Origin of the sequence: Mesorhizobium sp. M0139 (assembly GCF_040322455.1) — a bacterium.
GTDB lineage: Bacteria > Pseudomonadota > Alphaproteobacteria > Rhizobiales > Rhizobiaceae > Mesorhizobium.
Genome location: NZ_JAMYTN010000005.1, coordinates 338775 through 393146 on the forward strand (window position 1 = coordinate 338775; position 54372 = coordinate 393146).

Below are 54372 nucleotides of genomic sequence, written 5' to 3' on the forward strand. Positions count from 1 at the left end.
GCGCTCGATCTTGCGGCGCAGGCGGTTGATCTGGACGTCGATGGTGCGCTCGCCGACTTCCGAATCGTCGCCGACAAGCTCGTGACGCGGGATCGTTTCGCCGGCCCGCGCGGCAAAGATCGCCAAGATCTCCTGCTCGCGGTCGGTCAGCTTCAGCGCCTCGCCGCCCCGCTTCAGCTCGCGCCTGGCGATCTGGAAGGTGTAGGGGCCGAAGACCAGCTGCTCGACCTTGGGCGTCGTCGCCGGGCCGCCGCGGCGCAGAATGTTATTGATGCGCAGGATCAGTTCGCGCGGGTCGAAGGGCTTGGGCAGATAGTCGTCGGCGCCGGCCTCGAGCCCAGTGATGCGGCTGTCGGTTTCCGATAGCGCGGTGAGCATCAGGATCGGTACGTTCTTCTCCGCCCGCAGCGCCTTGGTGAGGTCGACGCCGGTCTCTCCGGGCATCATGACGTCGAGGACAAGGAGGTCGAAGTCGAGTCCTGCAAGCTTTCGCCTGGCCTCGCCGGCATTTCCGGCGACTGTGACGCGAAAACCATTTTCGGTCAGATACTGCTTGAGCAAATTGCGAATGCGGGTGTCGTCGTCGACCACAAGCAGATGCGGCGCGTCATCGTCCGGCGCCGTCGGCTGGTCCACCCTCTCAATGGTCTCCATGGCTTTTCCCTGACATGTTTGCAGGCACAATGTCGATCTGCGCCCTTAGTTCCGGATTGACCATGGCTTCCAGGAATCGTTCGATCAAGGGACGCTCGCTGGCTCCGGAATCTTCCAATGCAGCACGGATGCGGCGTGACTGTGGCCGCGCCAGGGCCAGCGCCAGGGCGCGCCCCTTGGCTGTCGGATAGAGCTCCCGCTGGCGGCGGTCGCGCGGACCCTGCAATTGCACGATATGGTCGGTGTCGATCAACTGCTTGAGCACCCGCGCCAGGCTCTGCTTGGTGATCTTGAGCACGTCGAGCAGTTCAGCGACCGTCAGTCCCGGCCGGCGGTTGACGAAATGCAGCACCCGGTGATGGGCGCGGCCAAAGCCGTAATCGGCCAGGATCTGGTCCGGATCGGAAGTGAAATCGCGATACGCAAAGAAGAACAGTTCGATGATGGCGAAGTCGATGCCGTCCTCGTCGGTGATCGGCGTCTTGATCGGTTTTCCGGCAGCTGGGCTTCGATCCGTCATCATTTCTCCGTCCATAGAGGGAAATTATGTCAGTACTATTGACGTAATTTCCCCGCAATGGTAATTTTTGACAAGCTTTTCGGCTGAATGCGAACGAAAAGGCAAGGGAGTGCGGTTTTTCCGGAACTTCCTGAGTTTGCCAGAGTTCGATTCTCCGCTTACGCTTCAAGGGCCGCCCGACGCGGCTGTCGCGCAACAAGAACAACACTAATGATGTGCGGGTCGCCGCCCGCGGGAGGTTTCCATGGCATCCGTTCCCTTCGACCAACTGGACGGCTTCATCTGGATCAACGGCGAGTTCGTCAAATGGGCCGATGCCAAGATCCACGTGCTGACCCACGGCCTGCACTATGCCAGCGCCGTCTTCGAGGGCGAGCGCGCCTATGGCGGCGCCATCTTCAAGCTCAACGAGCACACCGAGCGTCTGCATGAATCGGCGCGCCTGCTCGGCTTCAATATTCCCTATTCCGTGGCCGAGCTCAATGACGCCTCGACCACGCTTCTGGAGAAGCAGGGTTTCCAGGACGCCTATGTCAGGCCGATCGCCTGGCGCGGCAGCGAACAGATGGGGGTGTCGGCGCAGAACAGCCGCATCAACTGCGCCATCGCCATCTGGCAATGGCCGAGCTATTTCGACCCGGCGCAGAAGCTCAAGGGCATCCGTCTCGATCTGGCGGAATGGCGCCGGCCCGATCCGAGCACCGCGCCGTCGAAGTCGAAAGCCGCGGGCCTCTACATGATCTGCACCATGTCCAAGCATGCCGCCGAGGCCAAGGGCTATGCCGATGCCATGATGCTCGACTGGCGCGGCCAGGTCGCCGAAGCAACGGGCGCCAACATCTTCTTCGTCAAGGATGGCAAGATCCACACGCCGAAGCCCGATTGCTTCCTCGACGGCATCACCCGCCGCACCGTCATCGGCCTCGCCAAGGACCGCGGCCTTGAAGTCGTCGAGCGCGCCATCATGCCTGAGGAACTCGAAGGCTTCGAACAGTGCTTCCTCACCGGAACGGCAGCGGAAGTGACGCCGGTCTCCGAGATCGGTCCGTACCGATTCGAGGTCGGCGAGATCGCCAAGACTTTGATGAACGACTATTCTGCTGCGGTGCAACCTAAGCATGCGATAGCCGCAGAATAACGAAAGTCACAGCTTTTTTCGCAAGCAGGGGCGGTTTTGAGGCCGGCCCCTTTATTTCAGCATCTGTGCATTTGACTTTCGTACAATTCAGCGTCTCATGATGGTGTCGGCCCGGGAGGCTGGCAGCTATGGAGGGACTAGGTACATGGATACGAATACGCTCATTGCGCTCGTTGTACAGGTAATTGCAGGTGTTGTCGGTGGTCAGGCGGTCGGCGTTGCGCTGAAGAATGCGGCGATGGGCCAGTTGACCAAAATCCTCGGCGGCGCGGTTGGCGGCGTTGGCGGGGCGGCGATCCTCGGCAGCCTGCTCGGCGGCACGGCCGACCCGGCAGCGGCTGCAACGGCAGCGGGCGGATTGGGCGATACGCTGAACCTCAAAAACCTGCTCGGCGGCGCCGGCGGCGGCGCCATCCTGACCGGCATCATCGGTGCGGTCATGGGCGCGATGAAGAAGTAAGCCTCTAGATCATTCACCGTTTCACGGCGAATGATCTAGTTTGTTGTTTTACCCAATTCCGGACGGAAAACCGCTTTACACTTTTCCTGGAATTGCTCGAGACTCAGGCTTCGTCAAATGGGCGGCCGTTGGGCCGCCCATTTCTGTTTTGGGACGGACTGTTTGCCTTTCAGCAGTGGACGGCCTTCGCCCGTGCCTCTACATCACGCTGGAACAGCGAAAGGACAATCATGGGTCAGCTCAATGCCGGCATCGTGCCGGTCACGCCTTTCCAGCAGAACTGCACCATCCTGTTCGACATGGATGACAAGCATGGCGTCGTCGTCGATCCGGGCGGCGACATCGACAAGGTGCTGGCGGTGCTGAGGGACAATGCGATCACCCCCGCTGCGATCTGGATCACCCATGGCCACATCGATCACGCCGGCGGCGCCATGGAGCTGAAGGAAGCACTCGGCATCGAGATCATCGGCCCGCACGAAGCCGACAAGCTATTGCTCGACAATCTTGAGAACCAGGGCCAGCGCTACGGCATTGCCGGGGCGCGCAACTGCGTGCCCGACCGGTTTCTCGCAGAGGGCGAGACGGTTTCGTTCGGCTCACATATGTTCGAGGTGCTGCACTGCCCCGGCCATGCGCCCGGCCATGTCGTATACTACAATCGCGCGGCGAAGTTCGCCCATGTCGGCGACGTGCTGTTTCGCGGCTCGGTCGGGCGCACCGACCTGCCGGGCGGCGACCATGCGGCGCTGATCGCCTCGATTAAGAACAAGCTTTTGCCGCTCGGTGACGAGATCGGCTTCATCTGCGGCCACGGCCCGGGTGGCCGCTTTGGCGAGGAAAGGCGGACCAATCCCTTCCTGACTTAGCGATGTCTTTCTGCCAAGAAAAAAGCGCTGGCCTTGCGGTCAGCGCTTTTTGTGGGACAGGGAAGCTCAATTCGCGACGCAGAAATGCTGCTCACCGTCATTGCCGGTGAACGTGCCGCTGCGGGCATTGAAGCTCCGGTAGCGGTCCGAGCAGTATTCGTACCAGTCGCGGGTCCACGGCTCGGCATAGCGGTCGGCATAGACGACCCGCGGTTCGGCATAGTAACGGCGCACCGGCGCCGGCCGCACTTCGCGGTAGTCGTAATCGTCGTCATAGCTGCTGTAGCGCGGCTGCGGGTTGCTCAGCGCACCGGCGATCAGAGCGCCGGCCGCAAGGCCGACGACACCGGCCGCAAGCGCGTCGCCATTATGATGACGACCATGGCCATGATGCCAGCGGTTCCAGTCCTTGGCATTGGCGGCAGGCAAGGTGGCGAGGGTGGTCGCGGCGAGAGCGGCGCCCAGGATGGCGGTCTTGAAAATGCGATTCATTTTGGTCTCCTTCGTGCCGGCCCGGATAGTTTTCGGGGATGCGGTCCAGCCTAGGGGACGATTAATAGAAGACCGTGGCTGAACGGGGGCTGAACGGAATTGGCTGATACGATCCAGTTCTTGCGGCAAAACCAAGCGCGTACGCAAGGCGCTCCGCCTCGTCAATCTCCGTCCGGACTGTCTTGAGCCGGCTTAGCCGACCGACAGGTTGACGGCCTTTGGACCCTTGCCGCGCTTGTCCGGCTCGGTGTCGAATGTCACTTTTTGTCCATCCTCCAGACCGGAAAGACCCGAAGCCTGCACGGCCGAAATATGAACGAAGACATCCTTCTGCCCGTCGTCGGGCGTAATGAAGCCGAAGCCTTTGGCATGATTGAAGAATTTGACGGTGCCGGTCTGCGGCATGGGAAGCTCCCTTTGATCCCATAAAGTCCAGTTTCGGGCCGGCAAATGCCCGAAGGGAAATTTGTCCTTTATTTTAGCGCTATCGGCAAGAGAAAGTTTTGGCGACGGCGGCAACGCTGAAGGCTGCTCAAATAGATCGTGGCACCGAAGGCAATTCGCGCCAGACGATTGCTCCGGCGATCAGCCACGGCATTGACCGATAAAGCGTCCTTTGCCTCCGGCGACGGCGGTCATGAAAAAGGCGCAACGGGAAACGTCGCGCCTTCGAAACTCTGGACGGCTGACAAAGCCGGTTCAAACACGCTTTAGGTGCTTTTCGAGCGCCCTGACGGGCGCGCGGGCACCGCCGGTTCAGGCCGCGCGGAGGTTGACCGCCTTCGGACCCTTGCCCATGCGGTCGGGTTCAACGTCGAAGGTGACCTTCTGGCCGTCGACGAGGGTACGCAGGCCCGAGGCCTCGATCGCGGAAATGTGGACGAACACATCCTTGGCGCCGCCGTCGGGCGTGATGAAGCCGAAGCCTTTGGTCGCGTTGAAGAATTTAACGGTGCCGGTCTGGGCCATTGGGGAAACTCCTTCACCCGTGTCAGTCTTATGGTTTGCCCGCCGCCTGGCATCGTGGGCAAGTCCCGGTGGTTGCTTCGGCAGTCCTGCATTCGCGCATGGTAAAACCCCCCGCCGAAAACGGGGCCGTCAGAGATTCACAGTATCGGGGAAAGGTCGTCCAAAACGTTCCGCTCTCCGGGTCGCAAATGCCCGAACACAAAATTTATCGCACGGAAACGTGATAGTTGCAAGATAGCGCCGCGGGCCGCGTCCATCGACGCATCCCAACGAAGGCGCTTCGATAAACATGGGTTCTTAAGAGTTCATCAGCCAGAGCCCGGCCACGCATGGTCCAGCGGTCTGGTCCAGGGCCAAACCAATGCGCGGGCCGGGCATCGCATGGCTCCCGCGCCGCAAACGGGGGTTGCATTTGGCAAGGGAATGGCGAGGATCGACAGGCGCGTTTTGCGCCGGGGACGGGGGTCTCGAGGGAGGCATATTCATGAGATTTCTTGCGACGATCTTCTCGCGCCAGGGCTTTACTATTCTCTTCCTGTCGGGTCTTCTTGCGGCCTGCACCGTCGTCGTCGATGACGGGCCGGGACCACGTCCGCGCCCGCCACGGCCGGAACCGGAATTCTGCACCAGGCAATACGAGCCGGTCTGCGCGCGGCACCGCGGTGACCGCCAGACCTTCGCCAATGCCTGCCTTGCCGAACGGGAAGGCTACCGCATCGTTCGCGACGGCCCTTGCCGCGACGGCGGTGGTGGCGGTGGTGGCGGCGAAGAGCCGACATTCTGCACGCGCGAATACGCCCCGGTCTGCGCCCGCCGCCATGGCGAGCTGCGCACCTTTCCCAACGCCTGCGAGGCCCGTGCCGCCGACTACCGCGTCGTCGAGGACGGCCCCTGCTGATTTTCCTTCTCCCCTGTCGGGTGAGTCCGCCGGAGGCGAATTCACCGTCCCACTGGCACGATAAAAGGCGGCGAATGCCGGGACCCTGCGAAGCAGCGGGGACCGGGCGGGTGGACCGGACCACCCTTGGTCCTTCGCAGGCTCAGGGCGTTCGAAACTCGAAAAGCCAACAATTGGCTTTTCGTCTGCTGCGCGGACCGCTTCTCACCCCCAAGGGAGAAGGCAAGGTCGCGGATCGGAGTGGTTGCCTACGCCGAATACGCCCCGTCGGCCGGGCCGGCATAAAGCTCTGCGCCGTCCTCGTCGCAAATGCGCAGACGGTCGGGGATCTGCGGCATGGCGAGGCTGTGGAAACAGCGCGGTGGCGCCCTGCAGGGCGGCGCGCAGGTTCGGCGCGTCCAGCGATACCTTGTCGAGCGTGGCTTCGTCGACGTCGCGCGAGCGGCTCGACGAAGAACGTCAAGCAAGCCTCCGTTGCAGAGTTTTGCGCGAGATCGTCAGTCCGAGATCGTCAGTCCATTGCCGGCAGGTGCGCCAGGCGCGCCCTGCTTGGTCAGCCCTTCGACTTCGGCTTCAGGCTGCTCTCTGCTTGCTTGACCGAGGAACCGAACGGGGAGGCGGCCTTGGCCACCACCTTGTCTTTCTTGGGCTTGCGCGTTTCGCGATTGCTGCGCTGCTGACCCTTGGCCATCTGTCTGCTCCTACGTACGTGCTGGGTGGGTGCGGTGTCAGACGGCCGGGCTGTCGGGGACAGCCGGGGCGTCCGCCACTTCGAGGTTGTCTTCCGTGGTGACCCGCTCATAGGTCTCCTGCTCGCTGCGGATGCGATATTGCGGCGAGCCATCCTTGACCGGCAATCTGCTCTTGATCTGAAACAGCTCGGCGGTCTTCTGGGCGAGCCCGCTGCGGCTCTTCATGCGCACGGTCTGGCCGATGGCGAAGAGGTGCGAGGGCGTGTCGGTGCGCGGACGCGCATTCTGCTGGAAGCGGATCATGCTGCGTTCTCCTGGTCGCGCCTCAGCGCTGTTTCGAGTTCGAGGTAGTCGATGGCGACAAGCTGGCTGGTGGCCGGGTTCTTCACCGCCCTTGCCGGCAAATGGATGAAGGTGGCGACGCGACGCCAGGCAAGCCGCGACATGCCCTCGATCAGCTCTTCGTCGTGATCGATATCATAGTCGCCGGCCGGCAGTTGCCCTTCCAGCCCGCCAAGCACGAAGGGTGCCGCGAAATGGGCGATGGAACGGGTGGTGCGATCCGGCATTGGCTTGGCTCTGGTTCGTCGATGCTTTCCGGCATCAACCGGGAACTCAACCATCGGCGATTGGAATGAGTTTGGCGGGTCGAGTATCTCCGACGCCGCTATATGCCAAGCTTGACCCAAAAAACGATCTCAGATCAATAATCCGAAATTGTTGGTTATTCAAGCTGATTTCCGCCACGGCTCGACCGATATAAAAAATTTCTCCTATAAATCCCTAATAAGTCTGATATCGTGGGACAATATCAGCCAGTTTCTTATTTAGAGAGCACCGGAATAATTATTCCGGTGCCTAAGATTAATTTTTACGAAAGGGCAAAATATATGAGATTCATGAAAACGCCGGATCGTCCGACCGCAACGATCGAGCCAATCGTCCTCTTCCCCAAGTCAAGGTCAGTGCGCCTGACGATAAGAAGCGACGAAGCGGCACGGCGCAAGATTGCCGACACCGACGGCACGCAGCGGCGGGAGCGCCGGCTCGCCGAAAGCAACCGGTTGATTTGACCGGGCTGGGTTGCGTGGGTCTCAACCGCGCCGCACCACCTTGTCCGGACGAAGAGGATATCCGGCCGCACCCTTGAATCTGTCTCTTCCATGCCTTAGGTCCGGCAAGCGGACAAACACGGCAGGTTTCCCATCAACAGAGATCAGAGAAGAGCGGCGGGTGCTGGAGGTGGCGGACAGCCGCCGCTGGGCCTCGACCAATATGTGCAGCAGGCGCTGCAGCTGCATCAGGCCGGGCGCCGGCAGGAGGCCGAGACGCTGTACCGGCAGGTGCTGGCGCGCAAGGCCAACCACCCGGCGGCAGCACATTTCCTGGGCCTGCTGCTGCACCAGACCGGGCGCAGCCCCGAAGGGCTGGAGCTGATCGAGCAGTCGGTGCGTCTGCAGCCGAAGAATCCGGATTTCCTCAACAATCTCGGCACGGTGATGCGCGATCTCGGCCGCATTGCAGCGGCCGCCGATTTCTTCCGCGGCGCGGTCGATCTCAAGCCCGACCAGCTCGCGGCACGCGATAATCTGGGTTCGGCGTTGAAACAGCTCGGCCAGTTCGAGGCTGCGGAGGACATCTATCGCGGCACAATCGGGCGCAATCCCTTCCATGTCCGCGCCCGCATCGGGCTTGCCGAAACGCTGCAGGAAGCCGGGCGTCTGGACGAAGCGCTGGCGACCTTTCGCGAGGCGCTGACGATCCGGCCCAGGGATGCCGACCTGTTGCACGGGCTCGGCGTCGGGCTGATGGAAAAAGGCAAGCTCGATGAGGCGGCCGACCTGTTCCGGCAGGCGTTGGCGATCACGCCAGGCATGGCAAAAGCCTGGCTGATGCTGACGCAGGTCAAGCGCCAGAAGGAGCGCGACGCCGAACTCGCCGGCATGGAGGCCCAGCATGCCAAGGCGCCGGCCGACAGCCTGGCACGCATGCAGCTGTCCTTCGGTCTCGGCAAGGCCAATGACGATTTGAAGGACTACAACAGGGCCTTCGACTATTTCGCTGAAGGCAATGCGATCCGCCGCAAGGGCATCGATTATGATCCGGTCAGGACGCGGGCCGAATTCGAGGCGATGAAGACGGTGTTCAACGCCGGCTTTTTCGAAAAGCACAAGCCAAGTGCAATCTCCGACGACACGCCGATTTTCGTCGTCGGCATGCCGCGCTCCGGCACCACGCTTGTCGAACAGATCATCGCCAGCCATCCACAAGTCTATGGCGCGGGCGAGCTCAGCATGTTGAAAACCGCGGTCGGCAAGCAATTTCCGCTGACCATGCCGGGAGGTTTCCCCTGGGGACTGGTCGATGTATCCGACGCGGAGTTTGCGGAGGCGGGCCAAGCCTATCTCGACATGCTGCATGAGCGCTATCCCAACTTCAGGCATGTCACCGACAAGATGCCCGGCAACTTCCTGCTCATCGGCTTCATCCATATGATGCTGCCGAAAGCCAAGATCATCCATTGCGCGCGCGATGCGGCGGCGACCTGCCTTTCGATCTACAAGGTGCATTTCCGCGGCGACAACCACCGCTACGGCTATGATCTGGGCGAGCTCGCCGATTTCCACAACATCTACACCGACATCATGGCGCATTGGCACGATGTTCTGCCGGGCGTCGTCCATGACGTGCGTTACGAGGATTTCGTGGCCGACCAGGAGGGACAGACGCGGGCGCTGATCGGGCATCTCGGCCTGTCCTGGGACGACAAGGCGCTGTCGTTCCACGAGACCGACCGCCCGGTGCGCACGGCCTCGGCCGCGCAGGTGCGCCAGCCGATGTATCAGGGCTCGGTCGATCTCTGGAAGCGCTATGGCGACAGGTTGAAGCCGCTGCTGGACAAGCTGGCCTGAGCAGCGGCTAAAGCTCGATCAAGGGCTGGAAGCCGCCGAAGATCATGCGCTTCATATCGAAGGGCATGGGCCCCAAATCGGGTGTCAAACGGGGATCGGCCATCACCTTGGCCATTACCGCGTCGCGGCTTTGCCTGGAAATAGACGGCCCAAGCAAAGACGACGATCTCGTCGTCTTTTGCCTGAACGGCACGCGGAAACGAGGTCAACTCACCATACGGCACGTCGTCGGCGATACATTCGACATAGGCGAGCGCTCCGTGTTCCTTCCATATCGGGCCTGCGAGGTTGGCCAGCTTCTTGTAGTCATCGATATTTGCCTTCGGCACGGCGAGCACGAAACCATCGACATAGGACATCAGGTTCTCCTTGGAGTATCTCACAAAGCTCCTTACCGGCGTCAGCCGGTGAGGAGCTTTGTCAGCAGTGGTCAGTCTTTCTTCGCCGGCGCGTTCATCGCCCATTCGACCCCGAAGGGATCGCGCATGTTGCCCCACTGGTCGCCCCAGAACATCAGCTGCAGCGGCACTGCGACTTCGCAGCCGGCATCGACCGCGCGCTTCCACCAGTCATCGATCTCGTCGGCGCCGAGATGGAGCTGCATGGTATAGCCCTGCGGCTTGACGGCAGGCATGCCGTTTTCGGGGTAGAAATCGGAAATCATCAGCGTCGAGCCGTTGATGTGGAGATGGATGTGCATGGTGCGGCCCTGGTCATCGGGCGGATAGAAGAACACCTGCTCGGCGCCGAAGGCCTTCTTGTAGAACTCGGCGGCCTTGAAGGCGCCGTCCAGTTGCAGATAGGGGGTCAATCCACCGAGAACTTTCGCGGCCGGCTGAATGGGGGTCTGGTCGGTCATGTCTTGTTCCTCTTTGGGTTTGGTCTGGGCATTTGGTTTGGCCTTGCGAACCCTAGGACGAACGAGCCGGCCGCGATCCTACATGTCTGATGCGATTTTCTGGCGAAACGAACTTGCGTCGGCGGCGCCCAATCAGAGCGCAATGCTCGCTGTCAGCAGGCTAGAAAGGGGACTGCTCCTTTAACCCCGCTGAGACGACAATGATCCTCTATTACCAGACCCATTCGCCCTTTGCGCGCAAAGCGCTCGTCTTCGCCCATGAGGTCGGGCTTGCCGACCGGCTCGAGGTCATTCATCACGAGACCAGCCCGACCTTGCGCAATGCCAGTGTCTACGCCGAAAACCCGCTCGGCAAGGTGCCGGTGCTGCTGCGGCCGGATGCGCCGCCGCTCTTCGATTCCGATGTCATCTGCGCCTATCTCGATACGCTGCATGACGGCCGCAAATTGCTGCCGCAGGACGGCGAAGCGCGCTGGCAGGCGTTGCGGTTGCAGGCGGTCGCCCAAGGCCTGGCGCAGACGGGCATAGGCCTGCGCTGGGAGACGGAAAGGCGGCCCGAACAGTTGCGCTATGCAGCGCTTGCCGAAGGCTACCGGGAAAAAATCGAGGCCAGCTATGACTGGATCGAAAGCGCGCTGGACGACGAGACACCGCTCCATGTCGGCCATATAGCGCTTGCCACCACGCTGTCCTGGATGGCGTTCCGCCAGCTGCCGTCCTTTCGCGCGCGGGCGCGGCTGACGCGCTGGTTCGAGGCGTTCGAAAAGCGTCGATCGATGCAGGCGACGCCGCTGTCGGGCGATACGCATGACTGAGCAACGGTCGCCCCGCGGCGGCCTGCATCGATCTTTCCCGACCGCATGGTCAGGGCGCCCTGCAGATCCGCGGGCCGTTTTGCGCGTCGATGAGGATTTCCGGCCAGCCGATATCCTTGCGCAGTTCGATCGGCAGGGCCAGAAGCTCGCGCTCGCTGCGATAGCGGGCGCGGTTCTGTGCGTAACGGGCGGCGACGCGGCCTATGGATGACAGGATGGACATGATGCGTTCTCCTCAGATGAAGCCGGCATCATCGTGTCGGCATCCCAAGGACGCAGCAGGTTCAGGCGATCCGACAGAGCGCTGAAAATATTCTGGGAGATGTGAAACCATGGGCCGCAACACAGTGCGGCCCATGGTGGTAGTTCCTCAGCCCGCCGTTTCAGCCACTGAGCGGAAGAAATCCTCGGGGTCTTCGACTTCGGTCAGCTTCCGCTTGTCGATCAGCCAGAAGCGGTTGCCGATGGCGCGGATGAAGGAACGGTCGTGCGAGGCGAGCACACAGCTCGCCTGGTGCTTGAGCAGTTCCTCCTCCAGCGCTTCCTGGCCGTCGATGTCGAGATGGTTGGTCGGCTCGTCGAGCAGGTAGAAGTTGGGGTTGGCGAGTCTCAGCGCCAGCATCATCAGCCGCGCCTTCTGGCCGCCGGACAGCACGCCGATCTTCTTCTCCTGCATCTCAATGACAACGCCGGCGCCGGCAAGCAGCGAACGGGCGCGCTGCTCGCCGACATCGTAGCGGCGCGAGACCATGGCCAGCGGCGTGTCGTCGCCACTGATGCCGGCCAGCGCCTGGTCGCTGTAACCGAGCGCCGTCGACGGCGTCACCTTGACGTTCGGCACCGTGTCAGGCTCGGAGATGGCATTGCGGATCAGGTTGACGAAACGCGACTTGCCGACGCCGTTGCGGCCGAGCAGCACGATGCGATCGCCCTGGCAGATGTGGCGCTTGCCGGTCTTGAACAGCAGCATGCCGTCCGGCGTTTCCACCGTGGCGTCGTCCAGCGTAATCAGCACCTTGGCATGGGTGCCGCGGTTGGCCAGCCGGATCGCGCCGGCTGATTTCTCGCGATGCGCCGATACCGCGGCGTCTTCCAGCTTCTCCGCCCGTTCCCTGAGTTGCTTGGTCTTCACCGTCAAAAGGTCGCTGCCGGAATTGATGCCGATGTTGTTGAGCTTGGCGGCCTGCTTGCGCAGTTGCTGCGCCACCTTCATGTCGCGCTCGAACCGGCGCGCCGTCGAAGCGTCCAGGTCGTCGAGCGCTTGCCTCGCCCTGGAATAGGGCAGTGCAAACACCGGCGAGTCCTCCGGGCGCAAGAACAGCGTGCGGTTGGTGACGGCGTCGAGAAAGGCGCGGTCGTGACTGGCGATGACCACCGGCACCTCGCGAGGCAGGGCGTTCAGCCAGCTTTCCAGCTGGCTGATCTTGGCGAGGTCGAGATGGTTGGTGGGCTCGTCGAGCAAAAGCACATCGGGGTCGGTGACCCAGACGCGGGCAATCAGCGCCAGCCGCTGCCATCCGCCGCTCAGCGCCTGCATCGGCCGTTCGCGCATCGGCTCGGGCACGTCGAGCGAATCCAGCGCCACGTCGACCCGCCACATCTCGCTGTCGGCCTGCCCCGCCGGCAAGGCGTCGGCCACCACCTGGTGGAAGCTGCGGCCGAGAAGGGCTGGCGGAACCGACTGCTCGACATGGCCGACACGCAGGCCGCGCGTGCGAGAAATGTCGCCCGAGGTCGGCTCCAGCGCGCCGGTCAGGCATTTAAGCAAGGTCGACTTGCCGCGGCCATTGGCGGCGACGATGCCGAGCCGGTCGCCGGCGCCGATGGTGAGGTCGAGATTGGAAAACAGCGGCGCACTCATGGTGACGCCGAGGGATTTGAGGCTGATCAGGGCCATTGCGATTTCTCTGGTCTTGCCGGAGACAACTCCGGATGCACTTTGACGGTGTGCTTGCCGGCCGTCAGGCTCAGCTTTGCGCACCACGAAGGGCAGACCAAAAAATCGAAACGGGAAAAAACCCGTGATGTCCCTGGTCAGCCCTGCAAGCGAACTCGCAGGGCCGAAATCGGGCCACGCTGACGATGGTGATCGATAGACACGCAGCCCTCCTTTCAAGACAAAACTTTGAGTGTGTGGAGCGATTACACCAAAGGCGGGGGTGGAGGCAAGTGGCGACGGATGCGGCGGTGGTGGAGCGCTCTTCCCTTCTCCCACAAGGGGAGAAGGAAAGAGGTGCTATTTCCCCGGCCGCCCCGTCTTGCCCGGCCGGCGCTTTTCGCGGCGGGCGTCGCCTGGGTCTTCGTAGGAGCCGATGCCGGCGCGCTGGCGAACGAATGGTTTTGGGGAATCGTCGCGTTCCTTCGCGCCCCCCTCTGCCCTGCCGGGCATCTCCCCCACTCGGGGGGAGATTGGCTGGGGCTTGGCCGGCACTTTCCCTTCGACCGGCTTTTCCGTGCGCCGCACGGTCATCTCGTCGAGCGAATTCTTCTTGAACAGTGGCTTGGTGGCGCCGCCCGGAATGCCGAAGTCGGAGCCGTGCGCTTCCTGCGCCGACTGTTTCTTGAACAGCGAGCGCGACACCGCGCCTGACGGTGTCGGCATGTCGGTACCAGGCCCCATATCGTCGATCGACGGCTTGGCAAACAGCGGTTTCTTCACCGGCACGGCGCCGTCGGCGCCCATTTCGTCGAGCGCCGGCTTGCGGAAGAGGTTGGACCGGGCAGCCCTGGCCGCCTCTTCGGCGGCACGTGCCTCATCGAACTTGCGGAACCGCTCCTGTTCCTCAGCCGTACGGTGCTTGGCCACGCCCTTGTTGTGCTTTCCCTTCTCGCGGCCCGAAAGCGGGCTTTCCATGTCGGCATATTTGGCCAGCGGGTCTTCCGCGATCGACAGTTCCATTTCGCGCAGCCGCTTGATCTCGTCACGGATGCGGGCGGCCTTCTCGAAGTCGAGATTGGCGGCGGCGTCGCGCATCTGCTTTTCCATGGCGTCGAGATGAGCCTTGAGATTGTTGCCCATCATCGCACCGGCGCCGTCGGTGAACTGCGAGATATCGGCGCGGACATGGTCCTTCTCGTAGACCGAGTCCAGAATGTCGGAGATGCGCGACTTCACCGATTCCGGGGTGATGCCGTTGGCCGCGTTCCATTCCATCTGCTTTTCGCGGCGGCGGTTGGTCTCGGCCATCGCCCGCTCCATCGAGCCGGTGACCTGGTCGGCATAGAGGATGACCTTGCCGTCGACGTTGCGGGCGGCGCGACCGATGGTCTGGATCAGCGACGTCTCGGAGCGCAGGAAGCCCTCCTTGTCGGCGTCGAGGATGGCGACGAAACCGCATTCAGGAATGTCGAGGCCTTCGCGCAGCAGGTTGATGCCGACCAGCACGTCGAAAGCGCCGAGGCGGAGATCGCGCAGAATTTCGATGCGCTCCAGCGTGTCGATGTCGGAGTGCATGTAGCGAACGCGCACGCCTTGCTCATGCAAATATTCGGTCAGGTCTTCGGCCATGCGCTTGGTCAAAACGGTGACCAGCGTGCGGTAGCCGGCGGCCGTGGTGTCGCGGATTTCGCCGACGACATCGTCGACCTGGCTTTTCGCCGGGCGGACTTCGACCGGCGGATCGATCAGGCCGGTCGGGCGGATGACCTGCTCGGCGAACACGCCGCCGGCCTGTTCCATCTCCCAGGCGCCGGGTGTCGCAGAAACCGCGACGGAGAGCGGTCGCATGGCGTCCCATTCCTCGAAGCGCAGCGGACGGTTGTCCATGCAGGAGGGCAGGCGAAAACCATACTCCGCCAGCGTCGCCTTGCGCCGAAAGTCGCCACGATACATGCCGCCGATCTGCGGCACGGTGACGTGGCTTTCGTCGATGAAAACCAGCGCATTGTCCGGGATATATTCGAACAATGTCGGCGGCGGATCGCCCGGCTGGCGTCCCGTGAGATAGCGCGAATAGTTCTCGATGCCGGCGCAGGAGCCGGTGGCTTCCAGCATCTCAAGATCGAAGCGGCAGCGCTGTTCGAGCCGCTGTGCCTCCAGCAGGCGGCCGGCGCGCTCGAGCTCGACCAGCCGGTGCTTGAGCTCCTCCTTGATCGACTTGATCGCCTGGTTGAGCGTTGGACGCGGCGTCACATAGTGCGAGTTGGCGTAGATCTTGACGCTCTTCAGCTCGCCGGTCTTCTGGCCGGTGAGCGGATCGAATTCGGTGATCGCCTCGATCTCGTCGCCGAACATCGAGATGCGCCAGGCGCGGTCCTCAAGGTGGGCCGGGAAGATTTCGATCGTGTCGCCGCGCACGCGGAACGAGCCGCGCACGAAATTGATGTCCTGGCGCTTGTACTGCTGGGCGACGAGGTCGGCGAGCAGCGCCCGTTGGTCGAGCCGATCGCCGATCTGCATCTGGAAGGTCATCGCCGTATAGGTCTCGACCGAGCCGATACCGTAAATGCAGGACACCGAAGCGACGATGATGACGTCGTCGCGCTCGAGCAGCGAGCGGGTCGCCGAATGCCGCATGCGGTCGATCTGCTCGTTGATCGAGGATTCCTTCTCGATGAAGGTGTCGGTACGCGGGACGTAGGCTTCGGGCTGGTAGTAGTCGTAATAGGAGACGAAATACTCGACCGCATTGTCGGGGAAGAATTTCTTGAACTCGGAATAGAGCTGCGCGGCCAGCGTTTTGTTGGGCGCCAGGATCAAAGCAGGGCGCTGCGTCTGCTCGATCACCTTGGCCATGGTGAAGGTTTTGCCGGAGCCGGTGACGCCGAGCAGCACCTGCGTGCGGTCATTGTTATCGACGCCCTCGACAAGATCCTTGATGGCGGTCGGCTGGTCGCCGGCCGGCTCGAAATCCGACACCATCTTGATGGCGATGCCGCCTTCGGATTTTTCCGGGCGGGCAGGGCGGTGCGGCGTCCACAGCACGCCGTCCTTGTGCAAGGGGTTGCCGGATTCGATCAGCGCCGACAGCGCCGCGACCGTGGCGGTGACGCTGCCCGAGGCCATGGTCTCGGCGTCTTCCAGCGAGATGTCGAGGCCGGCGACCGGATTGAGGCCGGCTGCGGTGCGTTCGCGGGCCGTGGCCGCGCCGCCCATCGAGGTGCCGCGCGAACTGCGGCCGGGCGCAGCGGACCGCTCCGGGATCTTTTTCGCGGACTTTGGCGATCTACCATCGCTCTTACCGGTGAGACGGCCTTCCTTCTCGGCCTCCTGCTCGATCTGCTCGGCCCAGTCGGCAATCGAGCCGCTCAGCGGCGCGCCGGTGAAGTCGGCCTGCGGCGCCTCGGCGAAGCCGCCTCTGTGCAGAGGCTCCGAGGCATCGAGGAAATCGGTCAGCGGGCTGCGCCGCTTCGGCGGCGAAGCGCCGTTGTCACCCGCCGGAGACGGTGTCTTTTTGTCAGGGAGTTTGGCCATGCCCCAAATATGGGCAGAGTCCGCCAAAATGGAAAGAGTGCAGTGGCGAAGGGCGCTAAGCGGGTCGAAGCTCCTGACACAAGGGTGTCAGGAGCTGTGTTACGCGAAGCCAGGCCGCCTGCTCAATTGAACCACAGCGCGAAGGTCAAAAACCCACCGCCACCGAACTGGCGCTGGATCTGGTCGAACTCGCCGCTGGTCACGATCTCACCGCTCTCGAGGTAGGGCGCGATGGCCGGGCCGGTAATCGACAGCACGAGGTCGAAAGGCTTCGGTTCTTCGAAGAAACGCTTCATGTTGATGCCCTGGCCGGTGCTGGCCGTGATGCGGAAATGCGGCAGCAGCTTGCGGCCTTCCAAAAGGTCTTCGGCCATGGTCAGAGTGGCGAGCCAGGCCTCGACCTGCTCCTCGCCGACTTCGAGCCCGGTGAGCGGGTTCTCGCCCTTCTGCTGCGGTCCCGGCAGCCATTCGCGGTCATTGTCGGTCTCGGCGCGGATCGCCTTCCAGTCCTCGCGCGACAGCCGGATGATTTCGAGCAGATGGCGGCGCGCCGCTTGACGGCGCTCGGGCTCGACCACCGACCAGTTGACGAGGTGAACCATGGAGATGAAATCCGCGATGCGCCATTCCGATGAGAAGATGCTGCTGCCCATGTCGCCGGCGGGAGGCACGAGAATGTCCTGCAGCGGCAGTTTGGCGCGCGGAAACAGCATGTGGAACGAGCCGTCGAACATGGTCCTGAAATCATGCGCCAGCCAGAAATCGGCCTGCGCCATCAGGAATTCGGCATAGCCCTGCAGCCAGAAACCGTCGGCGCGGTCGAAGCGGAATGTGAGCGAGGAAGCGGCGCCGTCCGACGAGATACCGCCGCGCGACAGCGAGGCCATGATGGCGGCCATGCTTTCATCCGGCGCGATGGCGCCGTCTTCGTTGAGATCGATGCCGGCATGGGTGAGGTCGACGACCATGCCGATATCGGCATCGGCGGGTACCGAGCCCAGAGTGGCCGCGGATGTCTCCAGCCGGTCGCGGAAGGCGACCAGAATGGCGCGGAACTGCTCATAGGTCAGCGGTTCGGGATCGGGATTGTCCGGAATCGGCAGCCGCATCAGCGGCAGCATGAAGGATTGCGGGCTTTCGAACCCGTGGCGGTGCAGACCGCCGGCGAGGATTTCCAGCGCGGTGAAGAATTCGCCGGCGCCGGCGGCATAGGCTGACGCCGGATCGCCTTTCGCTGCAGACTCAAGCGTTGTGAGCGCACGGTTGCGCTCGGTCACCGTTTTGGCCTCGAACAAAGCGGTTGCCGCTTCGGGCGCGGCGGCGCGGGCCGAAGATAGCGGCAGCAACAGGAGGAAGGCGGACGCCAGCAGGCCTGCAAAACGTGTCATCTCATCCCTCCACTATGCGATGCGCAGACATTACACGCATTTGGCGCCGTGTCTGCCGGCGGCAGTGTTTCAAGGACTGACGGTCGACACTTCCCGAGCAGACCGTCTACACAAGCTAACCGATTGGGCAAACGATTGGGCGTCGCGTGTCGAATTATCCGCTTTCCTACAAACTGTCATGGCTGCCGCGCTTCCTGAAACCGTCTCTCGGCGGCGATGTCAGGGATTTTGCACCGAGGGCGGCGACGACGATCATCGATCCGCCGCCGGGGCGGAAGGTGCGGCTGGCCTTTGTCGGCGATATTTCGGCGGTGGCCAACCGTAGTGCGCCGGAGTGCGATCCGGAGATCGCAAAGCTCTTGGGCTCCGCCGATCTGGTGATCGGCAATTGCGAAAGTCCGGTCGTCGAGCGGCCGAGCGTGGCGTTTGGCACGCGGCTTGGCACTCACCATGCGATGAGCGAGCGGTTTCTTGCCGCGGCGCTTGCCGCCGTAGGCATCGCGCGCGAAAGGCTCGTGCTGTCGCTGGCCAACAACCATGTGCTCGACCAGGGCGTCGCCGGTTTCGACGAGACGGCTGCGGCGCTGAAGCGGCTTGGCATCCGCACCATCGGCACCGCGAAAAAAGGACCGGTCGAGCAGGTCAAGGCCGGGCCGCTGACGATCGGCTTTGCCGCCTTCACACTGTGGCGCAATGCCGACGCCGCAGTTTTCAATGAGCGTGTGTCGATGCAAAGCGATCCGGCGGCATGGCCGAGAGGCGCGGCCGACAAGAACATCGACCTCACCTGTGCGGTGCCGCACTGGGACTGGGAGTTCCGGCATTTTCCGCAGCCGCAAACGCAAACGCTGGCGAGGTTGCTGGCCGGTCACGGCGTGGGGCTGATTGCCGGGCACCACGCCCATGTCGTGCAGCCGGTGCAATGGGTCGGCAAGACGCTCGTGGCTTACGGGCTTGGCGACTTCCTCGGCACGGCGCTGGCGCGGCAGCCCTGGCCCGGCCGCATCGCCGGCATTTTCGTCGTCGATGTCAGCGCAGATCTCGGCAAGCGCGGCGCGATCGGCGGCTACCGGATGCATGCCTTCATGCGGTTGCGCGCAGGCGGGCATGAGCGGCTGGTTCCGGTCGAGGCGCTGACTGGCCGGATGAAGGGCAAGGTCGAAGCCAGGCTGAAGGCGATCTTTGGCGACTGACCACTTTCCCGCTATTATAGGCATAAACGGACTTTGCGAGGGGGCGATGGAAGCAGCTGAGTTCATGCCTGATGAAGCGGTGGTCGCCGGCATCAGGAAGAATATCGAGATCTATGAGGCTGGACGGGCTTCGGCCTACCGCCAGGTGCGCTGGCGGGTGCCGGTGTTTCTGGGGCTGCTGCTGGTTTTTGTCGTGCTGGTGGCCTGGCTGTTCAACAAGGTCGCCGACTTGAACGAGCAATGGTTCTCGACGCCGCATGTGTTCCTCTATGTCGGCGGTTTCTTCGCGGCGCTGCTGCTGTACTTCCTGGCGATCAGGCCGGCGACGCGGCTGCAGCAATCGTTCCGTGACACGCTGCTGCCGATCATCTTCGGCTTCATCAGGGATGTGCGCTATCAGCACAGCGTGACGCCGAATTCCTTCGACCGGCTGCCGCGCGCCGTGGTCGGCGCCTTCAACCGGCAGAGCTTCGACGACATCGTATCAGGCCGCTACGAGGATTTCCGTTCGAGCTCTACGAGGCGGAGTTGCGCCAAGGGTCGGGCAAAGGCTCGTCGACGGTCTTCAAGGGCGTCGTCGTCGCCTTCGAGACCATTGCGCCGTTCCCCGGCATATTGGTCGCGACGCGCCGCAGCAACGCGGTGGTCGGTTTCTTCCGCGGCATCTTCGCCGGCAAGATGGAGGAACTGTCCAGCGGCGATCCGCTGCTCGACGGCGACTACGAATTTCGCACCGACAATGTCGCCGCCGCGCAGCCGCTGGTGAGCGGCCGGCTGGCGCAGGCGCTGAAATGGCTGCACGAGACATGGCGCGATGATCCGGCGCGGGTGGCACTTAATGGCAGCGATGGTTTCCTGCTCTTGCCGCAGCCGAAGAATTTCTTCGAACTGCCCGCCATTTCCGTGCCGCTCGATTACACCAAGCACATCGCGCCGATGATCGCCGATATGGGCGCGATCTTGGCGACCGCGGCGCTGGTGCGCAAGATCGGCGCGACGGATGGCGAGGCCTAAAGCGCCGCGCGTCGAAACGAATTCATGCGACGCGCTTCAGGTCTTGTTTTCATGCATATCGTTGCCCCAAAACGGCGGTCCTGTTTGGGCGCATGCATTAGCCAGGCTGCCGCGCCTCAGCAGTCGAAGCCGTAGTTCTGGCGGTAATATTCGACGTCTTCTTGCGCCATCGTCTTGAACATCACGCAGACGGTGAAGCTGCCTACCTGGCGACCGTTTCTGGTGTAGCCCCAGTCGGAAATATCGTCCCGGTTGAATTCGAGTTCCTGGCCGGCCACGACATTGTGCACCGCTTGCGGCTCATTGGCCAATGTTCCTGCAAAGCCGGTCGCGGTCTTGTGGAAGGGGATGATCCAGAAATGCTCCGAGGCGTCTCCGTCCCTGACCTCGACTTTCAATTTGTAGCTGGTTGTCCCGGCTGGCGGCGCATCCGACAAGGACAGGAATTCATCGAGGCTGGCGCGCGCCTGCGCAATGGCCGCCGCCATGTCCGGATCGTCCCTGGCGACGCCTACAACCTTGTCGCCGCCCTGGCCGGAATCCTGCGCACCGGCCGGAATCGGCGCCAAGGCCAGCACCAGGGACAGCACGGTTCGAACTGCATGCTTCATGAAATGGCGCTCCTGCGTGTCGATGCCTGACACCATCATGCATCTATCTGGAGTTTTCAACGGCAGTGCGACAGCGTGGTATGGTCCGAACGGCAGGCCGCTCACAACCCGCTCGGCACCAGCCCCGCCAGCCAGTTCGCGGACCGCTTGGCAATGCCGACCGTTGCCGACGCGACGCGGCCGAGATCTGTCTTGACCACGGCGTAGCCGTTCCTGGTGCGGTAGAGCACGCCTGTTCCGCCATCGACCACTTGCTCGTAGGCGACGGGCCGTACCGCTGCTGCCTCCATGGCCGTCGTCGGGGAGCCGACGGGAACGCTCGGCCGATGGCTCAGTTCCGGCGGCAACGGGGTTTGGACATTCCGGCTGGCCGGCTTCAGTTCCGGGCGGGATGCGGCCGCCGCCAGTTGCGAAGAAGACGCCGACCCCTTGCTGCGGCAGATGCCAGAGACCAGCGGATAGTCGAAGTTCTTCTGGTGCAGCATCTGGCTTTTCATCGCCGCTTCGCAGTCGGCGATAGTCGCCCACTTCGCCGGCGTCTCGCCGATATATTCGCAAAGCTTGGCGTCGCAGTCGCAGCCGACAATGGTCATGGCGACAAGGGCGGTCTTGATCACGGTCTTGTCCTTCGGATTGCCCCCCGGCAGCCAGTCCTTCCATCGCGCGCGAACAAGGCGGGATTTTGGCCGCGATCACGCGATGAGCCGGGGGATGCGTTTTTCGGGTACGGCTCACTATAGGTGGATTTCGAGACACCCGGTAGCAGATAGGGCGGGAGCGTGATGCATTTGCAGGAAGAAGCCTGAATAAATCTTGTCGGCTATGGCCGCGACAACTGTTTCTTGGCCCGGTTTTCTACTACGATACTCACGGGCGATACAACAATATAGGAGGGGTTTGTCATGGGAAGAATTGTCCGGTCCGCCGAGCCTGTGCCGAAAAGGGATTCAACGCTCGAGGGCATTCCAGGCGATGCTCCGCTCGGCGTCGACGATGACAAGCAAGAAGATCAAGGATCGAAAGGCGGCGACGGCTATCTCGACCGGGTTGCGAAGTACGTGCCTGCCGAAGTCGTGGCATTTTTCATCTTCGTCAACTCCATCCTGGTCAATGCCACTGAGCAGCCGGTTGCCAAGGCGTTGACCGATGCGGTGGCGGAAGAGACCAAAGGCGATCCGGGGGACATTCCGGGTAAGGTGCAGGCAGCCATCTATAAGATTGAAATGGCCGGTATCAGCGTCTGGACCATTTCATGGATCATGTTGATCGTCGCGCTGGCGATGACGCCGGTGTATCTGAAATCGGTCAGCGATTCAGCCGACAATGCGGAGGCTCCGGGAGCCAACATCGTCATGTCGATGCTCGCCTTCCCATTCTGGGCCTATGCCGTCAACGCGCTGGCCCTCAGGCCATGGCATGACGGTGCGCTGGCCAGCATCATGCTCGCCACCTTCACGCTCATCAGCGGCGCCATACGGCCGGAATATATAAACGCTGGCCTCAATTTGATCCCGGGCATCGGCCCGAAGAAGTAGCTCGGCCCGCCGGGCAGGCCGCGTGCAGGGCGCGTCTTCAGTCGGAGAGGTGTTCCAGCCTGGCGCCTGCTTCGAACAGCGCCGGCAGCACGATGTGCAGCTTGCGCACGGCGACGATCAGCCGGTGCGACGGGTGGCCGGATCGATCGGAACCGGTTGGCTGAACGGCGTGCGGGAGCCTTTGGGCGGAGCGAAGTCCGCCGCCGAAACACGGTGAGGATGATCGCGTCGTTGCCACCGATCTCGACGAAGGACACGCCTCTGTCGATCAGGCGCGGGATCATGTCGGTGAATTGCTGACCGCGCCTGGTGATGAAGTGGTGCCGTCAGCGCCGAAATCGCGTTCCAGCAAAGTATCGGCTTCTTACGCGTCGCTTCGCCGACCGGACCCTTGGCCCAAAAGACAGTCGGCGCCGGGATTTCTCCCAGCGCCTCCCTGTCAGATCAGGACACGGTCGCGGCAGCAACTTCCGTAAAGTCGTCGCGCCATGCCGGCCTTGATTTTGACGGTCCTGCCAGTCACCGCCCGAGGGCAGTGCCCGTTCCAGACCACGCCGTTCTCCACCCTTGCGAGCTTCGTTCGGCGCGCCATCGAAGGTTTTCGCCGTCCTTCATGGCAGCATCGGTCCGCCGTTGGCGTTCGCACGCTTTCCGCGGCCCCGTAGGTCTCGGCATCCGTCCCTCGAACAAGCAAGCCTGCTCTCGCTTCGGGCCGTACGGGCCTCAGGAAATCCGCCTTTTCGCTTTGCCTTTCGGCGTGGCGATCGGTAGCCGCCTGAGATGAGTTAAACTTACGCCGGGTAAGGGTTTTGGGGAATGGGCGTGAGCCTGTGGATAACGGGATTATCGGGGACGGTTTGCCACAAAGCTCGGAATTTCGACTCCAGCTGCATTAGACAGCCCGCCCGCTTTTTGGCGCCTGATCGGCTGTGCCCCTTGCTCCGCCGGCTGGCGCGGGCTTCAATGCAGGCAAAGCATCGAGCCTATCGGCTCGGTGCGGGGAGGGTGCGCATTGAAAGTCGGGGTGGTGCTCAATCCGATTGCCGGCGGCGGCCGGCTGAAACGGCATTGGCCGGAGGTGGCTGCTTCGCTGAAAAAGCATTTCGGCGAATTCGAGCTGCGCGAGACGCAGGCCGAGGGCGACGCCGAAAGGCTGGCGCTCGACCTCGCGGCAAGCGGCTTCGAGCTGGTGATCGCGGCCGGCGGCGACGGCACCGCCAGCGAAGTGGCCGACGGATTGCTGCAGGCTTTCGATGAGAGCGGCCGGACAACCGAACTTGCCTTGCTGCCTTGCGGCACCGGCATCGATTTCGCGCGCGGGCTCGGGCTGCCGAAAGAGGTGGATGCGGTGCTGAAGCGGATCGCCGAAGCCAAGGCGCGCGAGGTCGATGCAGGGCGCATCTGCTACATCGACGACCATGGCGCGCTGGCCAGCCGGCACTTCATCAATATCGCCAGCCTCGGCCTATCCGGCGCCACGGACCGTGCGGTCAATGCCGACAAGCGCAAGGGCAGGATGTCGGCCAAGGCGCTGTTTTTCTGGCGCACCGTGGTCGAGTTCATCCGCTACCGCTTCCAGGACGTCAGGATCACCGTCGACGATGGCACCCCGGTCGAGGCGCGCATGGCGCTGGTGGCGGTCGCCAACGGAAAGTTCTTCGGCGGCGGCATGATGATCGCCCCGGACGCCGAACTCGCCGACGGCCAGTTCGACATCGTCATCCTGCGCGCGGCCGGCAAGCTGAAGCTGATCTGGGATATTCGGCTGCTCTATGGCGGCCGGCACCGCAACCATCCGGCCATCACCATATTGCGTGGCCGGAAAGTGGTGGTCGAACCTATCGGCGATGTCGAGAAGAACGGCGCGCTGGTCGACATAGATGGCGAGTCGCCGGGGCGTATACCCGCGACGTTTGAGATCCTGCCCGGAGCGCTGACGCTGAGATATTGAATCAAGGCGTTGAGGGATTGATTCAGGTGGTTTGAGCGGCGATTCCGGCGAACCGGCCAAAGGCCTGAAATCGCAGGACATATTTACCCGGCTTAGCTTTCCAGCTTGGCTGGGAAACCGGGCGCGCGCAGATCCATGTCGACGGCATCCTCGAGCAGTTTGACGATCTGGGTCGACCAGGCGCCGCCGCCATATTCCTGTTTGCCCATCAGGAAAATCTCACTCACAAGCGGCGCCAGTTGGAGTGGCAGTCTGAACTCTCTGCCCATCGCAAGCGCAAAGCCGAGGTCCTTCAGTGCCAGGTCCATGGTGAAGCCAATGTCGTAGGAGCCGTTGAGGATGAGCTGGCTTTCGGTCTCATGGACGAAGCTGTTGCCGGAGGAGGCGACGATGGCGTGGTAGGATTGCGCGAGGTCGAGGCCGCCTTGCTTGGCCAACATCAGCGCCTCGCCGGCGGCGACGAGATGGATGAAGGCCAGCATGTTGGTGATCACCTTGATCACCGCCGCGGAGCCGACCGGACCCATCAGGAACGACTTTGCGCACATCGCTTCGATGGCCGGACGATGGCGCTCGTAAAGCGCAGCATCGCCGCCGACAAGCGCGGTGATCTTTCCGACCGCGGCCAGATGCACGCCGCCGGTGACCGGGCACTCCAGCGTCTCGATGCCTTTGGCCGCGGCGAGGGCGGCGAGGCGCAGGATCTCGTCGCGGCCGTTGGTCGACATCTCGATCCAGGAGCCGCCCCTGGGCAGACCCTCGAGCAGGCCGCCGGCATTAGCCAGCACCGCTTCGCTGACCTTGGGCGAGGGCAGGCAAGTAATGGCATTGCCGGCCTGTGCCGCCGCTTCGGCCGGGCTGGTCGCGGCCGTGGCGCCGAGCGCCACGAGGCGCTCGACGGCGGCGGGGTCGCGGTCGAAGACGATGACGACAAAACCGTTGCGCAACAGGCTGGCGGCAAGGTTGCCGCCGAGATGGCCAAGGCCGATGAAGGCGTAGCGTTCGCTCACGGCATCAGCGGCGTTTGCATCATCTGCAAATGCAGGTCCTTGCCGGTGTAGGGATGCGCGTCGCAGACCGCTTCGTCCAGCTCGACGCCGAGGCCCGGCTCCTTCGATGGAATGACATTGCCGTCCTGCCATTCGATCTTCTTCTTGAGCAGTGTCGCGTGGAAGCCGTCCCACTGCTTCAGCGATTCCAGGATGAGGAAATTGGGCAGCGTCACCGCCAGCTGGATGTTGGCGGCCCCAACGATCGGCCCACAATAGCAGTGCGGCGCGATCTGGATGTGGTATGCCTCGGCCATGGCGGCGATCTTCTTGGTTTCGAGAATGCCGCCGGAACGGCCAAGGTCCGGTTGCAGGATGGTGGCGGCGCGGTTCTCGATGATTCGGGCGAATTCGAACTTGGTCGTCAACCGCTCGCCGGTGGCGATCGGGATCGACGTGCCTCGCGCCACCTGAGCCATCACTTCGGGCATGTCGGGCGGCACCGGCTCTTCGAACCACAAGGGATCGTAGGGCTCGATGGCGCGTGCCATGCGCAGCGCACCCGATGCGGTGAACTGGCCATGCGTGCCGAACAGAATATCGGCGCGGGTGCCGACCGCTTGGCGGATCGCCTTGACCATGCGGGTGGAGGCATCGATGTCGATCAGGCGCGGCTGGTGGCCGTCGAAGGCGGTGTAGGGGCCTGCCGGGTCGAGCTTGACGGCGTTGAACCCCTGCTCGACATATTCGAGCGCGCAGGCGGCCGCCAATTCGGGGTCATTGTAGACGTTCCGGCCGTCCGGCGCGTCCTCCGAATGGACGCTGCCGGTGTGCGGATAGAGATAGGTGTAGGAGCGCAGCGTCTCGTGCACCTGGCCGCCGAGCAGTTTGTAGACCGGCTTGTCGGCTTCCTTGCCGACAATGTCCCAGCAGGCCATTTCCAGCGCCGAGAAACAGCCCATGCCGGTAACGTCGGGGCGCTGGGTAAATCCTGAGGAATAGGCGCGGCGGAAGAAGGTCTCGATGTCATGCGGATCGTGGCCGATCAGGTAACGCTCGGCCATGTCCTCGACCAGCTTGGCCGTTATGTGAGCCGAGAAGGTGGCGTTGTAGGCCTCCCCATAACCGACCACGCCGCCATCGGTGGTCAGCTTGACGAATATGAAATACTTGCCGCCGATGCCCGGCGGCGGGTTGCCGACTACCCAGGTCTTGACGTCGGTGATCTTCATTCTTGGTCCTCCAGAACCAGTTCGGCGCCCTTCCATCCGGTCATGACCGAGGCGGCGTTGGTGTTGCCGGTGATGTTGGCGGGAAAGATCGAGGCGTCTATGACGCGCAGACCTTCGAGCCCGTGCACTTTCAGGCGCGGGTCGACGACGGCGGCCCCGGCGTCCGGCCCCATGCGGCAGGTCGAGACCGGGTGATAGACGGTGCCCGAGCGCTTCCTGAAATCCTGGATCAGGTCGGCATCCGATTGGATCGATGGGCCCGGCAAAACCTCCTCAGTGATGATCTCGGCCATGGCGGGCATCGAGGCTATCTTGCGCACGAATTTCACCGCCGCCAGCATCTCGTCGACATCGGCGTTGGTGGAATAAGCGTTGGCGACGATCCTGGGATAGTCCAGCGGATTGCTGGAGCGGATCATGATCTCGCCGCGGCTGGACGGGCGGCAGTTGGAGAGGCCGATGGAAAAGCCCGGCCACGGATCTGGCGTCAGGATCGGCCGCTCGCCGCTCTTCGGAATGACGGTCGAGAAAGCCTGGAAATAAAGCTGCATGTTGGGGCGCGAAAACGCCGGGTCGGTTCGGAAGAAGCCGCCGCCATGGTTCATCGACAGCGACAGCGGGCCGGAGCGGGTGAGGATGTACTGCATGCCGACCAGCAGCTTGCCCCACCAGGGCCGCAGGATTTGGTTGAGCGTCGGCACGTTTCCCTTGAAGGTATAGTTGATGCCGACATGGTCCTGCAGATGCGCGCCGACATTTTCGTTGGCGTGGACGACCGGGATGCCAAGCCCCTTGAGCAGTGACGAGGGGCCGACGCCGGACAGTTGCAAGAGCTGCGGCGAGTTGATCGAGCCGGCGGACAGGATGACTTCGCGGCCGGCCCGCGCCGTCTTGGTCTCGCCGTTCTGCAGATATTCGATGCCGACGGCTCGCTTGCCCTCGAACAGGATCCTGCTCGCCAGCGCATTCGTCTCGACGCGGACGTTTTTGCGCTTCATCGCGGGGCGCAGGAAGGCGCGCACGGCCGACATGCGGCGGCCGTTTTTGGTGGAGATCTGGTAGGTGCCGACGCCTTCCTGGGCGGCACCGTTGAAGTCGGGGTTGAGCGGCAGCCCGGCTTGCTGGCCGGCGGCGAGGTAGCGCCTGGTCAGCGGATGGACGGCGTTCGTGGTGTCGGTGATATGCAGCGGCCCGCCGGTGCCGCGCCATCTATCGGCGCCCGCCTCATTGTCCTCAAGCGCCTTGAAGCCCGGCAACAGATCGTCATAACCCCAACCGGGATTGCCGGCATCGCGCCAGTCATCAAAATCCTCGCGCGCGCCTCGGATCCAGACCATGGCGTTGATCGAGCTTGAGCCGCCAAGCAGCTTGCCGCGCGGCCAATGGTCGACATTGCCGGCAAGGCCGGGGTCCGGCTCGGGCTTGTAGTTCCAGTTGACCGCGGGGTCGAAGAAAGTCTTGCCGTAGCCAAGCGGCATCTGGACATAGAAGCGGCGGTCGCTGCCGCCGGCTTCCAGCACCAGCACGGAGTAACGGCCGGAAGCCGACAGCCTGTCGGCGAGAACCGATCCGGCTGAGCCGGAGCCGACGATGATGAAGTCATAGGTCTGCATGATTGGTGTTGGCGGCTCCGCAAAACTGAGCGCAGCCTATCCGCGACGGCTTGGCCGCGCCCCTGCGGCTTCCGGCATGGCTTGTGAAAAAAGCGACCGTGAGACGCCTGGTCGGAAAAGCCACCATGGAACCGACATTGCGCCGGGAGCCTCGCCCGTCGCGTTGACCTCTTGGGTCCATGACGCTACGGGATCAAGGGCTATCGCTTCAGGGGAATCTCGGATGGTGCATTACGCGGACGGACGGCCGATCGGTGATCTGACCTTGCGTACGCTCGCCATGCCGGCCGATGCAAATGCGGCCGGCGACATCTTTGGCGGCTGGGTGATGGCGCAGATGGATCTTGCCTGCGGCATCCGTGCGGCCGAGCGGGCCAAGGGCCGCGTGGTGACGGCGGCGGTCAAGGAAATGTCCTTCGCCAAGGCGATGAAGATCGGCGACACGCTGTGCATCTACACCCATGTCGAGCGCGTCGGCCGCACCTCCATGACGCTCAAGGTCGAGGCCTGGGCGCAACGCTACCTCTCCGACCTGATGGAGAAGGTCACCTACGCCGATTTCGTCATGGTGGCGCTGGATAGCGACGGCAAGCCGAAGCCGATTCCAACCGAAAGTTGACATCGTCGATTCTGCCAAGCTTGCGCTTATGTAACATCCCCCGCGCGGGCGATGCGCTGCGCGACATCCAATGGTTGCCTTCACATCCGATTCTGCGGGCGGCGGAGGGAAGACAATGCGTCAACACATGCTGAACGGCTGGCTCGTGGCGGCCCTCGTCGCGGTGATCTGCCTGCTTGGCACGACCGCTTATACCGAGATCAGGAAAGAGCTTCCAAGCGTTGCCTGCACGCACGACCGGACCGTTGGCAACGAGCGGACTGCCCAGCGGTCTGCAAGGGTAGAGACGTGCGGCGCAGTGTGTTGCAGCAACCCTGCGTCAAAGGCCTGAGGGCCCGTCAGCGGAAGACCTCGTCAGCCTCAAAATGATGATGCGCCGGCGAACGAAACGCTGCAGCTATGTCGCCATGGCGTGACCAACGATGCAAGGGCGGATCCAGTTAAACCCGGGTACGCGTCGTCGACGGCAAAATCCGTAAACTATTTCTGGGCAACGGTTTTCAGGCGTGCACGCCATCGAATCTTTCACGCGCCGCCTGGACCCGCGAGGTGTTCTTCCGCGCCCATTCGCCGAGCGCGCCGACCGGCACCAGCAGCTCATGGCCGAGCTCCGTCAGCTCATAGTCGACGCGTGGCGGGATGGTCGGGAACACGGTTCGGGTGACGAAGCCGTCGCGCTCAAGACCGCGCAAGGTGGTGGTCAGCATCTTCTGCGAAATGCCGCCGACAGCGGCGCGCAACTCATTGAAACGCAGCGGTCCGCCGCCCAGCTTGCCGACGACCAGAACGGTCCATTTGTCGCCGACGCGCTGCAGGATTTCCGAGACGGCGCGGCAGTCTTCGGTGTTGTGCGGGTGCCTCAGTAACATAACGGTGCCTCCTTGCGCTGCCATTTGTCAGTATCTCATATAGCGCCGGTATCCAAACGATACCAGCTTTTGCATATATGGAGAGCCCCATGTCCAAGCCCAAAATCGCCATCGTCGTCGGTTCGACACGCGCCGCGCGTTTCGCCGATGTGCCCGCCCAGTGGATCGCCAAGATCGCGAAATCCCATGCCGACATCGACGTCGAGACCGTCGACCTGCGCGACTGGCCGCTGCCCTTCTTCGACGAGGTCGCCTCGTCCGCCTGGGCGCCGTCGCAGAACGAAGTTGCCCAGCGCTGGCAAAAGAAGGTCGCCGAATTCGACGGCTTCATCTTCACCGCCGCCGAATACAACCATGGCCCGACGGCCGTGCTGAAGAACGCCATCGATTACGCCGCCAATGAATGGAACAAGAAGCCGGCCGGTTTCGTCGGCTATGGCAGCGTCGGCGGCTCGCGCGCTGTCGAACATTTGCGTCTTGCCGCGGTCGAATTGCAGATGGCGCCGGTCAAATCCGCCGTTCACATTGCCTGGAGCGATTTCCTGGCGGTGCGCCAGGGCGAGAAGAAGCTCGAGGAGATCGAGCATCTGAACCAGGCTGCCACGGCGCTGGTCAACGACGTTGCCTGGTGGGCCCGCGTGCTCAAGGCAGCGCGTCAGGCCGACGCGATTGCCGGCGAAGCCCAGGCGGCCTGAGCCTTATCCTCCCAAGGACCGATGATTTTTCCAAAGGGCGGCGTTTGCGCCGCCCTTTTTCATTCACGTGAAGAGGCGCTCTCGGCTCCCTTGGCCGGATGGTGGAGTCGGACCGGCAAGGTCGCGCTGATGCCTTGACGATCCCGCGCGAAGGATCGCCGCCTGTCACAGCCAACCGCCGGAAAACCCGGCCCGGCGCAGTCCTGTGGTGATGGCCGGCACGCGGCGCATCAATCGCCACAGGAAGTCGGACCGGTAGTTCTCGATCATCAGGGCGATCGGCCCCTGGTTGATGCCGACATGGTCCGGCGATACCCAACCGCAGGCGCGGCCGTCGTCGGCAGCGATCGTCGGGTTGAAGCTCGCGGTGAAGCCGTAAGGGTTGCCGTCGCGCAGGTCCATCTCGTGGAAATGGCGCAGCGCCGGCAGCACGATTTCCGGCGCAAAAGGCAAGGAGGCGATTGCCGCCCATGGCGACAGCGTGCCGTCATCGGGGCCAAACGGTGCGCCGCGGGCGAGATAACCGAAGAAGCGGCGTCCATCGGCTCGCCGCGCGATCGGACCTGGGCCGTCGCTGGCGGTGACGCCCCAGCAATTCTCGCCATAGCCCGCGAACCCCCTCGGATTGCGGATTGCGTAATCGCGCTGCAGATACGTCGCCTGGCGGCTGTTTTCGAAATAGTCCCGGTCGTGATCGCGCATGAAGGCATCGCGGATGTCGCGAAAATCGATCCAGATATGCGAGAACTGGTGGATGAAAAGCGGGCCGGCATAGACCACCTCGCGGCCGTAGATGGTCTTCCATTTGTAAGTGGACAGCCAGGCCGCGTAGCTCTCGGGAGTTAGCGAGTGGGTCGGCGAACCGAGACCCAGGACGTACAGGATCAGCGCCTCGTCAAATCCTTCCCAGCGGTAGCGGAGAAAGCCTTTTCCAGGCCGCCAGCCATGGGTGACGGTGGCGCCGCCGTTCTGCGCCCAGCGCCAGTCGGCACGGCGGTAGAGCGCATCGGCAAGCTGGCGGATTTCCAGTTCGAGCTCATCGTCCTCGTCGAAATAAGCGCCGGCGGCCAGAACACCGGCAAGCAAAAGGGCGGTATCGATCGTGGACAGTTCGCAATTCCAGACGCGGCGGCCGGTCTTCATGTCGAGGAAATGATAGTAGAAACCTTTGTAGCCGGTGGCATCGGGCTCCGGCCCGTGCGGGGCGTTCCAGAAGAAGCGAAGCGTGGCGAGCGTCCGCTCGATTGCGGCATCGCGCGTCATGAAACCGCGCTCGACACCGACGGGATAGGACGACAAAGCGAGCCCGACGGCGGCTATGCTGGCAGGCGACGCCTGCGTGTTGCGGTCGGCGACTAGGCCGTTGGCAGGGTTGGCCTCGTTGAGAAAATACTCGAAGGACAGGCGCTGGATATCTTGGAGAAGCTCGTCGTTTAGCGCGTGTTCGTTCGATGCATCCATGACAATCGATATAGAGGCTTTGGCTGCTTTTGCCATTCGTCCAGCGGATCAATCATGGGTGAGGGCAGGCTGGGGCCGATAGCGAAAGGCGCTGCCGACGCACCGAATTCAAATCGAGGGGCTGCGAAGATCGGTTGGACCGCCATATGCACGGCCCTGCCATCTGGCCTGGCCGTCCTCCCCTGATATATCCGGCTGCGATCCATCACATGAGCATGCCCCGTGAAGTTACCCAGCCCGTCAGGCGTCGTTTCCCCCATGACCCCGGTGCTGGTCTGTGCACTTGCGATCTTCCTTCTGTCCGCCATGGATGCGGCGATGAAAATCCTGGTGATCGCCGTCGGTGTCTACAACACGGTGCTGTGGCGAAGCATGCTTGCGAGCGTGGTCGCGGGCACGGCCTGGGCGGCGGGGCCGCGTTCCCTTCCCACGCCTTCCGTGCTGCGGCTACACGCGCTGCGCGCCGTGGGTCGTGGGCATCGTTCTGCTGTCGTTCTTCTGGGGCCTTGCCAGATTGCCGCTGGCGGATGGGATCGGGCTTAGTTTCGTCGCGCCGCTGTTCGCTCTCCTGCTGGCGGCGCTGCTTTTGGGCGAACGCATACAGCGCCAGGCGATCTGGGCGTCGCTGGCGGGCATCGCCGGCGTCGTCATCATCATGGCCGGACAGTTCGGGCAAGGGAATTATACCGGGGATGCCCTGCTTGGCACGGTGGCAGTGCTCGCATCGACGGTGTTCTACGCCTACAATCTGATCCTCTCGCGGCGGCAGGCGCTGGTGGCCAAGCCAGTCGAGATCATGCTGTTCCAGAACCTGTGCGTTGCCGCCGTCCTTCTCCCCGCCGCTCCCTGGCTCGCGGTTGCCCTGCCGGGCAATCTCTGGCTTCCGCTGGCCGGGGTGACGGCGCTGTCGCTCTCCGGCCAGTTCCTGATGAGCTGGTCCTACGCGCGGGCCGAAGCGCAATATCTGATCCCGACGGAGTATTCCGCCTTCATCTGGGCGATCGTGTTTGGCTGGCTGTTCTTCGACGAGGCGGCGACCTGGACCACGCTGGCTGGAGCGGCCCTGATCGTGGCCAGTTGCCTGATCGCCTCGCGCTCCAATCCGAAGCTTGCCGAACCGATCGAAGCCGCGGTCTGAGCGCGCTATTCGCTTTGACGGCAGAGCGTCAACGCACCACTTCGCGATGGCCGCTGGGCAGCCGGGTGGCGATCAGCTTGTCGATGCGGCGGCCGTCGAGGTCGACGACCTCGAAACGCCAGCCTTGCGCGTCGACGCATTCGCCGGTCGCCGGCAGATGGTGCATGTGCGACAGCACATAACCGGCGACGGTCTCGTAATCCCGATTTTCCGGCAGGTCGATACCGAGAACGTCAGCCATCTCGTCGGCTTGCATGTATCCCGCGAGCAGCCATGAGCCGTCCTCGCGCTTGACGGCGTTTTCCTCGTCGCCGGCGTCGGTATCGGCCCGGAAGACGCCGGTGATGGCCTCGAGAATGTCGGCAGGTGTGACGATCCCTTCGAAATGGCCGTATTCGTCATGCACCAGCGCCATCGGCACGTCGGATTCCTTCAGCTTCTGCAGCACATCCAGCGCGTCGGCCTGGTCGTAGACGATGGGGGCGGCGCGCACATGCTTGCGCGGATCGAGTGCGCGGCCGGCGAGCAGGGCGGCCAGCACGTCGCGCGTCTGAACAACGCCAACCATGACGTCGACCCCGCCATCGCCGGCCGGGAGGCGCGAATGCTGGGTCTCCATCAAGAGCTTGCGGATGGCGCCCTCATCGGACTGCAAATTGATCCAGTCGACCTCGGTGCGCGGCGTCATCACGGCGCGCACGGCGCGATCGCCGAGCCGCATGACGCCGGCGATCATGCGCCGCTCGTCGGATTCGATGGTGCCGTGATGCTCGGCCTCGGCGACCAGCATCTTGATCTCTTCGTCGGTGACCTTCTCCTCGCTCTCGCCGCGCTGGCCAAGCAGCCACAATATGGCGCGGCCGGAAATGTCGAGCAGGAACACCAGCGGCGCGGAGACGGTGGCTAGGATGGTCATTGCAGGCGCCGCGCGGGCGGCAACGCGCTCGGGATCGCGCAGCGCGATCTGCTTGGGCACCAGCTCGCCGACGATCAGCGAGAAATAGGTGATGATGGCGACGACGATCCCGACGCCGAGCGGGTCGGCGATGTTTTCGCGCATGCCGGTCGAGGCCAGGTACACCGAAAGCCTGTCGCCCAGCGTGGCGCCGGAGAAGGCGCCCGACAGCACGCCGACCAGAGTGATGCCGATCTGCACCGACGACAGGAATTTGCCGGGATTGGAGCCGAGCGTCAGCGCACGCCCGGCGCCATTGACGCCGCGGTCGATCATCGCCTTGAGCCGCGCCGGGCGCGACGACACGATGGCGAGCTCGGACATCGACAGAAGGCCGTTCACACAGATGAGGACGACCACGGTGGCGATTTCGACGTATAGCATCAGGGCTCAATAGCATTGCGGCGGGCCGCAGGAAAATAGTCCGCGATGATTTTTGGGAAATGACGGTGGTTCAGGGGAATTGCCTGAGCACCCCGACAAGAGTCTTGCCGTCGGTGAAATAGGGATCGCCGCCGCCGTTGCGTCCGGTCCTGGTGGCGCCGATGCCCGGGATGTCGCTCGCCGAGGTCACCATGCCGGCCGCCGACAGGTCGTGGATCACGAGATCGCGCTCGGCGTCGATGTCAGGGGCGATATGGTGGGTAATGGCGCCGGTATCGTGGCTGAGACCAACGCCGCGGTCGAAGCTGGCCGAGCCCATCCAGAGCGTTCGGCCGTCGTCGCCGGTCGCATCGCTGCGCCAGAAGCGGACATGATGGCGCCGGTCGGCGCTGCCGCCGACCGGCTTTTCGAAGGCGAGATCCTGGGCGCGGCCTTCGAACAGCAGCCGGCTGACCGGGGCGTCAGGATAGGGATGGTCGAACAGCACGCTCTCACCGATTTCGATCGCGGTCTTTAGCGTCACGCCATCGGCCGTATCCCATCCGGTCATGGCGAAGGCATGGACCATCTCTTTTTCGGTACCGACAAGGCCGATATTGATCGGGTCGCCGGGAATGCCTTGCGGCGTGTGTGTCACCATCTCGAAAGTCTGCGTGCGAAAGCCGCGGTCGCGAACCGTCCAGAATTCCGGCGCAGCGACATAGGCGAGGGCCAGCCAGACCGCCAGAAGAGCGGCGAGCCAGGTCAATGCGCGTCGTTGCAGGCTTCGTCGGCTCATGAAAGCGGCTCGATCCGTGCGGTATCTGTGCCTGACGGACCCTGGAAATCAATGGCCAGCGGCGAGCAGCCGTTCTATCGTCGGCCATCGTTTTTGCGGGGGGTGAGCAGGAATGGATAAGAAGCCGGTGGGTCGCAGCTCGATGGCATTGACCGCGGACCTTGTCGCAAGGGTCGAGCGTGTCGAACCGGATCCGGGTCCCGAGCCCGGAACAACCGAGCATACAGACGCGGAGTTCGATAGTCTTGTCGAGCAACTTCTGTCGGAGCATCGGCCTGAAGCGCTATGGGTCTTTGCCTACGGGTCGCTGATCTGGAACCCCGAATTTGCCCATGTCGAGCAGCGCCCGGCCACGGCGCCAGGATGGCACCGCTCGTTCTGCCTGACGCTGACCCGTTGGCGCGGAACCCGTGATTTGCCGGCGCTGATGCTGGCGCTCGATCGAGGCGGCAGCTGCAACGGCATCGTCTATCGGCTGCCCGCGGAAGACCATGTCGGGCAACTTGGCCAGTTGATGCGCCGCGAGATCGATGCCAATCCGCCGACTAACGTGCCATGCTGGATCAAGGTCAAGACCAAGGATGGGCCGTTGCGGGCCTTGGCTTTCGTCGCCGCGCCAGACGGCAGGGCCTATGCGGGCCGGCTGCCATTGGAGCAGGTTGCCGACACGCTGGCGCGGGCTGCCGGGCATTGGGGCTCGTCGGCTCAATACCTGTTCCGAACCGTCAGCAAGTTGGAAGAGAGCGGTATCCGCGACAGGAACCTTTGGCGCATCCAGGATCTGGTGGCCCAGCAAATCATCGCTTCCACCAGGAACGCCAATCCCGACTGATTTCTGAACGGTGAAACGCCTTAGCGGCAGGCGCGGTAGCCGCTTTTGCGGTTCTTGATGTCGAAATGGAAATGGTTGCGGTGATCGTAATTGTAGCCGGGACCGAGCACGGTGGTGAAATACTGGCAGCCGTCGGCACGCACATTGTTGAGGAAGCCGCGGGTGCGGAAGGCAAACAGGCCGGGCTTGCGCACGTCGATGTCGTCGCCGTTGTTGAGCTCGATGCTCATGACGTCGAGGGCGTTGCCCTTGCCGTGCTCGGACAGGACACCTTCGCCGGCGATGTTGCGGCAGGAATAGCTCGAGCCCTGGTGGATGGTCTTGACGCCCGAGAAATAGCGCCAGCGGGCGGAGGGAACCAGTTCGTTGCTGGTCCAGGCGGCGAAACTTGCGGCCATGTCGCAGGTCAATGTTGCGGCGGGCTTCATCTGGATGCCGCCGATGGCGGAGACCTTGACCGGCCAGTCTATGCCGCACTGTCCCTCGTGGATCGGCTGGACATCGGTGTAGACGACGCGAAGCCGCTTCAGCTCGCCACGGCAATCGGTTTCGCTGGCCGGCATCTGCTGCGGCTCCGACTCCGACATCGGCTCGTCCATGTGCGGATAGGCGGCAGTCATATAGGGATTGGACGGGACGAGCTTCTGCATGCCTTCATATTGCGGCACGGCCGCGGTCTGCGAGCCGACATCGACGGCCGGCTGCAGCGACAGCACGCTGCCAGTGTTGCAAGCCGAAACGGCGGCCAGCGCAAGACCGGCGGCCAGTATCGCTGCGCTTTTTGCCTTCGCGGCGCGAAATATTGCGGCCATGGGCGGAATCCTGTCCTTGATCGGTGGGATTTTAACGATCAAGGGTAAAGGAAAACTCAGCGTTCCCGTTCATGCCTGCGGCCGAAATGCGGCAGCCAGACCATCACCGGCATGACGATCACTGAAGGGCCATCACTGGCAGAAAGTGCCACCATTCCGGCGCGGTTCGAGATCGAGATGGAAATGCAGGGAATGGTCCGGGTCCGCGCCCGGTCCAAGCACGGTCTTGAACGGTCCGCAGGCGGCCTTGCGCACCGCATTGAGGAATTTGCCGTCCTTCTCGGGCGGCGTTGGACCGACTTCGACCTTTCTGCCGTCCGACAACGTGAAGCTGGCAATATCGAGCGCGTTGCCGAAGGCATGTTCCGACAGATGGCGCGTGCCGTTGCGCGGCCGGCAGACAAAGGCCGATGCCTGGTTGATCGATTTCAGGTCGGCTCCGAACTCGGCTTTCGCCGCCGGCTGTATGATTTCGGCGGCAAAGCGGGCTGCAGCCTCGGCCATTGGGCAGTTGAGTTCGGTCGCGGGGCCGATGGCGATGGATTTTCCGAGCGACTTCAGCACCAGGGGATAGGGGATCGAGCAGCCGATGTCGGGATTGCTTTCCGCCTTATGCTCCTCGAATTCGACACCAAGGGCCGTCAGCCGCTCGCGACAGGCGACTTCCGCCGCCGGCATTTTTGCATCGGGCACATCGGCCGAGCGCGCATCGGGCAGCATCTTCTTGTCGCCGGCATCGGGTTTTTCAGGTGGTTGCGGAGCAACGGCCAGCGGCTGAGCTTCAGGTTCCGAAGTGTCTGGCTTTTGTGTCGGAATCGGCACCGCGGCCGGCGGCTCGGGCTCGCTTTGCCTATCGGTCGACGGCTTCGGGGCTGACGGTCCGGGCCGCGCCTGCTTTTTAAAACGGGACTTTTCTTCGTTGAATCGATCGTCATTGGACCGGTTGGGCGCGCCAAGGGGGTTCGGACCTTCGGCCTTTTGCTTTTCGATCGGTGCCGCGCCGGTCTTCGGCGCCTCTGAAGGACGCGCCTCGGGCAGCGGGACAACGCGCGAGGGCTGCACCGGAACATCGGCGGGCGAGGGCTCTTTATCCGGGGTCTTTTGTTCCACCTGCTTTGGCGTGATGTGCCGCTGTGGCCTGGGCTTCTGGCGGTGTTTGCTGCGCGGCTTAGGATGCGAGTCGACCCGCGGCGAAAACAGCTGCTCCAACCGCTGTGACAGCGGCGTGTAATGCTTCTTGCGCTGTTTGGCGTCGGCTTGCGTCAGCAGGGGCGTCAGCAGCAGAGCCGTGACGACCATGACCAGCGCAACCCTGCATGTTCGGGAAAGTACAACAGACCCCATCGTCCTCAACGGCGCGAACGCCCGGAGGTTGCCTGCGGCCCATCACGAACGGTAACGACGTCGTTACGCGCCAATCGCTTCCAGCCCTTCTTCCAGCCAGTCGGCCAAAAGCGGCATGCCGAGCAGGTATTTCGCCGTGCGCTTGTTGGCGCGGTCGCGCGCGGCGGCAACCGCATCGGACCATTCCGCAGCGTCATAGTCGCCGCGGCCGACCCAGGCCAGCGCGATCAACTCGGCCGCTTCGTCAACGTTGAGGTCGTTGATCAGCTCGCGCAGCTCTTCCTCGGTGAGGTCTTCCGCGCTTTCCTCCGCCAGACCGTCATGGTGGTGATTGGCATGTGATTCACCATCGAGCTCGACCTCATGCTCGGCACCGTCGGCATAGTCTTCGTTGACGGCAGCACTCAGTCCCTTTGCCTTGAGAATGAACAGGCGCACGGTGTCCGGGCCGATCGATAGCTCCCATTCCCGCTCACGGCGCTGTTGCACTCGGCACCCCCGCTGATCATTTCCCGAATGATAGCGGATTTGCAGCGCGCGTCACGTCATGTTCTGATCCTTGGCTCCCGCCTTTGACCGAATTCAGGTTAGGCATGGCGCACAAATAGTTTCGGCGGCTGCGGGTTTCCGGGATGAAAAGTCTGCATCCCGGCGTTAGCTTTTCATTATCGTCATTTTCCCTCAAGCTCGTCATTATCCCTCAAGGAGGCTTCGATGCATAAAAGAGTGTTGATCCAGGCGGCTGCGGCGCTTGTGGCGCTGCAGTTCTTTGCGGTTCCGGTGTTTGCGGCCGGCGGCGGTGGCGGTGGTACCGAGACCACCACCCAGTGCAAGAAGGGGCAGGTCTGGGACAAGAAAAAGCAGAAATGCGTCGCGCCGAAGTACGGCATGCTGGACGACGATAACATCTATGATGCTGGTCACGACCTGGCCATGGCCGGGCGTTATGACGAGGCGATCGCCGTGCTCAGCCTTGCCGCCAACAAGCAGGATCCACGCATCCTCAACTATCTCGGCTATTCGCATCGCCATTCCGGCCGTGTCACCGTCGGCCTCGGCTATTACGAGGAAGCGCTCCGCATCAACCCGGATTACACGCTGGTGCGCGAATATCTCGGCGAGGCCCATCTGCAGATCGGCGATCTGGTCGGCGCCCAGGCGCAGCTGGCCGAGATCGAGAAGCGGACGGGCAAAGATTCGCGCGAATACGGCATGCTGGCCGAACAGATCTACCATTTCATGAGAAGCTGACCCCACCCCAACGGCTTTTCTGGGCCGGCTGCGAGCAATCGCAGCCGGTTTTTGTTGTCGCAACTGCAACACGCTGCACATGCCGTGACGGCAATTGCGCAAGTCGGCTCATGATTTTTCAAAAAGCCTGCTTTTTCAGCGTGAAAAACGCGCGAGGATCGCTATATTGGGGAAAATTGCGGTGAAACGGTTCCGTTAGCCCGAGGCTGCCGGACCCGTTTTCTTTTTATACCCATCGACAAGGCTTTCCCCGAAATGCGGGGGTGGCGGCAGGAAAGGTCAGGCATCATGAACAAGGTCCCGATGACAGGCGAGGGGTTCGCGTCATTGAAGGAAGAACTGCGCTGGCGCCAGCAGCAAGAGCGGCCGCGTATCATCGAGGCGATCTCCGAAGCGCGCTCGCATGGCGACCTGTCCGAAAATGCCGAATATCATGCCGCCAAAGAGGCGCAGAGCCTCAATGAGGGCCGTGTCAACGAACTGGAAGACTATATTGCTCGGGCCGAGGTGATCGACGTCACCAAGCTTAGCGGCGACAAGGTCAAGTTCGGCGCCACGGTGGTGCTGGTCGACGAGGACACCGAGGAAAAGAAGACCTACCAGATTGTCGGCGACCAGGAAGCGGATGTGAAATCGGGCCGTATTTCGATCTCCTCGCCGATCGCGCGCGCGCTGATCGGCAAGGAAGTCGGCGACGCCATCGAGGTCAACGCCCCCGGCGGCGCCAGGGGTTATGAGATCGTCCAGGTGCAATTTATCTAGCACCTCAGAATTGCTGGAAGGTCCTATGCCGAAGCTTGGAGCTTAAGGGCTAATAGCTTTTCTGCTTCCGGCACCACCTGTGCCGGCATGAGGCGCTCCCCCGCTGCGGCCAGCAACGTTGAGGCATATTGCCCGCGCGGGCCGGTCAAACCCGGCTCGGTCGCCAGGAACACCGCGACCGTCGGCAGGCCGAAGGCGCTGGCGAGGTGGGTCAGACCGGTGTCGGCGCCGATAACCAGCGTCGAGCGGCCAAGGATCGCGGCAATGTCTGCCAGCGGCGATCTCGGCACCACGATCGTTGACGGCACGGCTTTCGAGATCGCCTTGGCCACCGCCTTCTCACGCTCGTTCGACCAGGTGGTGACCGGCGTCATTCCGCTACCAACCAGCAGGCGAGCCGTTTCGATCCAGTCTTCGGCGGGCCATTTCTTGTCCTCGCGGCTGGTGCCGTGCAGCAGGAAGGCCGTCTTGCCGTCAATGCCGGCCAGGCCGCCGGGAGGCGGCACAATCCCGGATGCGAGCGCCGAAAGATCGGGCTCGTAGCCGAGCGCCAGCCCGAACAGCCGGCGCGTGCGTTCGATGGCGTGCAGGTTGCGCGGCACGGCGTATTTGCGCTGGTAAAACAACGTTGCCGAGGGCTCCCGCGCGCTTGCGCGGTCGAAACCTGCGATTGGTGCCGCTGCCTGTTTCGCAACCAGGGCCGATTTCAGCAGCCCCTGCGCATCGATGACGAGGTCGTACTCGCCTGCTTGCAGAGCGCGGCGCAAGCTTGTCGCCTCCCGCCATGTGCCGGCGTTGAACAGATGCTTGCGCCAGCGCCGGATGGCGACGGTATGGATCTTTGCTATCGCCGGATGCAGCGCGACGATGCCGGCAAAGGCCTCTTCGACGCACCAGTCGAAGGCGATATCGGGGCGCTTGCGGCGTGCATCTTCGACGGCGGGGAAGGTGTGGATGACGTCGCCCATCGAGGAGGTCTTGACGATCAACACCTTCATGCGGCGGCCGGGAGTTCCAGCAACCTGTCCGCCGCCGCTGCCACTCGGGCAACGTCCAGCGTCTTCAGGCAGTTGAGGTGGCCGAGCGGACAGACCTTCCGGTGGCAGGGCGAACAGGACAGATGCAACCAGATCAGTTCGCGCTGTTCAGCCAACGGCGGCGTGTTTTCCGGCGAGGTCGAACCGTAGACGGCAACGACCGGCGTGCCGACGGCGGCCGCGACATGCATCAGCCCGCTGTCGTTGGACACCGCCAGCCTGGCCGCGGCGATCAGGTCGATGGCGTCCTCCAGCCGTGTCTTTCCTGCCAGATCGACGACACCGGGCGCGAGTGCTGCGATCTCGGCGGTGACGTCGCGATCGTTCTTCGAGCCGAACAACGCGACCTTGAATCCTTTCGCCATCATCTCTCCGGCGAGGCCGGCATAGCTTTCGCTAGGCCAGCGTTTGGCCGGACCGAATTCGGCGCCGGGCATCATGGCGACGAATTTTCCCGGCTGCACTGCGAAGCGAGCGAGCAGATCTTTCTGATTGCCGGCGTCGACGGTGAGCCGCGGCGGCCGGAAATGTCCGCCTTGGGCGAGGCCAAAATAGGCCTGCGCGGTGCGCCGTTTGACGGCATCGGGCAGCGGCACGATGTCGGTCAGCAGGCCGTAGCGCATTTCCCGGAGATTGCCGAAGCGGCGGGGGATGCGGGCAAAGAACGGGATCAGCGCCGATTTCCAGCTGCCCGGCAGGACGTAGGCCATGTCGTAGCGGCCGCGCAGCAGGCGGCCGAAGCGGCGGCGAATGGTGAATTCGAGCGCGCCCGGTTGCAGCGGGAAATCGATCTGCTGGCGAATCTCGGGCATGCGCTTGACCAGCGGGGCCGCCCAGGCCGGGGCCAGCACGTCGATGGCGGCGTTGGGATGGACGTCCTTCAGCGCTGAAAACAGGCACTGCGCCATGACCATATCGCCCACCCAGCGTGGGCCGATCACGAGGATCGTTGGGCTTTCAGCCATTCGACATAGTCTCTGACGCCGGTTTCCACGCTGCGGAATTGCCCATTATAGCCGGCTGCGCGCAAGCGGGACATATCAGCTTGGGTAAAACTCTGGTAGCTGCCCTTGAGGTGATCGGGGAATTCGATGAACTCGATCTCGCCCTGGCCCAGCGTATCGATCACGGTCTCGGCAATGGCGCGGAACGGCTGGGCGCGGCCGGTGCCGCAGTTGAAGATGCCGCTCGAGCCGCGCTTCCACAGCCACAGATTGACGTCGGCGACATCGCCGACGTGAATGAAGTCGCGGCTTTGTTCGCCGGGGCCGAAGCCGTCATGGGCGCCGAACAGCTTTGGGTTTTCGCCGCGCCCGACCTGATTGAACAGATGGAAGGCGACCGAGGCCATGGCGCCCTTGTGCGCCTCGCGCGGGCCATAGACGTTGAAGTAGCGCAGGCCCGCGACCTGCGAATGATCGGTGTCGAACACGGTGCGCCTGACATAGTCGTCGAATAGTTTCTTCGAATAGGCGTAGACGTTGAGCGGCCGCTCAAGTGCGGGATCCTCGCGAAACTCCGAACCGCCGCCGTAGACGGAAGCCGAGGAGGCATAGAGGAACGGTATGCGCAGCGAAAGACAGCCATGCAGCAAGCGCTTTGAGAAGGCGTAGTTCACGTCCATCATGAACTTGCCGTTCCATTCCGTGGTGGTCGAGCAGGCGCCCTGGTGGAAGACGGCCTCGACGCGGCCTAGGTCGCCGGCTTCCAAGGTGGCCAAGAATTCGTCCTTGTCGAGATAGTCGGCTATCTGCAAATCGGCCAGGTTGGCGATCTTGTGGCCGTCGGTGAGGTCGTCGACGACGAGGATGTCATCATGGCCTTCGGCATTGAGTGCGGCGACGATGTTGGAGCCGATCATGCCGGCCCCGCCCGTGACGATGATCATGAAGGCCTCTGGTTGCTTGCGATTCCGGTCCTTATAAGGGAGGCCAAGCGTACTGTCGATGAAGCACCACGACGCCACAGTGAGACCGCGAAGCGGCCCGCTTTATTCGAGGCCCGCAAGCTAGGGGACAAAAAATGCCGTCGACCGAACTGCTCATTGCGTTTTTCGCCACCACGGCGATCTTTGCCTATATTCCAGGACCGGCGATGCTCTATGCCGCCGCGCAGACCATGGCGCGCGGGCGCTGGTCGGGGCTGACGGCGGCACTTGGCATCCATCTTGGCGGTTATTTCCATGTCTTTGCGGCTGCCGCCGGGCTGTCGGTGCTCTTCCATGCGGTGCCGCCGCTCTACATGGCGGTCAAGCTCATCGGCGCGCTCTATCTGATCTGGCTTGGCGTGTCCTTGTTCCGCAAGCGCGGGGACGGTGACACGGCGCTGCCGGCGATCGAGCGCAAATCGGTGCGCCGGGCATTTTTCGAGAGCATCACCGTCGAAGTGCTCAATCCGAAGACGGCGATCTTCTTCATGGCGTTCCTGCCACAGTTCATCGATGCCTCGGCGGGTTTCCCGGTGTGGCTGCAATTCGTCGTGCTGGGCACCATCGTCAATTTAATGTTCTCTTCGGCAGATATTGTCTGCGTGTTGCTGGCAGGCATGGTGATCGCCCGGCTGAAGCGCTCCAGCCGTGCGCAGCGCATCATGCAGAGGGCGGGCGGGGCGGTGCTGGTCGGACTGGGCGTCCACGTCGCGTTGCAGAAGAGCTGACGGCCGCCCTGACGTTGCGCTGCGCGGATTTGCGGTATATCGGCTTCGCCATGAACGATCCGGCCCGTAAATTGACAATTTTCAGCGTGATTGAGGTCGGCCTTTCCCTCGCATTGCCAGTGACATGATCAAGCACAATCCGCCTTCGCCCGAACCTTTGCACCGCGCCATTGCCCGCTTTGGCGACGTTGCCGTGCTGGTGGTCGGCGACTTCATCCTCGACCGTTTCGTCAACGGCGTCATCGAGCGCATCTCGCCGGAAGCGCCGATCCCGGTGCTGCACGGGCGCGGCGAGACCTCGACGATGGGCGGCGCAGGCAACGTTGTCGCCAACATCGTCTCGCTGGGTGCCAGCGCTATTCCCATATCGGTGATCGGCACCGATGTGGCCGGCGACAATCTGGTGCGCATGCTGCGCGAACTCGGCGCCGATACGGCTGATATGGCGCAGGAGCGCGGTCGCATGACGTCGTCGAAGAGCCGCTTCAGCGCGCTCAATCAGCAGGTGCTGCGCTTCGATGAGGAAGAGATCAAGCCGCTCGACGACAAGGAACGGGCGGACCTGGTCCGGCATTTTCGCGCCGCACTCACGCGCGCCGACATCGTCATTCTGTCCGACTATGGCAAGGGCATCTTGCTCGACGGCGTCGCCGCCGACCTGATCGCCATCTGCCGCGAGGCGGGAAAACCGGTGCTGGTCGATCCCAAGGGCCGCGACTATGCGCGCTATGCCGGCGCGACCGCCATCACGCCCAACCGCAAGGAGCTTGGCGAAGCTGTCGGTCGCCCGGTTTTCGCCGACGACGAGATCGTCGCGGCGGCACGCCAGCTGATTTCGGCACATGGCTTCGACTTCGTCGTCGCCACCCGCAGCGAAAAGGGCATGAGCGTCGTCGGCGCGGATGAGGCGCGCCACATCGCCACCCAGGCGCGCGAAGTGTTCGACGTTTCGGGCGCCGGCGATACGGTAATCGCGAGCTTCGCGCTGGCTCTGGCCGCGGGCGCCGATCGCGTCATGGCCGCCTCCATCGCCAATGCCGCCGGCGGTGTGGTGGTGGGCAAACGCGGCACCGCGCGGCTGACCGTGGAGGAACTCACCGGCGCGCTGTTCCGCTCGCACGGCCCCACCGCCCATAAGGACGCCATCCTCGATGCCGCATCGGCCGCGCGCATGGTGGCGGCGTGGAAGGACGAGGGCCTGAGCGTCGGCTTCACCAATGGCTGCTTCGATATATTGCATGCCGGCCATGTCAGTCTTCTCCACGCGGCGCGCAGCCAGTGCGACCGGCTGGTGCTCGGCCTCAACAGCGATGCCTCGGTGCGTCGGCTGAAAGGCGCAGGGCGCCCGGTCAACGATCAGCATGATCGTGCCTGCGTGCTCGCCGCCCTGGCCTCGGTCGATGCGGTCGTGGTGTTCGAAGAGGATACGCCGCTGGCGCTGATCGAGGCGCTTCTGCCCGACATTCTGGTCAAGGGCGCCGACTACACGGTCGAAACCGTTGTCGGCGCCGATGTGGTGCAGAAGGCGGGCGGGCGCGTCGTCCTGGTCGACCTTGTCGCCGGCAAGAGCACCACCGGCACGATCGGCAAATTGCGCGCCGGCGGCGGTACCAACTGAGGGATTTCATGTCCGGACTGAATGACTATCTGGTCCGCTCGGCGGCCGCGATCACCGCGACAGTCGAGCGTGACCTGACCGCCGAGATGGAACGTGCTGTGAGTGCGGTCGTCGCCGCGCTTTCCTCGGGCAAGGCGCTGCTGGTCTGCGGCAATGGCGGCTCGGCCAGCGACGCCATCCACATTGCCACCGAACTGGTCGGCCGCTTCCTTAAGGAGCGCAAGGCCTACAATGTGATTGCGCTGCCGGCCAACGCGGGCATGCTGACCGCCTGGGGCAATGACTATGGCTTCGACACCGTGTTTTCGCGCCAGGTCGAGGCGCATGGCGCGCCCGGCGGCGTGCTGCTTGCCATCTCGACCAGCGGCAATTCGCCGAGCATTCTGGCTGCCGCCGAACAGGCTCGGATGATGGGCATGACGGTGGTCAGCCTCACCGGCGACAGCGGTGGCAAACTCAAGCCGCTCACCGACATACTGCTCAACGTGCCCTCGACCTCGACGCCGATCATCCAGCAGGGACATCTCTGCCTCTACCACTATCTCTGCGAGGTGGTGGAAGACCGTCTGTCGAATGGCTGACACCGGGGCCTACGGTCCATACCCGCTGGCTGAGCCCGGCCTGTGGGTTGAGCGGGTGGGTTCGCGGGTGTTTCCAGCCAACGCGCCGGCGCTGTTCCTCGACCGCGACGGCACCATCAATGTCGACACCGGCTATCCCGACGATCCAGCCAAAATGGCGCTGCGCGACGGCATCGTGCCGGTCATCGCGGCGGCCAACCGGGGCAACATCCCGGTGGTCATCGTCACCAACCAGTCCGGCATCGCGCGCGGCTATTTCGGCTGGAAGGAATTTGCCGCGGTCAACGGCCGGGTTCTCAAGCTGCTTGCCGCCGGCGATGCCTTCGTCGACATGGTTCTGGCCTGCGCCTACCACGAGGCGGGCAGCGGGCCACTGGCGGTCGCCGACCATCCAATGCGCAAGCCCAATCCGGGCATGCTGCTACAGGCCCGGCAGCGTCTCGGCCTCGATCTCAAGCGCTCGCTGATAGTCGGCGACAAGGCCGCGGATATGCAGGCCGGACAACGTGCCGGCCTGCCGCGCGGCTGGCTGGTGGATGGCGAGGGAAGTAATGAGCCGGGCTTCGAGGTTCTGCCGCTGCGCAACCCCGATGATCTGGTAGCGCTTTTGGGGGCTATCGAGTCGCTCGCCCGAATCTAGGACGATCATGGGGCGCTGAACGCCACCAGCCCTTCGTCCTTGACGCGGCGGATGGTCAGCGCGGTGCGCACCGTGTCGACATTGGGGGCCGAGGCCAGTTCTTCAATGACGAAGGTCTGGAACGTGCCTAGATCGCTCGCCACGCAATGCAGCAGGAAGTCGGATTCGCCCGAGACCATCCAGGCATCGCGCACGATCGGCCAGCCGCGCGTGCGCTCGGCGAAGGTTTTAAGCTCCGCGTCGGCCTGGTGATGCAGGCCGATCAGGCAGAAGGCGACGACATCCATGCCGAGCGCCGGCGCGTTGAGCAAGGCGCGATAGCCTCTGATGATGCCGCTTTCCTCCAGCCGCCGGACACGGCGCAGGCAGGGCGGGGCGGAAATGCCGACACGGCTCGACAGTTCGACATTGGTCATGCGCCCGTCGGCCTGAAGCTCGCGCAGAATCTTCCAGTCGATGGCGTCGAGGTCGGCTTTCAGGAGCATGGCGGTCTCGGCTTAGGCGCAAGAATCTTTCGCGATCTCGTCCTTAAACGACTTTTGTGTCGATGCCAGCCCTTGGTCGGGCGATTTTGCAACCGCAACGAAAGCGGCCACTGCGTGAATGCGCCTGTAGGCCGAAGCTTTCCGGGGACGACGGCCTGATCGTCTTGCTGGTGTGGTTGGCAACCCTTACATTGCCAGCAGCATTTCACGTCGTTTTCCAAGGCACACTCGATTGTCTGCCCCGCAGAGGCTTTAGATGACCACCAAGCACGCGCCTGTCCTTATCATCGGTTCCGGCCCGGCCGGCTATACCGCCGCAGTCTACGCCGCGCGCGCCATGCTCAAGCCGATGCTCGTAGCAGGCTTGCAGCAGGGCGGGCAGCTGATGATCACCACCGATGTCGAAAACTATCCGGGCTTCGCCGATCCGATCCAGGGCCCGTGGCTGATGGAGCAGATGCTGAAGCAGGCCGAGCATGTCGGCACCGATATCATCAACGACATCATCACCGAGGTTGACCTCAATGTGCGGCCGTTCCGCGCCACGGGCGATTCCGGCACCACCTACACGGCCGACGCGCTGATCATTGCCACCGGCGCGCAGGCGAAATGGCTGGGCATCCCCACCGAACAGACCTTCATGGGCTTCGGCGTGTCGGCCTGCGCCACCTGCGATGGTTTTTTCTATCGCGGCAAGGATGTCGCTGTCATCGGCGGCGGCAATTCGGCGGTGGAGGAGGCGCTCTATCTCTCCAATCTGGCGAAGAGCGTGACCGTCATCCACCGGCGCAACGATTTCCGCGCCGAGCGCATCCTGCGTGAGCGGCTGTTGAAAAAGGACAATGTCCGAGTCATCTGGGACACGATCGTCGACGAGATCACCGGCCGGCCCGGCAAGACGCCGCTGCCGCCTTCGGTCGAAGGGCTGAAGCTCAGAAATGCGGTGACCGGCGAGGTCAGCCATCTCCAGGTGGACGGCGTGTTCGTGGCGATCGGCCATGCGCCGGCGGTGGAATTGTTTGTCGGCAAGCTGAAGCAGAAGCCGAACGGCTATCTGTGGACGGCGCCGAATTCGACCCGCACGGACGTTCCCGGCGTGTTCGCCGCCGGTGACGTGACCGACGATATCTACCGTCAGGCGGTGACCGCCGCCGGGCTCGGCTGCATGGCCGCGCTCGAGGCGGAAAAATACCTGGCCGGCATCGAGGTGCACCGCGAAGCGGCGGAATAAAATCTATCAAGACGGCGTCGCAAGCCGTTCAAAAGCCTGATTTTTCATTCAGACGCCAAAAACAGAACGAGGGGAACTCAATGGCGTTGGACTGGGACAAGCTTCGCGTGTTTCACGCAGCGGCGGAGGCTGGGTCGTTTACCCATGCCGCCGAGACTTTGCACCTGTCGCAATCGGCGATTTCACGCCAGGTCAGCGCGCTCGAACATGATGTCGGGGTGCCGCTGTTCAATCGCCATGCCCGCGGCCTGGTGCTGACCGAGCAGGGCGAAATGCTGTTCCGCACGGCGCATGACGTGCTGATGAAGCTCGAGACCATCAAGTCGAAGCTGACCGAGGCCAAGGACCGTCCCTCAGGCGTGCTGAGGGTAACGACCACGGTCGGGCTCGGCGCCGGCTGGCTGACCGAGCGGGTGCAGGAATTCATCGAGCTCTATCCGGAAATCAGCCTGCAGCTGATCCTGGCCAATGAGGAACTCGACCTCACCATGCGCCAGGCCGACTGCGCGATACGGCTGCGCCAGCCGCAGCAGCCCGACCTTATCCAGCGCCGCCTGTTCACCGTGCATTTCCACCTCTATGCCTCGCCGTCCTATGTCGGCAAGCACGGCAAGCCGACCTCGGTCGCCGATCTGAAGAACCATCGCATCGTCACTTTCGGTGTGCCGGTGCCGTCGCATCTGTCGGAGCTGAACTGGCTGGAAACGATCGGCGATTTCGACGGTGGGCAAAGGGTGCCGACGCTGCAGATCAACGACATCTTGTCGATCAAGCGCGCCGTGCAGGGCGGCGCCGGCATCGCCATGCTGCCCGACTACGTGATCTCCAAGGAATCGGATCTGGTGCAGCTTTTGCCGGAGACCGAGGTGCCGTCCTTCGACACCTATTTCGCCTATCCCGATGCAATGAAGAACCAGGCCAAGCTGCACGTCTTCCGCGACTTCATCATCGCCAAAGCGCGCAGCTGGTCATTTTAAACATGCCGTTGGGAGGTGCTGGTCACCCCCGCCAAGGCGTCAGCCGTGGCAGCCAGCCGGGAACATTGCGGCGGTAGGTCTCGTATTCGCCACCGTAGCGGCGGGCGAGAGTCGGCTCCTCATAGAACCTGACGAAAGAGCCCATGACGATCGCGCCGATGGCGGCATAGGCAGCGACGCTCCAGCTTGAAAACAGCAACGCCTGGCCGAGGATGATCGACAGCACGGCGACGTACATCGGGTTGCGGACATGGCGGTAGACGCCGCCGATCACCAGTCTCTCGGTGGGCGCGACAGGCGCCGGCGTGCCGAGGCCTTCGAGCGCGAAGCGGGCAAAGGACTGGACGAGCAGGGCGATGGCCGCGACAATCAGGATGGAGCCGGCCGGCACGAAGCCGGGCACCGTCGACAGCGGCAGACGGTAGCGGTCCGTGAGCAGCCAGGGCACCAGCCCGGCGACGACACAAGGTGCGGCGATGAAGAAGACCGCGCTGCCGGCGATCGCCTGGGGTGTCCGCATGTCAGGTCTCCCTTCTTCCGGCCGACCCTTCCCATCCCGCTGCCGCAAAAATAAACGCCTGGTGCCCGATTCAACGTCATTCGGCTTTTTGCCCGCGAGCGCGAGAATCAGCCCGACTTGCGGTTCTGCGAAGGCAACAGCATGGTCGCGCCATTCATTTGGCAACTTTTCGTGGTCCTATGGCCCCTAGACATGGGTTAGACCACAGCCTGTACCTTTTTGCATGCGTGTGTTGCAAAATAGATGCTTGTTTCTTGGGCATGAACAGCACATATATAGATCATCTCCTGGGTGCGTTCTCCTCCCATTAGCGCCCTCGAGTGTTCCCCTCTGGAGGTTAGCCTTAACAGGCACTTCCAATCAAACTCAGCCGGATCTTCATTGATCCGGCTTTTTTGTTTCCGGGCCTGCCGTAGCCAGCGAAAAATCGAGCAAAATCGCCGCGTAACAGTGACATGTAACCTCAGGTAACATGCCGCAGGCGTGATTCATCGTTTAAGCAGATCATAGGACGCGGTGTGGTTCGACCGGGAGATGGGGGCATCACTCGGAAGATCCGGGCTCAGGCGGCTACCGCGTCCGAACCTATTCGTCTGTCAGTGCCGTATGGCGCGGCGGATACGTGCGGCGGACCTGCCGTTTTCCTCCCAAGAAGACGGTCCGCAATAAGAGCGGCGTCCGGATCATCCGGGCGCCGTTTTTTGTGCGGATCATCCTTCGGCCTGTCAGGCAGCCTTGCCGTTGGCGTTCATCGCCTCGTCGGCCAACCGTCCGGTCAGCTCGGCCATGTGATCGAAGGCGCAACGATAGCTGGCGACGCCGGAGGTCGCCGAGCGCAGTTCGATGATCAGGTCGCCGATCTCGGCCTGCGGCATGGTCGCCTCCACGACATCCCATCCCGGCCAGTCAGGCCGCGCGTCGTAGCCAAGGATCTGACCGCGCCGTTGCGGGATCAGCGCGATGATCTTCGAAGTGGCTTCGGACGGCGTGACGATCTCGACCTTCATGACCGGCTCGAGCAGCACCGGCGAGCAGGCCGCCATGCCTTCCTTCATGGCCAGCTTGGCCGCCATCTGGAAAGCCATGTCGGAGGAATCGACGGCGTGGTAGGAGCCGTCGGAGAGGTTGACGGCGACATCGACCACAGGGAAGCCGAGCGGGCCGGATTTCAGATAATCGCGCACGCCGGTTTCGACCGACTGGATGTAGGTCTTGGGCACGACGCCGCCGGTGATGGTGTCCGAGAACTGAAAGCCGGAGCCGCGCGGCAGCGGCTTGATCTCGATCACCACATCGCCGAACTGGCCATGGCCGCCGGACTGCTTCTTGTGGCGGCCGCGCTGCTGCACCGTCTTTCGGATCGTCTCGCGATAGGGGACGGCAGGCGCATGGCCTTCGACCGGAATCTGATTCTTGCCTTCCAGCCGCTCGCGCACGACCCGCAGATGCATCTCGCCATGGCCGGACAGCACGGTCTCGGCCGAGTCCTGATTGTGGCGCAAGGTGAGCGAGGGATCTTCCTCGGCCAGGCGCTGGATGGCCGCCGACATTTTGACCTCGTCCTTGCGCTCCTTCGGCCGCAGGGCAAAGGCAAAGACCGGCTGCGGCGGCGTCAGCGTGACCAGCGGCTTGATACCGCCCTTCGTGGAGCTCAACGTCTGGCCGGTCTTGACCTCGTCCAGCTTGCCCAACGCCACCGTGTCGCCGGCCTTGGCAGCGGTGAGCTTGGACTGGTCCTTTCCGAGCATCTTGTAGATGCCGGAGACCTTCGCCGTCTCGCCATTCGACAAATAGAGTTCGGCTGCATCGGCGATCTGGCCGGAGAGTACGCGCGACACGGACAGCTTGCCGCCATGCGCGGTGTGGATGGTCTTCATCACCTGGACCACGGTGTGATTGCCGTCGGGGACGCCGAGCCGTTTGCGCGTCGCCTCGACATCCGGTGCGTCATGGCGGATCGCCTTCAAAAGGCGCAGCACGCCGTTGCCTTTTTCGGCGGTGCCGATCAGCACCGGCGTTATGGCGCCGGCGCGCAGGTCGGCGGACAGATCGTCGAAGACCGCGTCTTTCGGCGGCTCGATCTCCTCCAGCAACTGCTCCATCAACTGGTCGTCATGGTCGGCAAGCGTCTCCAGCATGGAGAAGCGAGCCTCCAGTTCGCGCGCCTTGTCGTCAGTTGGAATTTCGGCAACCTGGCTTTCGGCATATTCGCGGTAGATGTAGGCGCGCTCCAGCGCCAGGTCGATCGAACCGATCACCACATTGTCCTTGCGCAGCGGAATCTGGCGCAGCAACAGCGGCGCCGCGCTCGTCGGCTGCAGCATCTTCAGCGTATCGCGTACGCCGGCGATTGCCTTGTCGACCTTGTTGAGGAACAGGATGCGCGGCACGCCGAGATCGTCGAGCTTGCGCATGATGAGCTGCAAGGCTGGGATCTTCTTCTCGTCGGCCTCGGCGACGACCACCGCGAGATCGCAGGCTGCCAGCACCGGCTCGGCCTCGAAGGAGAATTCGATCGATCCGGGACAGTCGACGAAGGTGATCTGCTCGCCCATGAATTCGGTGGTGGCAAAGGTCGCCTCGACGCTCATGGCGTGCGCCCGCGCCTCGGGCGAATGATCGGAAACGGTGCTTCCCGATGAAACGGGATTTTGGCGGGGGATGGCGCCCGTACGGGCGAGGATGGCTTCGAGAAGTGTCGTCTTACCGCTTGCAAAGGGACCGACTATGGCAATGCATTTCGGTCCCGTGCGTCGTCCTCCGGCGCGAGTACCCATGGCTGACCTCCACTCAGGCGTTGCCCTTGGAGTGCGATCAGCAAAAGTGGAAACGGTTTTGCGCCGATCGCACCCTGTCGTGAGCGGCGGCCGGCCTGTTCGACCGTCGCGGGCGGGGTTGTTTTCATTTAGCCACCTGCCCAACCCATCGTCCCACGGGTTAGCCGGGAGGGCAAGGAAAATAGAAATCGCGCCGCCGTCAGGCGGCCGAGGCAAGACCCGGGGATCAGAACCGTCGGGCGATTTCAGCTTGCCTGAGTGCGGCGCGTGGGCGTGGCGGCTGCACTCTGCTTCACCACCATCTCGGCGTAGCGCGACAGCAACGGGTTGAACAGGTCCGGACGTTCCCAGAAGGGCGCATGGCCGGCGCCTGGTATGACATGGCACTGTTCCCACAGCGAGCTGTAGGCGACGGTCTCGAAATAGCTTAGCCGCACCAGCGGATCATGCTCGCCATTGATCACCGCGACGGGGAACGGAGCGTGCTCGACCACCTGTTTCTGGTCGGCGCCCTTGCCCGCAAACATGGAGCGCGCCACGCCGGCGCGAAGCCGACCGTCGGTGCGCCTGATGGCTTCGCGGAAAGACGGACTGGCGGTGTCGCCGTAGCACAGAGCCTCAAAACGCTCGATGTCGCGTTCGGAGTAGACCTTCTTGGAGGCGAGCAGCATGTCCCAGTTGGCGTGAAAGCCGCGCAGCATGCCAAGCGGCCCTCGCGACACCGGCGGCGCTCCGGTCAGCACCAGGCCGCTGACCGCATGGTGAAAGCTGGCCAGTTCGACCGCCACATGGCCGCCGAGCGACCAGCCGAAGATGATGGCGTGGCCGATGCCCAAAGCGTCGAGAAGCCGGGCTGTGGTCTGGGCAAGGCCGGTAATCGTATAGGCGGTCGCCGGGTCGCGGGCATCGGAGGACTCGCCGTGGCCGGGAAGGTCGAAGGCGATCAGCCGATGGCCGTCGGCAAGCGGGCTATCGAACTGACGGGCAAACACGGCGCGCGAACTGCCCGAGCCATGGATCATGACGATGGGCATGCCGGACCCAGACGACTGGCTGAGGCGCAAGTCGGCCTGCGGCGTGCGGATGGTGCGGTGAGTGATGCTCATGCTGGATTAGACCTTGAGATTTGCCTGACCGCCAACATCGCATCGCTGGCTCTATATGTTCTTTAAACATGTGGTTAAGAAAGGATTTCTAAAGAGATAGCCGGCACGATCGCTGGCTCCATGGCAATCACGCGCGGAATCCCGACAATGGAACCAGTCCTCGATCTTCTTGTCTCGATCTGCAGCATCGCGATGCTTGGCCAATATGTCTGGTCGATGCGGGCGCATTTCCAATCGCAGGCGATGTCTCCAGGCGCCATGGTGATTTCGGCGGCGGTCATCGCCACGGCGCTGTTCTTTCTCGCCACCCTTTGGATCCAATCGCAGCCGGGTTCGGCAAAGCTCACCGGACTTGCCGTCGAACTGGCGAGCTCTGCCCTGTTCTGGTGGGCGATCGTCACGTCGCGCAAGGTGCGGCTGCGCTTCGTCTTCGCACCCGACGATCCGCACAGCCTGCTGACCCACGGCCCCTACGGCCATGTCCGCCACCCCTTCTATACGTCCTACATCGTCTTCTGGATCGGCTGGGGGATCGCGACCTGGTCGGTCTGGGCGTTGGTGCCGGTCGCCGGGATCGCTATCCTCTATGTGTTTGCGGCGCTGGACGAAGAGAAGAAATTTTCGCGCA

Annotated in this window: 55 protein-coding genes and 4 pseudogenes (2 of these 59 running past the window's edge); 25 read left to right on the plus strand and 34 right to left on the minus strand. The window is 63.1% G+C overall.

Annotation, left to right across the window (positions count from 1 at the left end):
• Both NKJ58_RS11050 and NKJ58_RS11055 read right to left on the minus strand, forming a co-directional pair.
• Positions 1–654, minus strand: the 5' portion of a protein-coding gene (locus tag NKJ58_RS11050) for a response regulator (RefSeq protein ID WP_023672025.1). It extends 66 nt beyond the left edge of the window; only the first 654 of its 720 coding nucleotides appear in the window; the start codon lies at positions 652–654; its stop codon lies beyond the left edge, outside the window.
• On the minus strand, positions 641–1174 hold the full coding sequence (locus NKJ58_RS11055; protein ID WP_023683723.1) for a MarR family winged helix-turn-helix transcriptional regulator: 534 nt from the start codon (positions 1172–1174) through the stop codon (positions 641–643). Before NKJ58_RS11055 ends, NKJ58_RS11050 begins: the two co-directional genes overlap by 14 nt.
• A gap of 244 nt (positions 1175–1418) precedes the next feature.
• On the opposite strand from NKJ58_RS11055, the gene NKJ58_RS11060 reads away from it, so the two are divergent.
• The 3 genes from NKJ58_RS11060 (at position 1419) to NKJ58_RS11070 (ending at position 3641) form a co-directional block, all read left to right on the plus strand.
• The gene (locus tag NKJ58_RS11060; RefSeq protein WP_023741077.1) at positions 1419–2312 is read left to right on the plus strand and encodes a branched-chain amino acid aminotransferase; all 894 of its coding nucleotides are present in this window, start codon (positions 1419–1421) and stop codon (positions 2310–2312) included.
• A gap of 145 nt (positions 2313–2457) precedes the next feature.
• Positions 2458–2772 (plus strand): hypothetical protein, encoded by a 315-nt coding sequence (locus NKJ58_RS11065; protein WP_023672022.1) that lies wholly within the window; start codon positions 2458–2460, stop codon positions 2770–2772.
• Positions 2773–3002: 230 nt separating this feature from the next.
• Positions 3003–3641: an MBL fold metallo-hydrolase gene (locus NKJ58_RS11070; RefSeq protein WP_352518282.1), complete on the plus strand. Its 639-nt coding sequence runs from the start codon at positions 3003–3005 to the stop codon at positions 3639–3641.
• A 66-nt stretch (positions 3642–3707) separates the two neighbouring features.
• Here the strand turns inward: NKJ58_RS11070 and NKJ58_RS11075 are convergent, their stop codons facing one another.
• The 3 genes from NKJ58_RS11075 to NKJ58_RS11085 all read right to left on the minus strand — a co-directional run bounded on the left by NKJ58_RS11075 (position 3708) and on the right by NKJ58_RS11085 (position 5102).
• Complete coding sequence (locus NKJ58_RS11075; RefSeq protein ID WP_023672020.1) at positions 3708–4133, minus strand: BA14K family protein; 426 nt, start codon at positions 4131–4133, stop codon at positions 3708–3710.
• A gap of 192 nt (positions 4134–4325) precedes the next feature.
• Entirely contained in the window at positions 4326–4538 is a 213-nt protein-coding gene (locus NKJ58_RS11080) for a cold-shock protein (protein ID WP_023672019.1), read from the minus strand.
• A gap of 351 nt (positions 4539–4889) precedes the next feature.
• Positions 4890–5102, minus strand: coding sequence for a cold-shock protein (locus NKJ58_RS11085; RefSeq protein ID WP_006202520.1), 213 nt, complete (start codon positions 5100–5102; stop codon positions 4890–4892).
• Between the two features lie 484 nt (positions 5103–5586).
• Between NKJ58_RS11085 and NKJ58_RS11090 the strand changes: the two genes are divergently transcribed.
• Positions 5587–6000 carry a Kazal-type serine protease inhibitor domain-containing protein gene (locus NKJ58_RS11090; RefSeq protein WP_352518281.1) on the plus strand — a complete coding sequence of 138 codons (414 nt, stop codon included), beginning with the start codon at positions 5587–5589 and terminating at the stop codon, positions 5998–6000.
• A 553-nt stretch (positions 6001–6553) separates the two neighbouring features.
• On the opposite strand, the gene NKJ58_RS11095 is transcribed toward NKJ58_RS11090, so the two are convergent.
• Genes NKJ58_RS11095 through NKJ58_RS11105 form a run of 3 tightly spaced genes read right to left on the minus strand, consistent with a single transcriptional unit; the run spans position 6554 to position 7261 of the window.
• The gene (locus tag NKJ58_RS11095; RefSeq protein WP_023683725.1) at positions 6554–6691 is read right to left on the minus strand and encodes a hypothetical protein; all 138 of its coding nucleotides are present in this window, start codon (positions 6689–6691) and stop codon (positions 6554–6556) included.
• Positions 6692–6728: 37 nt separating this feature from the next.
• The gene (locus NKJ58_RS11100) at positions 6729–6995 is read right to left on the minus strand and encodes a hypothetical protein (RefSeq protein ID WP_023711156.1); all 267 of its coding nucleotides are present in this window, start codon (positions 6993–6995) and stop codon (positions 6729–6731) included.
• A complete protein-coding gene (locus NKJ58_RS11105; protein WP_023672014.1) occupies positions 6992–7261 on the minus strand; it encodes a hypothetical protein in 270 nt (89 codons plus the stop codon). Before NKJ58_RS11105 ends, NKJ58_RS11100 begins: the two co-directional genes overlap by 4 nt.
• Positions 7262–7591: 330 nt before the next feature.
• Here NKJ58_RS11105 and NKJ58_RS11110 point away from each other — a divergent pair, with 330 nt between their 5' ends.
• Both NKJ58_RS11110 and NKJ58_RS11115 read left to right on the plus strand, forming a co-directional pair.
• Complete coding sequence (locus NKJ58_RS11110) at positions 7592–7765, plus strand: hypothetical protein (RefSeq protein WP_352853103.1); 174 nt, start codon at positions 7592–7594, stop codon at positions 7763–7765.
• A 204-nt stretch (positions 7766–7969) separates the two neighbouring features.
• Positions 7970–9604 carry a tetratricopeptide repeat-containing sulfotransferase family protein gene (locus NKJ58_RS11115; protein WP_352712024.1) on the plus strand — a complete coding sequence of 545 codons (1635 nt, stop codon included), beginning with the start codon at positions 7970–7972 and terminating at the stop codon, positions 9602–9604.
• 7 nt (positions 9605–9611) lie between these two features.
• Here the strand turns inward: NKJ58_RS11115 and NKJ58_RS11120 are convergent.
• A pseudogene (locus NKJ58_RS11120) lies at positions 9612–9933 on the minus strand (DUF1428 domain-containing protein).
• Here NKJ58_RS11120 and NKJ58_RS11125 point away from each other — a divergent pair.
• A pseudogene (locus tag NKJ58_RS11125) lies at positions 9850–10032 on the plus strand (hypothetical protein); the annotation flags it as partial. The pseudogenes NKJ58_RS11120 and NKJ58_RS11125 overlap by 84 nt on opposite strands.
• A 2-nt stretch (positions 10033–10034) precedes the next feature.
• On the opposite strand, the gene NKJ58_RS11130 reads toward NKJ58_RS11125, so the two are convergent.
• Positions 10035–10463, minus strand: coding sequence for a VOC family protein (locus tag NKJ58_RS11130; protein ID WP_023724947.1), 429 nt, complete (start codon positions 10461–10463; stop codon positions 10035–10037).
• Positions 10464–10663: 200 nt separating this feature from the next.
• On the opposite strand from NKJ58_RS11130, the gene NKJ58_RS11135 reads away from it, so the two are divergent.
• The gene (locus NKJ58_RS11135; RefSeq protein WP_023672010.1) at positions 10664–11278 is read left to right on the plus strand and encodes a glutathione S-transferase family protein; all 615 of its coding nucleotides are present in this window, start codon (positions 10664–10666) and stop codon (positions 11276–11278) included.
• Positions 11279–11327: 49 nt separating this feature from the next.
• Here the strand turns inward: NKJ58_RS11135 and NKJ58_RS11140 are convergent, their stop codons facing one another.
• From NKJ58_RS11140 to NKJ58_RS11155, 4 genes are all read right to left on the minus strand, one after another.
• The gene (locus NKJ58_RS11140; protein ID WP_023672009.1) at positions 11328–11501 is read right to left on the minus strand and encodes a hypothetical protein; all 174 of its coding nucleotides are present in this window, start codon (positions 11499–11501) and stop codon (positions 11328–11330) included.
• A 147-nt stretch (positions 11502–11648) separates the two neighbouring features.
• Complete coding sequence (locus tag NKJ58_RS11145; protein ID WP_352497564.1) at positions 11649–13175, minus strand: ABC-F family ATP-binding cassette domain-containing protein; 1527 nt, start codon at positions 13173–13175, stop codon at positions 11649–11651.
• A 339-nt stretch (positions 13176–13514) separates the two neighbouring features.
• Positions 13515–16691, minus strand: coding sequence for an excinuclease ABC subunit UvrB (gene uvrB, locus NKJ58_RS11150; RefSeq protein WP_352853105.1), 3177 nt, complete (start codon positions 16689–16691; stop codon positions 13515–13517).
• 122 nt (positions 16692–16813) lie between these two features.
• A complete protein-coding gene (locus tag NKJ58_RS11155) occupies positions 16814–18079 on the minus strand; it encodes a hypothetical protein (protein WP_023751232.1) in 1266 nt (421 codons plus the stop codon).
• Positions 18080–18225: 146 nt separating this feature from the next.
• Between NKJ58_RS11155 and NKJ58_RS11160 the strand changes: the two genes are divergently transcribed.
• Complete coding sequence (locus NKJ58_RS11160; protein WP_352497563.1) at positions 18226–19272, plus strand: CapA family protein; 1047 nt, start codon at positions 18226–18228, stop codon at positions 19270–19272.
• A 46-nt stretch (positions 19273–19318) separates the two neighbouring features.
• Positions 19319–20286, plus strand: a pseudogene (locus tag NKJ58_RS11165) (hypothetical protein).
• Between the two features lie 116 nt (positions 20287–20402).
• On the opposite strand, the gene NKJ58_RS11170 reads toward NKJ58_RS11165, so the two are convergent.
• The gene (locus tag NKJ58_RS11170) at positions 20403–20897 is read right to left on the minus strand and encodes a YegJ family protein (RefSeq protein WP_023691555.1); all 495 of its coding nucleotides are present in this window, start codon (positions 20895–20897) and stop codon (positions 20403–20405) included.
• A gap of 101 nt (positions 20898–20998) precedes the next feature.
• The gene (locus NKJ58_RS11175) at positions 20999–21514 is read right to left on the minus strand and encodes a hypothetical protein (protein ID WP_023672002.1); all 516 of its coding nucleotides are present in this window, start codon (positions 21512–21514) and stop codon (positions 20999–21001) included.
• Between the two features lie 285 nt (positions 21515–21799).
• Here NKJ58_RS11175 and NKJ58_RS11180 point away from each other — a divergent pair, with 285 nt between their 5' ends.
• On the plus strand, positions 21800–22432 hold the full coding sequence (locus tag NKJ58_RS11180) for a hypothetical protein (RefSeq protein WP_023807272.1): 633 nt from the start codon (positions 21800–21802) through the stop codon (positions 22430–22432).
• A 37-nt stretch (positions 22433–22469) separates the two neighbouring features.
• Here the strand turns inward: NKJ58_RS11180 and NKJ58_RS11185 are convergent, their stop codons facing one another.
• Entirely contained in the window at positions 22470–22670 is a 201-nt protein-coding gene (locus NKJ58_RS11185; protein ID WP_023672000.1) for a hypothetical protein, read from the minus strand.
• Between the two features lie 774 nt (positions 22671–23444).
• On the opposite strand from NKJ58_RS11185, the gene NKJ58_RS11190 reads away from it, so the two are divergent.
• On the plus strand, positions 23445–24383 hold the full coding sequence (locus NKJ58_RS11190) for a diacylglycerol/lipid kinase family protein (protein WP_352853108.1): 939 nt from the start codon (positions 23445–23447) through the stop codon (positions 24381–24383).
• Positions 24384–24475: 92 nt separating this feature from the next.
• Here NKJ58_RS11190 and NKJ58_RS11195 read toward each other — a convergent pair whose 3' ends face one another.
• From NKJ58_RS11195 to NKJ58_RS11205, 3 genes are read right to left on the minus strand one after another with little or no spacing between them, the layout of a single operon-like run.
• Positions 24476–25393, minus strand: coding sequence for an NAD(P)-dependent oxidoreductase (locus NKJ58_RS11195; RefSeq protein ID WP_023683741.1), 918 nt, complete (start codon positions 25391–25393; stop codon positions 24476–24478).
• The gene (locus NKJ58_RS11200; protein ID WP_352518274.1) at positions 25390–26604 is read right to left on the minus strand and encodes a mandelate racemase/muconate lactonizing enzyme family protein; all 1215 of its coding nucleotides are present in this window, start codon (positions 26602–26604) and stop codon (positions 25390–25392) included. Before NKJ58_RS11200 ends, NKJ58_RS11195 begins: the two co-directional genes overlap by 4 nt.
• Positions 26601–28217: a GMC family oxidoreductase gene (locus NKJ58_RS11205; RefSeq protein WP_023705881.1), complete on the minus strand. Its 1617-nt coding sequence runs from the start codon at positions 28215–28217 to the stop codon at positions 26601–26603. Before NKJ58_RS11205 ends, NKJ58_RS11200 begins: the two co-directional genes overlap by 4 nt.
• Before the next feature lie 223 nt (positions 28218–28440).
• On the opposite strand from NKJ58_RS11205, the gene NKJ58_RS11210 reads away from it, so the two are divergent.
• Positions 28441–28836 (plus strand): acyl-CoA thioesterase, encoded by a 396-nt coding sequence (locus NKJ58_RS11210; protein WP_023741089.1) that lies wholly within the window; start codon positions 28441–28443, stop codon positions 28834–28836.
• A 500-nt stretch (positions 28837–29336) separates the two neighbouring features.
• Here the strand turns inward: NKJ58_RS11210 and NKJ58_RS11215 are convergent, their stop codons facing one another.
• Positions 29337–29705, minus strand: a complete 369-nt coding sequence (locus NKJ58_RS11215; RefSeq protein ID WP_023683744.1) for a winged helix-turn-helix transcriptional regulator — start codon at positions 29703–29705, stop codon at positions 29337–29339.
• An 89-nt stretch (positions 29706–29794) separates the two neighbouring features.
• Between NKJ58_RS11215 and NKJ58_RS11220 the strand changes: the two genes are divergently transcribed.
• Complete coding sequence (locus NKJ58_RS11220) at positions 29795–30400, plus strand: NADPH-dependent FMN reductase (RefSeq protein WP_023671992.1); 606 nt, start codon at positions 29795–29797, stop codon at positions 30398–30400.
• Between the two features lie 165 nt (positions 30401–30565).
• Here NKJ58_RS11220 and NKJ58_RS11225 read toward each other — a convergent pair whose 3' ends face one another.
• The gene (locus tag NKJ58_RS11225) at positions 30566–31861 is read right to left on the minus strand and encodes a glucoamylase family protein (RefSeq protein ID WP_023733329.1); all 1296 of its coding nucleotides are present in this window, start codon (positions 31859–31861) and stop codon (positions 30566–30568) included.
• 215 nt (positions 31862–32076) lie between these two features.
• On the opposite strand from NKJ58_RS11225, the pseudogene NKJ58_RS11235 reads away from it, so the two are divergent.
• Positions 32077–32999, plus strand: a pseudogene (locus NKJ58_RS11235) (DMT family transporter).
• Positions 33000–33027: 28 nt separating this feature from the next.
• Here NKJ58_RS11235 and NKJ58_RS11240 read toward each other — a convergent pair.
• Positions 33028–34338: a hemolysin family protein gene (locus NKJ58_RS11240; protein WP_023683747.1), complete on the minus strand. Its 1311-nt coding sequence runs from the start codon at positions 34336–34338 to the stop codon at positions 33028–33030.
• A 70-nt stretch (positions 34339–34408) separates the two neighbouring features.
• Entirely contained in the window at positions 34409–35116 is a 708-nt protein-coding gene (locus tag NKJ58_RS11245) for an LssY C-terminal domain-containing protein (protein WP_352443337.1), read from the minus strand.
• Positions 35117–35228: 112 nt separating this feature from the next.
• Between NKJ58_RS11245 and NKJ58_RS11250 the strand changes: the two genes are divergently transcribed.
• Positions 35229–35948 (plus strand): gamma-glutamylcyclotransferase, encoded by a 720-nt coding sequence (locus tag NKJ58_RS11250; protein WP_023705875.1) that lies wholly within the window; start codon positions 35229–35231, stop codon positions 35946–35948.
• Between the two features lie 20 nt (positions 35949–35968).
• On the opposite strand, the gene NKJ58_RS11255 is transcribed toward NKJ58_RS11250, so the two are convergent.
• The 3 genes from NKJ58_RS11255 to NKJ58_RS11265 form a co-directional block, all read right to left on the minus strand.
• The gene (locus NKJ58_RS11255; protein ID WP_023695766.1) at positions 35969–36760 is read right to left on the minus strand and encodes an extensin-like domain-containing protein; all 792 of its coding nucleotides are present in this window, start codon (positions 36758–36760) and stop codon (positions 35969–35971) included.
• A 132-nt stretch (positions 36761–36892) separates the two neighbouring features.
• On the minus strand, positions 36893–37969 hold the full coding sequence (locus tag NKJ58_RS11260) for an extensin-like domain-containing protein (RefSeq protein ID WP_023728209.1): 1077 nt from the start codon (positions 37967–37969) through the stop codon (positions 36893–36895).
• A gap of 198 nt (positions 37970–38167) precedes the next feature.
• Positions 38168–38593: a DUF3775 domain-containing protein gene (locus NKJ58_RS11265; RefSeq protein ID WP_023683751.1), complete on the minus strand. Its 426-nt coding sequence runs from the start codon at positions 38591–38593 to the stop codon at positions 38168–38170.
• Positions 38594–38818: 225 nt separating this feature from the next.
• On the opposite strand from NKJ58_RS11265, the gene NKJ58_RS11270 reads away from it, so the two are divergent.
• On the plus strand, positions 38819–39355 hold the full coding sequence (locus NKJ58_RS11270; RefSeq protein ID WP_023705872.1) for a tetratricopeptide repeat protein: 537 nt from the start codon (positions 38819–38821) through the stop codon (positions 39353–39355).
• Positions 39356–39643: 288 nt separating this feature from the next.
• Positions 39644–40117 (plus strand): transcription elongation factor GreA, encoded by a 474-nt coding sequence (gene greA, locus NKJ58_RS11275; RefSeq protein ID WP_023683753.1) that lies wholly within the window; start codon positions 39644–39646, stop codon positions 40115–40117.
• Positions 40118–40140: 23 nt separating this feature from the next.
• Here the strand turns inward: greA and waaC are convergent, their stop codons facing one another.
• The 3 genes from waaC to rfaD are packed head-to-tail and all read right to left on the minus strand — an operon-like array spanning position 40141 to position 43042.
• Complete coding sequence (gene waaC / locus NKJ58_RS11280; RefSeq protein WP_023683754.1) at positions 40141–41115, minus strand: lipopolysaccharide heptosyltransferase I; 975 nt, start codon at positions 41113–41115, stop codon at positions 40141–40143.
• Positions 41112–42119, minus strand: coding sequence for a lipopolysaccharide heptosyltransferase II (gene waaF / locus NKJ58_RS11285; protein ID WP_023695762.1), 1008 nt, complete (start codon positions 42117–42119; stop codon positions 41112–41114). The genes waaC and waaF overlap by 4 nt, the downstream gene beginning before the upstream one ends.
• Complete coding sequence (gene rfaD / locus NKJ58_RS11290) at positions 42092–43042, minus strand: ADP-glyceromanno-heptose 6-epimerase (protein ID WP_023683756.1); 951 nt, start codon at positions 43040–43042, stop codon at positions 42092–42094. The genes waaF and rfaD overlap by 28 nt, the downstream gene beginning before the upstream one ends.
• Positions 43043–43176: 134 nt before the next feature.
• On the opposite strand from rfaD, the gene NKJ58_RS11295 reads away from it, so the two are divergent.
• The 4 genes from NKJ58_RS11295 to NKJ58_RS11310 all read left to right on the plus strand — a co-directional run bounded on the left by NKJ58_RS11295 (position 43177) and on the right by NKJ58_RS11310 (position 46648).
• On the plus strand, positions 43177–43809 hold the full coding sequence (locus NKJ58_RS11295; RefSeq protein ID WP_023754553.1) for a LysE family translocator: 633 nt from the start codon (positions 43177–43179) through the stop codon (positions 43807–43809).
• A 124-nt stretch (positions 43810–43933) separates the two neighbouring features.
• A complete protein-coding gene (gene rfaE1, locus NKJ58_RS11300; protein ID WP_023671976.1) occupies positions 43934–45427 on the plus strand; it encodes a D-glycero-beta-D-manno-heptose-7-phosphate kinase in 1494 nt (497 codons plus the stop codon).
• A gap of 8 nt (positions 45428–45435) precedes the next feature.
• Entirely contained in the window at positions 45436–46008 is a 573-nt protein-coding gene (locus tag NKJ58_RS11305; RefSeq protein ID WP_023671975.1) for a D-sedoheptulose-7-phosphate isomerase, read from the plus strand.
• Positions 46001–46648: a D-glycero-alpha-D-manno-heptose-1,7-bisphosphate 7-phosphatase gene (locus NKJ58_RS11310; protein WP_352518272.1), complete on the plus strand. Its 648-nt coding sequence runs from the start codon at positions 46001–46003 to the stop codon at positions 46646–46648. Before NKJ58_RS11305 ends, NKJ58_RS11310 begins: the two co-directional genes overlap by 8 nt.
• 5 nt (positions 46649–46653) lie before the next feature.
• On the opposite strand, the gene NKJ58_RS11315 is transcribed toward NKJ58_RS11310, so the two are convergent.
• A complete protein-coding gene (locus tag NKJ58_RS11315) occupies positions 46654–47133 on the minus strand; it encodes an Lrp/AsnC family transcriptional regulator (RefSeq protein ID WP_023751221.1) in 480 nt (159 codons plus the stop codon).
• Between the two features lie 256 nt (positions 47134–47389).
• On the opposite strand from NKJ58_RS11315, the gene trxB reads away from it, so the two are divergent.
• Positions 47390–48364 (plus strand): thioredoxin-disulfide reductase, encoded by a 975-nt coding sequence (gene trxB / locus NKJ58_RS11320; protein ID WP_023711176.1) that lies wholly within the window; start codon positions 47390–47392, stop codon positions 48362–48364.
• A gap of 80 nt (positions 48365–48444) precedes the next feature.
• The gene (locus tag NKJ58_RS11325; protein WP_023671970.1) at positions 48445–49341 is read left to right on the plus strand and encodes a LysR family transcriptional regulator; all 897 of its coding nucleotides are present in this window, start codon (positions 48445–48447) and stop codon (positions 49339–49341) included.
• Between the two features lie 22 nt (positions 49342–49363).
• On the opposite strand, the gene NKJ58_RS11330 is transcribed toward NKJ58_RS11325, so the two are convergent.
• The 3 genes from NKJ58_RS11330 to NKJ58_RS11340 form a co-directional block, all read right to left on the minus strand.
• Positions 49364–49861, minus strand: a complete 498-nt coding sequence (locus tag NKJ58_RS11330) for a methyltransferase family protein (RefSeq protein ID WP_023711177.1) — start codon at positions 49859–49861, stop codon at positions 49364–49366.
• Positions 49862–50586: 725 nt separating this feature from the next.
• Complete coding sequence (locus tag NKJ58_RS11335) at positions 50587–52638, minus strand: elongation factor G (RefSeq protein WP_023683761.1); 2052 nt, start codon at positions 52636–52638, stop codon at positions 50587–50589.
• Positions 52639–52883: 245 nt separating this feature from the next.
• Entirely contained in the window at positions 52884–53744 is an 861-nt protein-coding gene (locus NKJ58_RS11340; RefSeq protein ID WP_023711179.1) for an alpha/beta fold hydrolase, read from the minus strand.
• A 147-nt stretch (positions 53745–53891) separates the two neighbouring features.
• On the opposite strand from NKJ58_RS11340, the gene NKJ58_RS11345 reads away from it, so the two are divergent.
• Positions 53892–54372, plus strand: partial view of a methyltransferase family protein gene (locus NKJ58_RS11345; RefSeq protein WP_023683763.1) — the 5' portion only. 71 nt of this gene lie beyond the right edge of the window; only the first 481 of its 552 coding nucleotides appear in the window; its start codon is at positions 53892–53894; its stop codon lies beyond the right edge, outside the window.

Bases quoted from the DNA above. Each gene is read 5' to 3' on its own strand.
- rfaD (WP_023683756.1), bottom strand. From the start codon at position 43,042: ATGATCATCGTCACGGGCGGGGCCGGCATGATCGGCTCCAACATCGTC.
- NKJ58_RS11130 (WP_023724947.1), bottom strand. From the start codon at position 10,463: ATGACCGACCAGACCCCCATTCAGCCGGCCGCGAAAGTTCTCGGTGGA.
- NKJ58_RS11220 (WP_023671992.1), top strand. From the start codon at position 29,795: ATGTCCAAGCCCAAAATCGCCATCGTCGTCGGTTCGACACGCGCCGCG.
- NKJ58_RS11105 (WP_023672014.1), bottom strand. From the start codon at position 7,261: ATGCCGGATCGCACCACCCGTTCCATCGCCCATTTCGCGGCACCCTTC.
- waaC (WP_023683754.1), bottom strand. From the start codon at position 41,115: ATGAAGGTGTTGATCGTCAAGACCTCCTCGATGGGCGACGTCATCCAC.
- NKJ58_RS11225 (WP_023733329.1), bottom strand. From the start codon at position 31,861: ATGGATGCATCGAACGAACACGCGCTAAACGACGAGCTTCTCCAAGAT.
- rfaE1 (WP_023671976.1), top strand. From the start codon at position 43,934: ATGATCAAGCACAATCCGCCTTCGCCCGAACCTTTGCACCGCGCCATT.
- greA (WP_023683753.1), top strand. From the start codon at position 39,644: ATGAACAAGGTCCCGATGACAGGCGAGGGGTTCGCGTCATTGAAGGAA.
- NKJ58_RS11070 (WP_352518282.1), top strand. From the start codon at position 3,003: ATGGGTCAGCTCAATGCCGGCATCGTGCCGGTCACGCCTTTCCAGCAG.
- NKJ58_RS11060 (WP_023741077.1), top strand. From the start codon at position 1,419: ATGGCATCCGTTCCCTTCGACCAACTGGACGGCTTCATCTGGATCAAC.
- NKJ58_RS11270 (WP_023705872.1), top strand. From the start codon at position 38,819: ATGCATAAAAGAGTGTTGATCCAGGCGGCTGCGGCGCTTGTGGCGCTG.
- NKJ58_RS11335 (WP_023683761.1), bottom strand. From the start codon at position 52,638: ATGGGTACTCGCGCCGGAGGACGACGCACGGGACCGAAATGCATTGCC.
- NKJ58_RS11305 (WP_023671975.1), top strand. From the start codon at position 45,436: ATGTCCGGACTGAATGACTATCTGGTCCGCTCGGCGGCCGCGATCACC.
- NKJ58_RS11310 (WP_352518272.1), top strand. From the start codon at position 46,001: ATGGCTGACACCGGGGCCTACGGTCCATACCCGCTGGCTGAGCCCGGC.
- NKJ58_RS11180 (WP_023807272.1), top strand. From the start codon at position 21,800: ATGGGAAGAATTGTCCGGTCCGCCGAGCCTGTGCCGAAAAGGGATTCA.
- NKJ58_RS11155 (WP_023751232.1), bottom strand. From the start codon at position 18,079: ATGACACGTTTTGCAGGCCTGCTGGCGTCCGCCTTCCTCCTGTTGCTG.
- uvrB (WP_352853105.1), bottom strand. From the start codon at position 16,691: ATGGCCAAACTCCCTGACAAAAAGACACCGTCTCCGGCGGGTGACAAC.
- NKJ58_RS11140 (WP_023672009.1), bottom strand. From the start codon at position 11,501: ATGTCCATCCTGTCATCCATAGGCCGCGTCGCCGCCCGTTACGCACAG.
- NKJ58_RS11100 (WP_023711156.1), bottom strand. From the start codon at position 6,995: ATGATCCGCTTCCAGCAGAATGCGCGTCCGCGCACCGACACGCCCTCG.
- NKJ58_RS11255 (WP_023695766.1), bottom strand. From the start codon at position 36,760: ATGGCCGCAATATTTCGCGCCGCGAAGGCAAAAAGCGCAGCGATACTG.
- NKJ58_RS11075 (WP_023672020.1), bottom strand. From the start codon at position 4,133: ATGAATCGCATTTTCAAGACCGCCATCCTGGGCGCCGCTCTCGCCGCG.
- NKJ58_RS11295 (WP_023754553.1), top strand. From the start codon at position 43,177: ATGCCGTCGACCGAACTGCTCATTGCGTTTTTCGCCACCACGGCGATC.
- NKJ58_RS11240 (WP_023683747.1), bottom strand. From the start codon at position 34,338: ATGCTATACGTCGAAATCGCCACCGTGGTCGTCCTCATCTGTGTGAAC.
- NKJ58_RS11205 (WP_023705881.1), bottom strand. From the start codon at position 28,217: ATGCAGACCTATGACTTCATCATCGTCGGCTCCGGCTCAGCCGGATCG.
- NKJ58_RS11200 (WP_352518274.1), bottom strand. From the start codon at position 26,604: ATGAAGATCACCGACGTCAAGACCTGGGTAGTCGGCAACCCGCCGCCG.
- NKJ58_RS11145 (WP_352497564.1), bottom strand. From the start codon at position 13,175: ATGGCCCTGATCAGCCTCAAATCCCTCGGCGTCACCATGAGTGCGCCG.
- NKJ58_RS11095 (WP_023683725.1), bottom strand. From the start codon at position 6,691: ATGGCCAAGGGTCAGCAGCGCAGCAATCGCGAAACGCGCAAGCCCAAG.
- NKJ58_RS11250 (WP_023705875.1), top strand. From the start codon at position 35,229: ATGGATAAGAAGCCGGTGGGTCGCAGCTCGATGGCATTGACCGCGGAC.
- NKJ58_RS11080 (WP_023672019.1), bottom strand. From the start codon at position 4,538: ATGCCGCAGACCGGCACCGTCAAATTCTTCAATCATGCCAAAGGCTTC.
- NKJ58_RS11315 (WP_023751221.1), bottom strand. From the start codon at position 47,133: ATGCTCCTGAAAGCCGACCTCGACGCCATCGACTGGAAGATTCTGCGC.
- NKJ58_RS11245 (WP_352443337.1), bottom strand. From the start codon at position 35,116: ATGAGCCGACGAAGCCTGCAACGACGCGCATTGACCTGGCTCGCCGCT.
- NKJ58_RS11330 (WP_023711177.1), bottom strand. From the start codon at position 49,861: ATGCGGACACCCCAGGCGATCGCCGGCAGCGCGGTCTTCTTCATCGCC.
- NKJ58_RS11135 (WP_023672010.1), top strand. From the start codon at position 10,664: ATGATCCTCTATTACCAGACCCATTCGCCCTTTGCGCGCAAAGCGCTC.
- NKJ58_RS11085 (WP_006202520.1), bottom strand. From the start codon at position 5,102: ATGGCCCAGACCGGCACCGTTAAATTCTTCAACGCGACCAAAGGCTTC.
- NKJ58_RS11215 (WP_023683744.1), bottom strand. From the start codon at position 29,705: ATGTTACTGAGGCACCCGCACAACACCGAAGACTGCCGCGCCGTCTCG.
- NKJ58_RS11325 (WP_023671970.1), top strand. From the start codon at position 48,445: ATGGCGTTGGACTGGGACAAGCTTCGCGTGTTTCACGCAGCGGCGGAG.
- NKJ58_RS11210 (WP_023741089.1), top strand. From the start codon at position 28,441: ATGGTGCATTACGCGGACGGACGGCCGATCGGTGATCTGACCTTGCGT.
- NKJ58_RS11065 (WP_023672022.1), top strand. From the start codon at position 2,458: ATGGATACGAATACGCTCATTGCGCTCGTTGTACAGGTAATTGCAGGT.
- trxB (WP_023711176.1), top strand. From the start codon at position 47,390: ATGACCACCAAGCACGCGCCTGTCCTTATCATCGGTTCCGGCCCGGCC.
- NKJ58_RS11090 (WP_352518281.1), top strand. From the start codon at position 5,587: ATGAGATTTCTTGCGACGATCTTCTCGCGCCAGGGCTTTACTATTCTC.
- NKJ58_RS11110 (WP_352853103.1), top strand. From the start codon at position 7,592: ATGAAAACGCCGGATCGTCCGACCGCAACGATCGAGCCAATCGTCCTC.
- NKJ58_RS11055 (WP_023683723.1), bottom strand. From the start codon at position 1,174: ATGACGGATCGAAGCCCAGCTGCCGGAAAACCGATCAAGACGCCGATC.
- NKJ58_RS11170 (WP_023691555.1), bottom strand. From the start codon at position 20,897: ATGAAGCATGCAGTTCGAACCGTGCTGTCCCTGGTGCTGGCCTTGGCG.
- waaF (WP_023695762.1), bottom strand. From the start codon at position 42,119: ATGGCTGAAAGCCCAACGATCCTCGTGATCGGCCCACGCTGGGTGGGC.
- NKJ58_RS11340 (WP_023711179.1), bottom strand. From the start codon at position 53,744: ATGAGCATCACTCACCGCACCATCCGCACGCCGCAGGCCGACTTGCGC.